Here is a 57671-nt window from a genome sequence, read left to right on the forward strand (position 1 = left end):
TATCCATTATTTATCACCTCTGCAACCACAGCCACCGTGACTATGAGTATTTCCTTCTTCAAGCTTTAATTGAGCTTTACCTTCTTCACTCTTGTACATAGCTTGTCTTCTCATTGACTCATCATAATTTACTAGATGTCCATCAAATTCTGGTCCATCAACACAAGCAAATTTAACTTCTCCTCCAACAGTAACTCTACAAGCTCCACACATTCCTGTACCGTCTACCATTATTGGATTTAAGCTTACTGTAGTTGGGATTTCTAATTCTTTTGTTAAAGCTGCCATGAATTTCATCATTATCATTGGCCCTATAACTACAGCATGATCATATTTATTTCCTTTATTAATTAAGTCTTGTAGGCAATCAGTAACTCTACCGTTAAATCCATATGTTCCATCATCAGTTGCAACATAAAGATTTCCTGCTACTTTTTTCATTTCTTCTTCTAATATTAATAAATCTTTTGTTCTAGATCCAACTATAACATCTACATCTATTCCATTTTCATGCATCCATTTAACTTGAGGATAAACCGGTGCTGCACCAACTCCCCCAGCAACGAATATTAATTTTTTCTTCTTTAATTCTTCTAAATCTTCATGAACAAGTTCACTAGGTTGACCTAAAGGTCCAACGAAATCGGCCACACACTCTCCAACTTCATATTCAGCTAGTTCTTTTGTACTCTTTCCTACTGTTTGAAAAACAATAGCAACAGTACCTTTTTCTCTATCGTAATCTGCAATAGTTAATGGTACTCTTTCACCCTTTTCATCATTCTTTATAATGATAAATTGACCAGGCTGTGCTGACTTTGCAACTCTTGGAGCTTCTATGTCCATTAAATATATGTTATTTGTAAGCTCTCTTTTACTAACTATCTTATACATCTCATGTCCCCCTATTAAAGATTTTATATATTACTTATAAATATACACTATTATAATAGAATTTTAAAATAAATTTTCAATTTTTAGATAACTTAAAGATTTTCTCTTTTTTCAGCTCTAATTCATTTATACTTTCTACATAATAATTAATATTTTACTTATTATTATATCAAATATATTTAAAAAAGAGAAAAAATTTAATCATTTATTATTAATATTGTTTACATTAAAATTCAAATCCTTGTATATGTAAAGTAAATTATACAACATAATCAATTGTTGGTTCTTTTATACTTTTATCTATATTATATACTAACTAATTGATAAGTTACTTCTATAATATAATTTTTTATACATAAAAAAAGACTGTTTTAAAATTTAAAACAGTCTTAGCTTAATTAATATTTATTTCTTTCCTTTAGTTCTCTTTGCATTTCTCTATTATGAGCCTTTTCAAGCATAGAATCTCTTTTATCATAATTCTTTTTACCTCTACATACACCAAGTGCTACCTTTACTCTTCCATTTTTTAAATAAAGAGATAATGGTATTAATGTGTATCCTGATTGAGATACCATCCCCGAAAGTCTAGAAATCTGTTCCTTGTGCAGCAATAATTTTCTTTCTCTTAAAGTTTCTACATTAAATATATTTCCTTGCTCATATGGACTTATATGCATATTTATTATGAAAATTTCACCGTTTCTAAAATCTGCATAACATTCTTTAAGATTGGCTCTCCCATTTCTAATAGACTTAACTTCCGTTCCTACTAACGCAAGGCCTGCTTCCATAGTCTCTTCTACAAAATAATCATGCCTAGCTTTTCTATTTTCCGCTAATGAATTTGAACTTTTTTTTCTTACCATTAAAACCCACCTACTAATAATAGCCAATTTACTTATATAAACTATATAATAATCTAATTTACTTATAAACTGAACTAACTTTTCTTATATAAAATTATAATATAATTAATATCTTTAATCAATCAGTATATATTTTATCTAATCTATTATTGGTTCTTCATCTGAAGATAATACTTGTTCTTCATTAATTTTATCATTTTCTTTACTTTCTTCTTGATTCTCTTCTTCATGATTTTTACGGCTTATAATATTAAAATAAACTTCTCTATTAGGTATATCTACCTTAACACATTTTACTTTTAATTCATCACCAAGTTTATAAGTATTCTTTGTTTTTTCACCAATTAAAGTAAGATGTGCTTCATCAAATATATAATAATCATCATCTAAATCAGTCATGTGAACTAAGCCTTCAATAGTATTAGGTAATTCAACAAATATTCCAAAAGAAGTAACTGAAGATACAATTCCTTCAAATTCTTCTCCTATTCTATCTTGCATATATTCAGCTTTCTTTAAATCATCAACTTCTCTTTCTGCCTCTTGAGCTACTCTTTCTCTTTCTGATGATTGCTTCGCTGCAAAATCAACTATTGATATTAATTTATTCGCTCTTGTTCCATCAATTTCTCCATTAAGATGTTCTTTTATTATTCTGTGAATTTGTAAATCTGGATATCTTCTTATTGGGGATGTAAAGTGACAATAATATTGAGCTGCTAATCCAAAATGTCCTATACATTCTGGTGCATATCTAGCTTGCATCATAGATCTTAATAGTAAAGTACTTACAACTGTTTCTTCTTTTTTATCCTTAACTTTTTCTAAAACCTCTTGCAATGCTCTTGGTCTTATTTCTTCTTTCCAATGGATTGTATATCCTAAATTGTAAATAAATTCTTTAAACTTAGCTAACTTTTCTTCATCTGGATTTTCATGGATTCTATATACAAAAGGTAATTTAGTCCAGAACATATGCTCAGCTACAGTTTCATTACAAACTAACATAAATTCCTCTATAATTCTATTAGCTATTTCACGTTCATAAGGCTTAATATCTATTGGTTTTCCCATTTCATTTAATATTATCTTTGATTCTTCTATTTCAAAATCTATAGCGCCTCTTTTAGTTCTTTTATTTCTTAATATACCACAAAGTTCTTCCATAGTTTTAAAATCTTCATAAAGATAATCATATCTCTTTATAAGTTCTTGATCATTATCTCTTAATATTTTAGTAACATCAGTATAAGTCATTCTCTCATTAGTTTTAATAACTGATTCCATTATTTCATGGTCTAAAACTTTTCCCTTGTGGTCAATAATCATAAAGCAGCTTAAAGCTAATCTATCTACTTGAGGATTTAAAGAACATATTCCATTAGACAACTTTTTAGGCAACATAGGAATAACTCTATCAATTAAATATACTGAAGTCGCTCTCTTTAATGCCTCTTTATCTAAAGGATTGTTTTCCTTAACATAATTAGTTACATCTGCAATATGAACTCCTAGTTTAAAATTACCATCTTCAAGCTTTTCTATAGATACAGCATCATCTAAATCCTTAGCATCTTCACCATCTATAGTCACCATTTTAATATTTCTTAAATCAACTCTTCTCTTATATTCCTCTTCACTAATTGTTTCTGGAATTTGTTCTGCAAATTTTAATACCTTTTTGCTAAACTCTTCAGGCAATCCAAATTTTCTAATGATAGTTACTATATCTAATCCCTTATCACCTTTTTTGCCTAATACTTCTTTTATAATTCCTTCTGGACTTTTTCTTTTATCTGGCCATTTTGTTATTTCAACTATAACAACATCACCCTCTGTAGCTCCATTTCTATCTTTTTTAGAAATAAATATATCTTGAGTAATTCTTGTATCTTCTGAAACTACAAAGCCAAAATTTTTACTATCTTGATATATACCTATTACTTTAGTTGTGTTTCTTTCTAAAATTTTAACTACTTCGCCTTCTCTTTTTTTACCACTTAAATCATCTCTTGTTATTTGTACTTGTATCTTGTCTCCATTTATAGCTCCATTCATACATGAACTTGGAATAAATACATCTTTTTCTCCTTCTATATCTGGAATTAAAAATCCAAATCCTTTTGCATGAGCTTGAAGTTTTCCTGTAAGTAATCCTACCCTTTCAGGAATAATATATTTATTCTTTTTATTCCTTACAATTAATCCTTCATCTTCCATAGTCTTTAAGGTCTTTTTAAAAGCACCATATTCATGTGATTTTATATCAAAAACAATAGCTAATTCTTCAATAGTCATTGGATTATAAGCAGGTTCTTTCATAAAGCTTATTAATGTTTCTTTTATTGTCATACTATTTTTCCTCCTGTTATCTACGATGATAGCAAATTTTTCTATAATCTTAACTATATACTACCATATTAATGCTTCTTAATATATATTTTATATAACTATATATAGTATTGACATATAAAATTTTTTTTATTTAAACTTATTTTTATCTTATTGTTTAACTTATCTATAATCTACATCTTTTGTATAAGTTATACTTAATATTTTACTTTAAAAACATAAAAAATACCTGATTTAGTCCAGGTATTTTAGATTTCAATTACTTATATGGGATAAATATTACTTAAAACATAATAAGAGTACATAAACAACCTACCTAGCACCAATATAAATAACTTATTATCTAATTAGAATCTTTCGACTTTAAATAAACAAATTACTACTTATAAAGATGTTTCGTTCGACTATAAAAAATATCTACACAACTATATATAACCTCACGGCTATGTATAATCATTTCAACACTAGATATAATCTTCGCTTGACCTTATATGATAAGTTGGAACCTATATATAATAAATGTAAAAACATCGACTATATTAAAGCTTTTCCTAACCACATAAAATCGCCCTCTAATTTAAGATAAATTACATTAGTAAATTAATTTAAATCTTTGGCTAACCTAATATATTCAATAAAGAATATATTAAGTATTGGCTCGGTTGTTTTGTACTCTATGCTATTATAATAACCAATATAATTTTTTATATGCATACATATTTATAAAAAGTCAAAATTATTATCTATATGGCTATACGCCAAGATAACTGCAAAAACCAGCCACTAAATACAATAGATTTCTCCAAATAAATACTTTTTATTATTGTTCTTTTTGAATTAATTTTCCGTCAATATATAATTTTCAAATACGAGACCAGTTATACAAAAAATTAATTTTTTTGTATAACTGGTCTAAAGAATAAAAAAAGATTACAAAATTTATATATAAAATCTTGAAATCTTTTATTACACAATTATTATTTCTAATATTTCAATAAATTATTTTAATGTTTAGATGAAGTATTTTTTCATAAAAGTACTCCATCTAAACATAATAACCATTTAATATAAATTACTATTTAATAAACAAATCTATTAATACTCCACCATACTTAGCAATAACTGGTGCAAATACTACAGACACTATTGTCATAAGCTTTATTAATATATTCATAGATGGACCTGATGTATCCTTAAATGGATCACCTACAGTATCACCTACAACTCCTGCTTTATGTGCTTCACTACCTTTTCCACCATTTACTCCAGTTTCTATATATTTTTTAGCATTATCCCATGCTCCACCTGCATTAGACATCATAATTGCAAGCATAACACCTGTAATTACACCTCCTCCAATTAATCCTGCTAGTGCTTCAGTTCCTAATAACATTCCAACTAATAATGGAACTGCTATAGCCAATATTCCTGGAAGAATCATTTCTTTTAATGCTGCATGTGTTGATATCTCTACGCATTTTGAATAATCTGGCTTTTCAGTGCCTTTTAATATCCCCTCTTTTTCTTTAAATTGTCTTCTTACTTCTTCAACCATTTCAGTAGCAGCTTTTCCTACTGATTCCATTGTCAATGCTGCAAAAAGGAAAGGTAGCATTCCTCCAATTAATACACCTACTAAAGTTAAAGGATCAAGTAAATTTATAGTTTGTAAATTTACTGTTTGAGAATATGATGCAAAAAGTGCTAAAGCTGTAAGAGCTGCTGAACCTATAGCAAACCCCTTTCCTATAGCTGCTGTAGTATTTCCAACTGAATCTAATTTATCAGTTATTTCTCTAATACCCTTGTCCAATTCACACATTTCAGCTATTCCACCTGCATTGTCTGATATAGGACCATATGCATCAACTGCTATTGTTATAGCTGTTGTTGAAAGCATACCAACTGCAGATAAAGCTATACCATATAAACCTAGTGAAGTATCACTCGCTCCACCTATTGCAAAAAATGATATTATTATTCCAACAACTATTAATAATACGGGTATAACTGTAGATTTCATTCCAACAGATAAACCTGCAATGATATTTGTTGCTGGACCTGTTTTAGATTCATTTGCTATAAACTTAACAGATTTATAATCTGCTGATGTATAATACTCTGTAACTTTTCCTATAATTAAACCAACAATTAATCCAGCTATTACAGGCGAAAATAATTTATAAGATCCCATCAGTGTATTACATACTATAAATCCAACTACTAATACTATAACTCCAGAAATTGTACTACCTAAATTTAAAGCCTTTTGTGGATTATCTCCTTTATATGCTTTTACAAATATAATTCCTATCAATGATGCTAAAATTCCTATTGAAGAAAGAACTAAAGGAAATATCACAATATTTATTCCCCATTCTCCTACTAATACAGAACCTAAGGTAATTGCGGATATAATTGAACCTACATATGACTCAAATAAATCTGCTCCCATACCAGCAACATCACCAACATTGTCACCAACGTTATCTGCTATAACTGCTGGATTTCTAGGGTCATCTTCTGGTATTCCAGCTTCTACTTTTCCTACTAAATCTGCTCCTACATCGGCAGCTTTAGTATAAATTCCACCACCTACTCTTGCAAATAATGCAATTGAAGAAGCTCCAAGTCCAAACCCAGTAATATATTCTGCATTTAAATCAAATATAATTGAAAAAAAACCTAATCCTATTACACCTAAACCAACTACACATAAACCCATAACTGTACCACCTGAGAAAGCAACTGCTAGTGCTTCTCTTATTCCATGTTTAGCTGCTTCTGCTGTTCTTACATTTGATTTTACAGCTATTCTCATTCCAATATAACCTGCTATAATAGAAAATAAAGCCCCAACTACAAATGCTATTGCTGTTTTTGAATTTAAAAACATTGTTATAGCTAGTGCAACTACAATGATAAATACCACTAAATAAGAATATTCTTTCTTTAAAAATGCCATTGCACCTTCCTCTATATAGCCTGAAATTTCAACCATTTTCTCATTACCTGTATCTTTCTTCAAAATACCTTTAACTAGAAAAATAACTACAATAAGAGCAAGAAAACCACTTATCATTGAAAAATATAATAAATTCATACCTATCACCCCTTTTAATATTATTGGTTTTGGTATAAAGATTAGGCAAATATAAGTTAAATTTATCTACACTATTAATTTATTTTATGTCTTCTCTTATGTAATATTGTTCCATTTTTGTATAATTAAAGTATATAAGTTATTAATATATTTAGCAAGTATCTATATATTATTTTTTAATTTTTAATAAGTTTTAATATAAATATATATATTTAACTTTTTATAATTTCCAAAAAAATAAACCACATCTTAAATATTAGATAGATATCTAATATTTAAGATGTGGTTTATAACAAAGAGATTTCTTAGCCATTTACCTTTTCCAAACATAGTGCAGGAATAATGGTGTGATATATGATTGTTTTTTATTCTTTAGGGGTATTCATTATATCTTTAAATACAGTAGTCTAGAAACTATCCATAGACTATTGAATAGTATAATTTACTAAAGAATAAAAAAGCTACTTAAATTATAAGCAGCTAAAAATTTTATTTCATGAAATTTAAAACTAATGTATTAAGTGCAAATAATCCTGTAAATACCCAAGTCAATCTTACAAGCATTACTTCTTTAGTTCTTGCTTTATTTTTTGAAAAGAATGTATCTTTTGTTCCACCTTGTATTAATCCACTTAAAGCGTCAGCCTTACTAGGTTGCATAAAAATAGTTACAGTTATTAATACACCTAATAATACTTCTAAACCCATTAATATATTTTGCATAGGTAAACACCTCCTATAATTAGCTAATTATAAATAACATATACTTTGAATTGTAGCATAATTTTTATTCCATTACAACTTTTCATTAATATAAAATTATCTTGCTTATCACTAAAGTACATTTAAAAGTAAATAAATCTGTGTATTATATATTTTACTTCATTATCTAAAATATAATATACTCTATATCTTTGATTTATTATTTCCTTTCATAATATTTAATATGCAAAATAGCTATATCAATTTAGAATTTAATTCTATTTTAATATAGCTATTTTTATTACTATTTATTTATATTTTTAATATTAAAGAATGCTTTTTTACCTCTATATTCTGCTACATCATCTAATTCTTCTTCTATTCTTAAAAGTTGATTGTATTTTGCAACTCTTTCAGATCTTGCAGGTGCACCTGTCTTTATTTGACCAGCATTAACAGCTACAACTAAATCAGCTATAGTTGTATCTTCAGTTTCCCCTGATCTATGAGAAATAACAGCTGTATATCCTGCTCTATTAGCCATTTCTATAGCATTTAAAGTTTCTGTTAAAGTACCAATTTGATTTAACTTAATAAGTATTGAGTTGGCTGCTCCCATTTCAATACCTTTTTCTAATCTTTCAGTATTAGTAACAAATAAATCGTCTCCTACTAATTGTACTTTCTTTCCTAATCTTTCAGTAATTAGCTTCCAACCTTCCCAGTCTTCTTCTGCCATACCATCTTCAATTGAAATTATAGGATACTTATTTACCCAATCTTCAAAGAAATCTACCATTTCAGCTGGTGTTAATGTCCTTCCTTCATTTTCTAAGACATACTTACCATCTTTGTAATATTCAGATGAAGCAGCATCTATAGCAATAAACATATCTTCTCCTGCTTTGTATCCTGCTTTAGTTATTGCTTCTATAATTATGTCAATTGCTTCTGCATTTGATTTTAGATTTGGTGCAAATCCACCTTCATCTCCAAGACCTGTTGCATATCCTTTATCATTAAGAAGCTTTTTTAATGTATGGTAAACTTCTGCACACATTCTTAGTGCTTCTGTAAAGCAACATGCACCTACTGGCATAATCATGAATTCTTGTAAATCTACTGAGTTATCAGCATGTGATCCACCATTTATTATATTCATCATAGGTACTGGTAAAACCTTAGAGTTTACTCCTCCAACATATTTATATAATGGCATTTGTAATGCATTTGCTGCTGCATTTGCAACTGCTAAAGACACTCCTAAAATTGCATTTGCACCTAATTTACCTTTATTATTAGTTCCATCTAACTCTATTAACATTTTATCTATATATGTTTGATCAAATACATTACATCCAATTAATTCTTCAGCGATTGTTTCATTTACATTTTGTACTGCTTTTAAAACACCTTTTCCTAAATATTTATCCTTATCTCCATCTCTTAATTCTACTGCTTCATACATTCCTGTTGAAGCTCCTGATGGTACAGCTGCTCTTCCCATGCTACCATCTTCTAAGTACACTTCTACCTCTACTGTTGGAAAACATCTAGAGTCTAATATTTGTCTTGCAACAACATCCACAATTTCTAAGTAATCCTTCATTTAATAACCTCCTTAAATTTACACAAATTCATTTGATAACGCTTATCAATATCATTTTAATATATAAAGTATAAAAAGAAAAGACTTTTTTCATTTCCTTTAATATTATTAGTAAACTACATTTTTAATATTCATAAAATAATTATTTTTTCATTACTGCTCTTCTTTTTAGTTTAATTTTTCTAATATAACAAAAAGCTATCTCAAAACATATTTATGTATTGAGACAGCCAATTAACTTTTATAATAATTCTTATATTTGATTATTAAAATATTTTTCAAATTTAGTACTCCATTGTTTAGATTTCTTTTTGTCAATTTCACTTATTCCCTGAAGAAATTCTTCTAAAAATCCAATTCTATTTAATCCCTTCATTAAATGTCTTGGATAATCTACCTTTCTAGAATAAGCTTTTTTAGGATCTATTATCATAAGTTTTTCATTTTCTGAAACAAATATATCCTTACATCTTGTATCTAATTTAGTAAATTTAAGTTTTTTAAACTCTAGTAGCAATTTATATATATTTTTAATTAATCTTTTACTTAGTCCATGTTCTTTTATATAGTGATCTAAACGTTCTCCTTCTACCATATCTCTAACTACATAGAATTTTCCTCTTTTATATAACCTAGGAAAATATTTTGATCCATTAGTTCTGTGAAGTATACCACATTCATCATTACACACCTTTTGAGTTAAAAATATTTTGATAACTTTATTACCTGGAAGTTGATATACTATTCCATTATTTCCTTGACCAAGATATTTTCCTTCTCTAAATAGTTTTTCTGTCTTCTCGTCAAAATCAGCAGAATAATCAAAATTTCTTTTCATTTCATCAACCCTAAACCTTTTTTATAAATATATTACTTATGGATTGGATTTATGACGAACTACTATATTTCTCTATAAATTTAATATCTAAGTTTTAATTCAAAAAAATTGTATTTCTTAATTTTTGTCTATATAATAAATTTAAATAAGGTCTGGTACAAGTACACAGTACTTTATACCAAACCTTCTTAAAATTCAACTAAGTATTTAATTCTAGGCACAATGAAAAATATTCATTGCAACTTTCAACTTGTTACTTATTTTCATGTGCCTTATAATAATATTATTTACTTACTACTAAATTTTCTCCTGTCATTTCAGCTGGTACTTCAAGACCTAATTGATTTAACATTGTTGGAGCTATATCAGCAAGTTTACCATCTTTTAATGTTTTTCCTTCTGCATGGTTTGATACCCAAACAAATGGTACTGGTTCTGTAGTATGAGCTGTAAATGGATTTCCTGTTGAGAAATCTATCATAATTTCAGCATTACCATGGTCTGCAGTAATAAATACACATCCATCTTTTTGTAATACTTTATCTACAACCTTGCCTAAGCATTCATCAACTGATTCAATTGCTTTAACTGCTGCTGGGATCACTCCAGTATGACCAACCATATCTGGGTTTGCAAAATTTAAGATTACCATATCATATTTATCTGAATCTAATCTTTTTATTAATTCATCTGTTACTTCATATGCACTCATTTCTGGTTTTAAATCATAAGTTGCAACTTTTGGAGAAGGAATTAATGCTCTATCTTCACCTTCATTTTCTTTTTCAACTCCACCGTTGAAGAAGAATGTAACATGAGCATATTTTTCTGTTTCAGCTATTCTTAATTGATTTAATCCTTTTTGGCTTACATATTCTCCAAGAGTATTAGTTAATGTTTGTGGCTTATAAGCAACTTCAACACCTTCTAATGTCTTATCATATTGAGTCATTGTTACAAAAGTAAGATTTAAAGTTTCTCTCTTAAATCCTTCAAATACTTTATCATTAATAGCTCTAGTAATTTCTCTAGCTCTATCTGGTCTAAAGTTAAAGAATAGAACAGAATCATTATTCTTTATTGTACTAACAGGTGCTCCATTTTCAGTTACTACTGTTGGTAATACAAATTCATCAGTTTTGTTATCATGATAAGAATTTTCTATAGCTTCTATAGCACTATTAGCAGTTTCACCTTTACCTAATACTAATGCATTATAAGCAAGTTCTACTCTTTCCCATCTGTTATCTCTATCCATAGCATAGTATCTACCACTTACAGTAGCTATTTTACCTACACCTATTTCATCCATCATTTTTTCAGTTTTTTCTATAAATTCTTTACCTGATGATGGTGCAACATCTCTTCCATCCATAAATGCATGAACATATACATTTTGAATTCCTTGTTTTTTAGCAAGTTCTAAAAGACCTTTTAAATGATCAATATGTGAATGAACCCCACCATCTGATAATAATCCCATTAAGTGTAATGAAGAATTATTATTTTTAACATTAGTAATTCCTTTATTTAAAGCTTCATTTTCAAAGAAATCTCCATCTGAAATAGCTTTAGTTATTCTTGTTAATTCTTGATATACAATTCTACCAGCACCAATATTTAAATGACCAACTTCTGAATTTCCCATTTGTCCTTCTGGTAATCCAACTTCCATACCACTAGCTTGTAATTTTGATGTTGGATAATTTGCTACTAATCTATCAAAATTTGGTTTTTTAGCTAAACTTACCGCATTTCCTTCTGATTTTGGTGCAATACCAAAACCATCTAATATCATTAACATAACAGGTTTTTTTGACATCTTCCTATCCCTCCAAATTTATTGCTAATATCATAATATACTATTATTATCTTTTATTTTCTATATTTTTAACCACTATAATTATATTATTTTTTTATGTTTATTGCAACTTATAACATCATCATTCTACAAAAGTTACTAAGGAAAAACATCATTATACATAATATTTCAATAAGTATATATTTTATATTATTTTTTATAATATAAACATTTATTTAAAACATAACTATTTTTTATTTGTAGTATTCTGTTACAATTTTATTCCAATGTTCAATTATGCAATCAACAACTTTAGGATCATACATTATTCCTTTATTTTTTAGAATTTCATTAAAACATTCTTCATCACTAATTAATTTTCTATATGGTCTATCACTTTTCATAGCGTCTATTGAATCACACACAGCTATAATTCTAGCTCCCATTGGAATTTCTTCTTCCTTTAAACCTAGAGGATATCCTGCACCATCCCATCTTTCATGATGATGTAAAACTATATGAGATATTTCTTTTAGACTATTTGCCTTACTAAGAATGTTATATCCTATTTCGGGGTGTTTTTTCATCATTTGCCACTCTTCAAAATCTAATTTACCTTTTTTATTTAAAACATTATCTGAAACTCCTATCTTTCCTATATCATGCAAATGAGCAGCTATATGATACATTTCTAAAGTTTCCTCTGACAAATTCAAATGCTGACATAATTTATATGTCATATCACTTACTCTTGTAGAATGCCCTGATGTATATAAGTCTCGAGCTTCTAATGCTGCAACCATGCTCTCTATTATGTCATGATATATTATACCTTCATTTATTATTGACATTTTTATTACCTCTTTATTTAAATTTAACATGTTAATATTTACTAATATATTATCATATTATTCTTGTGTATTAAATGATTATTTTGATAATCATTATCATTTTTATTTAACATTTATATAACATTGTTTTATTATTTCAATAAATATTTTTTTAAAATTTATCTTACTTAATAAATTTTTTTGCTATTTTTTGATTATTAAGTATGTCTACTGTATAATATAGATCGATAAGGAATAATTGTTTTTTCTTGTCGAATTTTACAAAAATTAAATAAAAGGGAGCTTTTTTTATATGAAAAATACTAACTTATCTAATGTAAAGTTAACAGATGTAATAAATGTAGATACACTTCAAAAAATTTTAGATGCATTTTCAGATACTACTGGAATTTCAACAGTAGCTGTTGATCTTGACGGTCCTGTTACGAAAATGACTAAACCATCAAGGTTTTGTATGAATCTAACCCGTGGTACTTCTGAAGGGTTAAAAAGATGCAATGAATGTGATATTAAAGGTGGCCTTAAATCTGGAAAATCAAAAAAAACTACTGTTTATTATTGTCATGCTGGATTAATGGATTTTGCTGCTCCAATTTTAATAGGAAATATTCAAATTGGTTCTTTAGTTGGTGGTCAAATTTTGCCCCAAGCCCCTAAAGAAGATAAAATTAGAATAGTAGCAAAAGAATTAGGGATTAACGAAGATGAGTATATTGATGCAGTTAGAGAAATAAGAGTTCTTTCAAAAGAATCAATTGAAGCTGCTGCGAATTTACTTTTTATAATAGCTAATACTCTTTCAGATGTTGGATATCAAAAATATATAGGTAAGGATTTAACTAAAAAATTATTTGAAGTTTCTCATAATATATACGAAAGAATCACTGAAGTTGAAAGTTATGTGAATAAAGTCAATGAAATAAATAGTAATCTAGTAAATAGGTTTAACACATTAATTACTTCAGCTAATACTTCTGCTGATCAAGTAGAAGAAATTGATCAAGTTGCAAAATACATAAATAATGTTTCTTCGCAGACTAATTTATTAGGACTTAATGCTTCAATAGAAGCTTCTAGAGCTAAAGAGTTTGGTGCTGGATTTGGTGTTATTGCACAAGAAATAAGAAAATTATCTAATATGAATAGTGAACAATCTAAAAAAATAGGCACTGTTCTTCATAGTGTAAAAGATTCTATTTTTAATATGAGTGAGCAAATTCAGGATACTAACGAAAATGTTAATGAAAATGTTGAAGCTTTAAATCAAATTATTAATTCCATTTTCGAGCTTCATAAAGATGCAGAACTTCTTGAAACTTTTGGAAATAAATTATCCGATTTAAATAATAAATAATAATCTCTTTAAACACATAAATTTATAAATTATTATAGATTTTTAAATTTACATAATTTCTTAAAAACAAAAAAGGCTATGATTAAATCATAGCCTTTTATTATTCTTAGTAGTTAACTATTGCAGAGAAATCAGCAGCTACTAAGCTAGCACCACCAACTAATGCTCCATCTATATCAGACATTTTCATTTGAGCTTTTATTGTGTTTGGTTTAACTGATCCACCGTATTGGATTCTTACTTTATCAGCAACTTCAGTTCCATACATTTCAGCAACCATAGCTCTTACAGCTTTAATTGTTTCATTTGCTTGTTCATCAGTAGCAGTTTTACCTGTTCCGATTGCCCAAATTGGTTCATAAGCAATAACAAGTCTTTCTACTTGTTCATTAGTTAATCCAGCTATATCAACTTTGATTTGAGCTTCAAGAACTTTGTTAGTAGTTCCATTTTCTCTTTGTTCTAAAGATTCTCCACAACAAAGGATTGGAGTAATATTGTGAGCAAATGCAGCTTTAACTTTCTTATTTAATGCTTCATCAGTTTCATTGAAGTATTCTCTTCTTTCACTATGTCCTAAAACAACATATTCAATTCCCATAGCTTCTAACATTCCTGGAGCAACTTCTCCTGTGAAAGCTCCACTTTCTTCAAAGTGCATATTTTGTGCTGCAACTTTTATGTTTGATCCAGCTACTGCCTTTTGAACAGCATCTAAACATACAAAAGTAGGACATACAACTACATCACAAGTTGCATCCTTAACTAATGGTTTTAATTCTTCTACCATTTTTACTGCTTCTTCAACAGTTTTATTCATTTTCCAGTTTCCAGCAATAATTGCTTTTCTCATTCCTCTTCACCTCATATTAAAATTTAAATAATAAATAAAGATTTTGTATCTTTATTGTTTATATTTCTACTATTTTCTATATTTCTACATTAAAAGATAAAACTCCTTTAAAAGTTTTATCTTTAATAATTATCTATTATTTATATAATTAGTCGTTTAATGCAGCAATTCCTGGTAATACTTTACCTTCTAAGAATTCAAGTGACGCTCCACCACCAGTTGAGATATGAGTCATCTTATCTCCAAATCCTAATATATTAACAGCAGCTGCTGAATCTCCACCACCAATTATAGTAGTTGCATTTGAATCAGCCATTGCTTTAGCTACTGCAATTGTTCCTTTATTGAAGTTTTCAAATTCGAATACTCCCATTGGTCCATTCCAAATTACAGTTTTAGCATCTTTAACTGCATCAGCATATAATTTTTCAGACTTTGGTCCAATATCTAATCCCATATTTCCTACTGGAATATTTTCATTTTCTGTAACTGTAGCTTCTACATCTTTGAATTCAGCAGCAACTCTATGGTCTACTGGTAATAAGAATTTAACACCTTTTTCTTCTGCTTTAGCAATCATTTCTTTAGCATAGTCAAGTCTATCTTCTTCAACTAATGAAGTTCCGATTTCATATCCTTGAGCTTTTAAGAATGTATAAGCCATTCCACCACCAATTATGATTGTATTAACTTTATCTAAAAGATTGTTTATAACAGCAATTTTATCTGAAACTTTAGCTCCACCTAAAATAGCAACGAATGGTCTTTCTGGAGTTTCAACTGCATTTCCTAAGAATTTTAATTCTTTTTGGATTAAGTATCCACATACAGCTGTATCAATATAATCAGTTACTCCAACAGTTGAGCAGTGAGCTCTATGAGCTGTACCAAATGCATCGTTAACAAATACTTCAGCTAAAGAAGCTAATTCTTTTGAGAATTCAGCTACATTCTTAGTTTCTTCTTTTCTGCATCTTGTATTTTCTAATAATACAACATCTCCGTCTTTCATTTCAGCAACTGCTTTTTTAGCGTTTTCTCCAACAACTTCTTCATCTCTTGCGAAAACAACTTCTTTATTTAACATTTCGCTTAATCTTTTAGCTACTGGTGCTAATGATTTTGAAGCGTCTTTTCCTAAATGTGAGCAAAGTATAACTTTTGCACCTTTTTCAATTAAGTAATTAATTGTTGGAAGTGCTCCATTTAATCTGTTTTCATCTGTTATAACACCATCTTTTAATGGTACATTAAAGTCACATCTAACTAAAACTTTTTTTCCTTTTACTTCGATATCTTCAATTGTTTTTTTATTAAAATTCATTTTTTTTCACCTCTAATTATTAAACTTTTAAATATTTTAAAATAGTCTGGCCTTATAGCCTTATACTACAAAACCAGACTTATTTATAACTTTAAATTACTTTTTCTAAAACTTAAATTATTTTAAGAAATTAGAGAAGTATTTGATTGTTCTAACCATTTGGCTAGTGTATGAATTTTCGTTGTCATACCATGAAACAACTTGAACTTGGTATGTGTCTTCATCAACTTTAGCTACCATAGTTTGAGTTGCATCGAATAATGAACCAAATCTGATTCCTACGATATCAGAAGATACTAATTCTTCTTCAGTGTATCCGAATGATTCGTTAGAAGCAGCTTTCATAGCAGCATTTACTTTTTCAACTGTAAGATCTTTTGCTTTAACTGCAGCAACTAAGATTGTAGTTGAACCAGTTGGAACTGGAACTCTTTGTGCAGAACCGATTAATTTACCGTTTAATTCTGGGATAACTAATCCGATAGCTTTAGCAGCACCAGTTGAGTTAGGAACTATATTTACAGCAGCAGCTCTTGCTCTTCTGAAATCTCCTTTTCTGTGTGGTCCGTCTAATACCATTTGATCTCCAGTGTAAGCATGGATAGTTGACATTATACCAGATTGAATTGGTGCTAAGTCATTAAGTGCTTTAGCCATTGGAGCTAAACAGTTAGTTGTACAAGATGCTGCAGATATTATGTGATCTTCAGCAGTTAAGATATCTTGGTTAACGTTGAATACAACTGTTGGAAGGTCGTTTCCAGCTGGAGCTGATATAACAACTTTCTTAGCACCTGCATTAATATGAGCTTGAGATTTAGCTTTTGATACATAGAATCCAGTACATTCAAGTACTACGTCTACTCCTAATTCTCCCCAAGGAAGTTTTGAAGCATCAGCTTCAGCGTAGATTTTGATTTCTTTTCCATTAACAATGATAGCATTATCTTTAACTTCTACAGTTCCTTCATATCTACCTTGTGATGAATCATATTTTAATAAGTGAGCTAACATTTTAGGATCTGTTAAGTCGTTGATTGCAACCACATCATATCCTTCCGCTCCAAACATTTGTCTAAATGCAAGACGTCCAATACGTCCAAAACCATTAATTGCTACTTTTACATTTGCCATTAAAATTACCTCCTAAGTAATGCTTTTTTATAAAATAAATTTTACAAACTAATTTAATAACTGAAATTATTGATTTAGTGTTTCTAGTATTTTTTTACTTGTTTCTTCATCTGTAACCAAAATACCATTAACATCATTAAATTCAGTTGCTATAATTGACTCTATTTTATTTTTTCCACCTGCAACTGCAATATGTGTTTTAATCTTTCTAGCTTCATTAATTTTAATCCCAATAGTGGTAGTTTCTGACACTATTTCAGAATTTTTATTAAAATAACAACCAAACGCTTCCCCTACTGCTCCATTACGAATTAGATTTTCAATCACATCATCTGAAGCATCTCTTTTTTTAGCCATTTGCACAGCATTACCAATACCATACATTAATACATCTGCTTTATGTATAGTATCTATTACTGATTTTATTTCTTTTTCTTTAAGTAAAGTATGTAATACATCTAAACTTAAATTTTCTGAAATATGAAGCATTTTATAGCTACCATTTAATTTTTTAGCTAATAAAGCTGCTAAAGTATTTGCTTGGGTTTCTACATTTTTACCCATACCACCTCTTGCAGGTACTATTTGAATATTGGATAAATAATTTATTTTAGGGAATTCTTCTACGACTTCTTTTAATGTACTTCCACCTGTTAATGCTATTATAGAGCCATCAACTAATATGTCTTTTACATAATTCGCACAAGCCTTACCTAAATCCTTTAAAATCGAAGGATTATTTTCTAAATCTCCTGGAACTATAATTACTTTTTTTAAATTAAGTGATTTTCTTAATTCCTCTTCAATTTCTGAAAGCCCCTTTATTTCATGAATGAAATCTTTTAATTGCTCAATTATCTTTTTGCCTTCTTCAGTGACTGTCATTCCCGGAGTATTTATTTCGATTAACCTTTGAGAATTTAAAAAATTCACTTCAGTTCTAATAATACGTTCCCCTGTATTTAATAAGCTTGCAAGAACTCTTCTACCAATCGGTTGATTATAGTATATAGTTCTGAGTACGTTATATCTTTTTTCTAATGTCTCTACAAGCTCAGGAACTATTTTTTTCTGCAACTCTAATATTTCTTGCAACATAAACACTCCTTTGGTCTCTATGCGTCCCATGCAATTACATCATGTCCCACATTTAATATTATAAAACACCTTTGGGAATTTTTAAAGCCTTTAATGAAAATTTTTACGAATAATTAAAAAAACAGATAATAATTAACAATATATTTGTATTATTATTAATTATTTTATTGATCTTACCAATTTAATATAAAATGACTAAGAATGGTTTTTAACATTAACTTAGCCATTATTACAAAATATATCTTTTAATTTCTATATCCTTTTTCTTTTTGAAGATGATTTTATTCCTAATTCCTCTCTATATTTTGCTACAGTTCTTCTTGAAATATTCATGTTATTTTTCATTAATAATTCTGATATAATTTGATCTGAAAATGGTTTTGATTTATTTTCTTTTTCAATTATTTTCTTAATTTCATTCTTTATTTTATCAGTTGCAATCTCTTCTGCATTATTTTTAGAAATACCATTACTAAACAATTTTTTTATTTTTATAGTTCCATAACTAGTTAAAATATATTTATCTTTAATTGCTCTACTTATTGTAGATTCATGTAAGCCTATTTCTTCTGCAACCTCTTTTAATGTTAACGGTTTAATATATTCGTAACCACTTTCAAAAAATTCTTTTTGTTTATTTATTAAACATTCTAAAACACTATATAATGTACTTTTTCTTTGTTCTATAGATTTTATTAAAAACATAGCTTTATTAATCTTTTCTTTAACATATATACTAGTTTCTTTATCAGTATCTTTTTCTAGAACTTCTTTATATGTTTTATTTATCTTTAATCTAGGTAATACACTATCATTCATCAATATGAAATATTCATTTTCTATCTTTTTAATCTCTGCATCTGGAATTATATAACTTACTTCTTCTCCTGTATAAAATCCTCTTGAAGGCTTTGGTTCTAATTTTTTTATCAAATCTCCATATCTTTGAGCTTCACTAGGGGATATATTAAGTGAATCTGCAACAAACTTGTATTTATTATCTGCAATATTTTCTAAATGATTTAATATTATTTCTTCCATAGTTTCATTTAAAATATTTAATTTTTTTGCCTGTATAATAAGACATTCTTGTATACTTCTTGCACCTATTCCATAAGGTTCTAAATCTTGAACAATTTTTAGAGCTTGCTCTATTTTAACGCTGGAAACATTAAGTTCTTTACTTATTTCTTCTACTGATATTTCTAAATATCCCTTATGATCTAATGATTCTATAATATATTTTGAAATAGCTTTAGTATATGGATTTATATCAAGTCCTATTAATTGTTCTTGTAAAAATTCACTTAAAGATTTTTTTCTTTCAATATAATTCCAAGGAGATGTATCCTTTTCTTTATTTACATAACTATTATCTGTTTCATTTTTATAGTTATTATATTCTAATTCTTTAATTAAATTTTTGTAATCATATTTTTCATCTTTATTGTTATTATCTCCTGCTTTTGAAGATTCACTCATTTCTAATATTGGATTTTCTGCATACTCATTATCAATATACTCTCTCAAATCATGCATAGACATCTGCAAAAGTTTTATAGACTGTTGCATATTATAAGTTAATACAAGTTTTTGTTCTTGCGTCATTTTTATTCCATAATTTAAACTCATAAACACCCTCTTTTCTTATAATACATTGATTAAAACGTATTCAAACTTATAAAAACTCTCACTTTTTTACTTTTCTACATATTTCTTTATAAATAGTATACTCTGAATCCTACCATTAAGGCAAGCAATGTATCTTTACCTTTAAATTATATTATCAAATAAAACTTTTAATACTTAAAAAGATATGAAAAAACCATACTTTGCTACTTGAATTAAGCAAAATATGGTTTTATTATATATAAAATTAAATAACTTTATAATTTCAATTTGTTTTTATTCAGTTAAAAAAACTAATCCACAACAATTTGGTCCTGAATGTATACACACACTTGATCCAAGAGGACATTCAATAAAATTAATATTATTACTTGTTAAATGTTCCAAAAGTGCTTCTCTAATCTCAATATTTTTTGCATCTACTAAGAATACAGGAACATCTTTATCTAAATTTGCTGATTCTAAATCAGAAATAATTTTTTTAATAACTTTTTTATTTCCTCTTACCTTTTCCTTAACTGACATTATTCCATCTTTTATATCTAATATTAATTTAATTCCTAAAACACTTCCTACCATTCCAGCAGTTTTAGAAATTCTACCACCTCTAATAAGATATTCTAAAGATTCAAAACACATTAAAGTTTTTATATTATATTTTTTCTCTTCCAATATTTTTGCTATATCAGATATATCTTGTCCACTTTCTTTAAGAACTCCAGCCTTTAGTACTAAAATTCCTAATGCTGGTGCAATATTTTGTGAGTCAATAATTATTATATCATCACTTTCTAACATATTCTTAGCTATACATGCTGATTGATATGTTCCACTCATTGCTGATGACATATGAATTGAAAGTATTTTGTACCCTTCATCCAAATATTTTTTATATGTATCTGCAAATCTATTTGGAGTTATTTGTCCTGTTGTTGGCATAATATTTTCTTTTTCTATTTTTTCAAAAACTTTATTCGAATTTATTTCAATACCATCTAAATAACTTTCTTCTTCAAAATTTATCAATACCGGTAAAACTTCTATATCGTATTTCTCATATATTTCTTTTGGTAAATCAGCTGTACTATCAGTAATAATTTTAATTTTTTCCATTTCCTTTATACCTCTTCTTTTATTTCATATTTGGAAAGCCGATTTGCCTTAATGCCTCATAAGCAACTATAGAAACTGTATTCGATAGATTTAAGCTCCTTGTACTAGATTTAATCATAGGTATCCTGATTCCTTCATGTGCATTATGAACTTCTTCTGGAACGCCACTTGATTCTCTACCAAACATTATAAAATCTCCTTCTTTAAAAGAAACTTCATCATAATAAGATTTAGCATGAGTACTTGATAAAAATATTCTTTCTTTTCCGTATTTTTCTATAAAAGCTTCATAGCTTTCATGTATTTCTAAATCTAAGTATTTCCAATAATCTAATCCAGCTCTTCTTACGTGTTTCTCATCTATATCAAATCCCAATGGTTTTATTAAATGTAACTTACTATTTGTAAGTACACAAGTTCTTGCTATATTCCCTGTATTTTGTGGTATTTCAGGTTGATATAAAACTATATTTAAATTCAAAAAACTCACCCTCTTTTATTTTTAAGGCACATGAAATTGAATGTGCCTAACTATTTATATTTCTAATATATTTAAAAAGTATACTATACGGTTCAATTCATGTCTAGTCATTATATGCTTAGTTAAACTCTATATTTTACAATTAATGATTATTAATCCACATTTTTATTGATATTAATAATTTAATATTTATTTTTAATATTAAGTACCAAAAAATCTAGTTTAACTTTTTATAAATTTACAAAATATAAATAAAAAGTATAACCTTAATGATTATACTTTTTATTTGCTCTTTCGAATTTTTAACTTATATTTATTGTGTCGGTACTGGTGGCGCTTGTTGCTCTACTGGTGGTGTTTGTGATGTCTCTGCTCCAGGTGTTTGCGAAGCATCTGGTGTTGATGGAACATCTGATGTTGGTGGAACGGCTGGTGTTAGTGGGGCTGTTCCCTTTCTTACTGTTATATCAACTGATGCATAATAATCTGTTGATATCAATTCCTTATTTATTTGCGAACCATTTTCATATGTTATTTGATAAGAATTAGCTCTATATCCAGTTGTTCCTCCACCTTCCGATACCTCTTGCCCCTCTGGTAAGGTTTGATCATTTATTACTTTCACTTCAGGTGGTATAGTTTGAATTATTTCACTTTCCATATCATATTTTCTGCCATTTAAAGCTTCAACATTACCATATATACTATAGGTCATAACTTTATTATACGTAGTACCTTGTATGTATATTGGAAAATCATAAGTATTTTTAAATTTATAATCTATATCTCCATATGATACAGTCGCATCCAATCCTGGTTTTGCATAACCTACTGACATAGAGTGATTTCTTCTTTCAACTGATCTTATATTGGCATGCATTACAGCTCTATAAAGTGCAGTTGATACTTGACATATTCCCCCTCCAATGCCTGGTTCCACTTTATTAGCAACATATGTAGCTGCTTCTTTATATCCTCTTTCCACAGTTCTTGGGCCAACAATTTCATTAAAGCTAAATTCTTCGCCCGGCATTAGAATAGTACCATTTATAGCATTAGTTGCCATTTCAATATTGTTACTTCTTCCTGCTGGTGATGAACCATAGTCTGAAGAATAAGAACCTATTACTCCATTAATCTTAGATAAGTCATTTTTAGTAATCTTAGGTTGTACAGTTTCTAAATCAATAACTAATTCAGCTTCATCATTAACATGTCCATTAAGAACTTCTTTTAATTTTTGATCTAACGTTTCTATGCTTATGCTTTTCCCCTCAACTTCATCACTTATGGAAAATCCACTCTTATCAAAAACTAAAGTTGCATTTTTAGGACTTTGATTAACCTCATTTTTTAATTTTTCTTCATATGCTTTTAATTTTTCTTCATCATATGTAAATCCTAAATCCACTTTATGCTTATTACTACCTCTATTTGATATATAATAATATTTTTTAAATAATGCCGCATCTTTTCCAAACATATAGGCTTCATCTACAGCCGCATCTATGTTATAAGTTGGTGATATTTCCGAATAAATAAGTTCATATTCCTTATCACTTATTTTTATAGGTAATTTTTTATCTCCTATAGAACCCTGAAGTTTTTGAATAAGTTCTGCCCTTGCTTCCTCCTTAGTCATTCCTCCAATATCTATATCATGTATAGTTACACCTGAATATATCTTTTGGTCCCATTCTTTGACTGTACCCTTAACAGATAAAGAATATCCTGTCAATGAAGCTGTAATAATAACCAATAATATCAACAATGTTAAAATTATTTTCTTATTCTTACTTCTTCTAGGGCCTCTCCCCCTTCTTCCTGTACCTTTGTCCACTGCTATTCCCCTTTCAATAAAATATACCGTGTTCCATAATATGAATATTTGAATATTTGAATATTTGAAATATAACAATAAAACGTAATTATCAATCATATTATATAATATTCCATTTTTAACTTAATAGCAATATAATTAATTATTCCATTTTTAACTTAATAAGAATATAATTAATTCATTTGAATACATGTAAAAGCATCCTAGATTTTCTAAGATGCTTTATATTTTTATATTAAAATTTATAATGCTTTTTATTCTTTTTATAAAGTCACTTTAGCTCTAGTTTTAGAAGTCTCTCCATCATAATCAAACGCTTCAATAGTGACCTCTATTGGTGTTCCTTTTTGAAGATTAAGCTTATTTTTCCTTATTTCATATTTTGTTGCATTTTCGTCAACTGTCCCTACCCATTCTCTATTAACAAATATATTGTACCCTAATAAATCTACATCAGGTACTCTATTCCATGTTAAGTATATATTATTATTATCCATTGTAGCCTTAAAACCAGTTACATTACTTGGTTGAGTCAATAACTCTATATTATTAGGTCCCCAATTACCATCAACTGGGTTTCCTGTTCCAGGAACCACTTCTCTCTCAGTGTACTGCCATATTCTCCATCTAGTCCATCCTGCAATATCAGGCGGATATTCCGGATTTCCTTCAATTTCTTGATACATTGCAATCCATAAAGGCATATTTTTAAGTGGATATCCTCTTCCTGGAATATAAAATTTATCATATAAGTCTATAAAAAATAATCCAGTATAAAGCATCAATCTTCTTCTTGTTTTTTTCTCAAACCTCTTTCTAAATCTGTCAATCCAGTCAATCAAAGTTTTTGTTGTTATGGTTTTATCTATTGGTACCTCAACATCTAAAACTGGGAATAAATCCCCATAATTTTTGTTTCCAAATCCTTGTTGTAATGCATTTATGAAGTCATCACATTGTCTATCAGCATCTGTTAAATCATATGATGGTACTCCAAAATGATAAGCTCCAACCGGAATATTATATTTCCTGCTTTCAGCTGCATAATCAACAAACTTCTTATCAATTCTAAATCTACCAGTTGCAGAACCTGATGCTCTTAAATATAAGAAATCTATCTTAGTTACTAAAATTGGAAATTGAACATCTTTAGTATATTCATTGATATCTATTCCAAATAGACTCTTCGGATTTTTATTTTGCATACTTCCTCCAGATAAAAAAATACTTTCATTAATAGAATATTAATTAGCTTTAAAAAAAGTACCAATATATTCATTAATACTTTAATCTGGGTAAATATAATTATAAAATATATTGTAATATATTCTTTATTTAGATTTGTAGTTGCACATAAAAGCTTATATTATTCCCAATAGATTCAGCCCAAATTTTGCCTTCATGTAGATTAACTATATTTTTTGATATAGCTAAGCCAAGACCAGATCCCCCTGTATTAGTACTTCTTGACTCATCAACTCTATAAAACCTGTCAAATAATTTTTCTAATTTTTGATTAGGTATATGATCACCTTTATTCCTACAAACTATAGTTACATGATTTCCTTCTTCATAAATACCAATAATTATTTCACCTGGTTTATTAGAATATTTAATTGCATTTGTTATTAAATTTTCAAATACTCTAAGCATTTTTGTCGGATCTATACTTACATAAACTTTATCAATATCAAATTTTTTATGTATTGTTAATGAGTTTTCATCTAATATAGGTATCATTTCTTCTATTAATTGAGATAAAAATTCTACTAAATTAACTTTTTCCTTAGAGAACTTTATTCCATTATTATTTAACTTAGTATATTCAAATAAGTCTTCAATCAATAATTTTAGCTTTTCAGCTTTATTAAAAGCTATATTTAAATATTCGTTCATTTCTTCTTTATCTTTATATCTTCCCTCATTAACAAGACCTATATATCCCATAACAGAAGTTAACGGAGTTCTTAAATCATGAGAAACATTAGTTATTAAATCCGCTTTAGTTTGTTCTGCAATCCTTTCTGCATGAATCTTATCTCCTATTTGAACAGCCATATTATTTATATTATAAGCTATATTTTTAATCTCATCTCTTCCTTTTTCATCTATTCTATGATTTAAGTTTCCATTTGCAATAATTTTTAATCCAGATGCAATTTCATCTAGGTACTTCATTTTCTTATTTGTTATAATAACAAAAGATATTATAAAAATAATAAACGTAAGTGCTAATGCTAATGATGAATTAGAAGTGTGTATTGTATTATATCTTATTTCTGCACTTGGAATTTTCGAATAAATTAGATAGAATCTTTCTGATTGTATTTTTAAAGGAATAATATACACCTTTTCTTTAACAGAATTTCCTTCATCATATTCAGTAGTAGTAATAGCATTTTTTAGAGCATTATATATATCTATATTTTCCTCAACCACATTTGAATTTTTAAATACAATTTTACCATCCAAATCAGTAATATATACATTACTATTCTTATATACTTGATAATTCAATATATTTTCTACACTTGCTTTTTCCTTTAAATTTAATGATTTGTCATTTTCTAATATATTGGATAAATTATAAGCTTCATCCTCAATAGTTTTATAATCATAAATTATTTCTGGATTACTATACTCCCTTTTCAATAGATTATTAGTAAAATTATAAAATATAAATGATATTAAAAAACATATCCCTATAACAATCATAAGTTCAAATCTAATACTTTTTTCAATTTTACTTCTTATTTTAACTAATACTTTGTTACTTCTCCTAAAGTATTTTGACGAAGTTAATTTATTGTAAAATCTATTATGAACTTTTTTTTCATTGTTACTATTTTTCAATTTTATATCCAACTCCCCATACTGTTTTTATAAATCTTGGTTTTCTTGGATTTCCCTCTAATTTTTCTCTTATTTTTCTTATATGAACCATTACAGTATTATCTGACGTCATAAGTTCTTGATTCCATACACTTTCATAAATATTTTCTATTGAAAATACCTTGCCTCTATTTTTAGCAAGCAATGCTAATATATCAAATTCTGTTGGTGTTAATTTCACCATATTATCAGATAATATAATTTCATGAGTATCTAAATTTATTGTTAAATCATCTATTTGAATTATATTTTCATTAATTTCTTCTTTTAAAACTTTAGAACTAAATCTATAAAATCGTCTTAATTGAGATCTTACTCTTGCAACTAATTCTAATGGATTAAATGGTTTAGTCAAATAATCATCTGCTCCCATATTTAATCCTAGTATTTTATCTATATCTTCAGTTTTTGCTGATAACATTATTATAGGCATGTCCCTATTTTCTCTAATCTTTAAGCAAGTATCTATACCATTCAATCTAGGCATCATTACATCTAATATAACTAAATCAACATTTTCATTTTCAATAATTTCTAATGCTTCTTCACCATCACATGCTTTTATTGTCTTATATCCTTCACCTTTTAAATATATATCGACTAAATCTCTTATTTCTTTCTCATCATCAACTATTAAAATAGTCTGCATTTCCATAAACTTATTCCCCCAAACTTTTTTTAATAAGGCATATTAACAAAAATAACAAGTACAAAATACCCTAGTTATTTTTTTGATTATGCCTAACATAATAATATATATATTAACTTTATTTTAACTTAAAATTCTTTAAAAAATCTCTTTAAAATTCTTAATATTTTATAAAAATATATTCTTACTTTTAATTTTTTAATAACATTACTAATTTATTAATTAACTTTTATTAATAAAAATTCCTCCTTTACTATTATAATACGGTATTTAATTATTAAACTTTAATTATATATTAAACTAAAGGATAATTTTTAAAAATATAAATAAAGAATTCATATATAGTATTGTACTAGTTTAAATTTAATATAAAACTCTAACAAAATTTAATTATTCAAATTATAATTAAATCTAAACTCAAAAAATAGGACATACTTATTTCAATTTACTTTTTATAAGCTTATTAAAATAAGTATATGTCCTACTTTACTTTTTACGTTTTTATTTTTTTGATTGTACCTAATCCTATCTAACTACTTTCATAGAATCTTCTATTATCATATCTATTAATCTTGGAAAACTAATATTAATTCCTGCTGCACTCTTCGGAATTAAACTATTTTTAGTCATTCCTGGAAGTGTATTTACTTCTAAAATATACGGAATACCTTCTGCGGTAACAATCATATCTACTCTTGAATATACTTCGCATTTTAAAGCTTTATAAGTTGCTAATGCCATTTTTTCCACTTCTTTGTGTAAGTTTTCTTCAAGTTCTATTATAAATTCATCTGAACCTCCATCTGTATATTTTGCAGCATAATCAAAAAATTCAGCTTTTGGTTTTATTGCAATTACAGGAAGCATTTTATTTCCATAAACAGGACAAGTTATTTCATCACCTTTTATAAATTTTTCTATCATAACTTCATTGTCCCATTTAAAAGCTTCTTTTACTGCATTTTCTATCTCTTTTTCTTCTTTTATTATAAATGTTGCTACACTTGAGCCTCCATGAGTAGGCTTTACTACAACAGGATATCCTAATTTATTTATTTCTTCATAATTAATTTCTTCATTTTCTCTTAAGTTAATCCATGGTGCCGTTCTAATGTTCGCAGAATTTAAAATACATTTTGATATATCTTTGTCCATACACATTGCGCTACTTAATGGGCCACAACCTGAATAAGGTATTCCTAATGTTTGTAACACTGATTGGACAGTACCATCTTCTCCGAATTTTCCATGTAATGCCAAAAGTGCAAAGTCTATACCTTCAACTTTAATTACTATATCTTCTTTCTTATCTATAACTATTGGTACAACTTCATATTTTTCTTTATTTATATTTTCAACTATAGATTCTCCACTCTTTAATGATATCTCTCTTTCAGAAGATATACCACCCATTATAATTCCGACTTTCATAATTACCTCCATTTAATACTACTTATATATATTCATCCTTAAAGAATGAACACTTACAATATAAATCTTTATAATAATATTTTAATAAATAATAGACAAAATTAAAAGAACCACAAACTCTATAGTTATACCTACAAGTGGTTCTTTCATGTTCACAACATATTATTTTAAACAATGTTGATATTCACTTAAAACATAAATATTACTTTACATAATTACATAGTTCTCTTAAAGGACATTCATTACATTTAGGTTTTCTTGCTAAACAACATCTTCTTCCATGAAATATTAATAAATGGTGTGTTAAAGACCATTCTTCTTTTGGTATTTCTTTTTGAAGTTGTTTCTCTACTTCTAAAACATTCTCTGACTTTGCAAGGCCTAATCTATTTGAAACTCTAAATACATGTGTATCAACAGCAATAGATGGAACATTGAATGCATTTGATAAAACAACATTAGCTGTTTTTCTTCCTGCTCCTGCAAGAGAAGTTATTTCTTCCATTGTTTTTGGAACTTCTCCATTAAAATTCTCTTTTAACTGCCTAAACATAAGTATTAAATTTTTAGTTTTATTCCTATATAGTCCTATTTTTTTTATTCTTTCTTCTAACTCATCACTAGTTATTTCTAAAAAAGCATTTAAATCTGGATAATCTTTAAATAAAGTTTCTGTTACTTCATTAACTTTTTTATCTGTAGTCTGTGCTGATAAAATTGTAGCTACCAATAGCTGAAAAGGCGTTTCATAATTCAATTCACACTTTGCATCTGGATAAGTTTCTTTTAAAATATCCAAAATCTTTTGTGTTTTTAATTTCATCTTATTTATAAACTCCTCTATAATTCTCTGGTAAAAGTGCCGCTATACTTTTCATTAGCACATTAATACATCTATCCTCATATTCATGTTTACCTTCATCTTTTTCTTTTGAAGGTAAATCTACTTTTTTACCGATATTTACTGTAACATTAGCTTTATTCCATTTTTCTCCTCCCATATCTCCATTTTTACTAATTGGAAGAAGCTTTTCTGTACCAGATATTCCTATAGGAATTATTTCAGCTTTTGACATTTTTGCAAATAATAAAATCCCTTTTTTCCCTTCTATCATGGCTCCCGTTCTACTTCTAGTACCTTCAGGGAATATTAATACATCATCCCCACCTCTAAGAGCTTTTACTATCTTAGTAATAGCATCTTTATCAGCAGAATTAGGCTTTATAGGAATATTTTTAACTACTTTAGTTCCTATACGAGTTACAAGATCATCAGATAACTTAGCCCCTGCAACAAAATATGGGTCACTCTTTTCCTTTAAAATCTTATCTAATACTAAACCGTCAGCATTACTTAAATGATTACTTATAAATATTCTTGGTTTTTTAACTTCATCTAAATTTTCAATACCCTTTAAAGTTATATTTGCATATTTTCTTATATAACTTTGAACCTTCATTTGTCCAAACTTTATAAGTACACTTTCAGGGAATAATTCTAAAATTTTAACTATAGTTGGTGATAGCATCTCTCTTCATCACTCCTGCCTCAATCATATATATGTATAATTATATTCCAAATTAGTTAAAAAGTCTATTTATATACTCTCTTAGGTAAGGAGATTCAACCTTTTTATCATTAATTATAAAATTATCATCTTTTGAATATAATACTTTTCTGATTAACGCATTCCTTTTTAAAACATTTTTTCCTCTCCAACCACAAGAAGTTTTTTTAAATGTTTCTTTAAAATCACTATTATTCATATCAATAATAAAATCATCATTATTATCATTTTTCATGAAATTTAAAGGATTAAATTCTTTTATCTTTGATAACTCTTTTTCAATATTATAAGGACATATAAGCTGACAAGTATCACATCCAAAAATTCTTCCATTTAACTTTTCCATTTGCCACAGTTCTAAATCTTTTTTCTGAGTTAAATACGATAGACAAATGTTACTATTTTTTTTATAGTTATTTATAGCTTTTGTTGGACATACATCATAACATTTAGTACACTCACCACATTCTTTAAAAGAATTTAAATCTTTTAAGGATCCTTTATCTTCATCATAAAATTTTAAATCAGTAATTATTTCTCCTAAAAATACATATGATCCATACTTTTTATTTATAAGAAGATTATTTTTACCTATAAATCCTACCCCAGCTAAAAATGCAATATACCTTTCTGGTAACGAATTACTATCTACAAATGTTTTAGCTATGCCACCATATGACTCTATTATTTTACATATATTATCTAAATATTTATTAACAACATAATGATAATCAAATCCTTTAGTATATACTGAAAATCCATTATCTTTTATTTCTTTCGAAGTCAAATAAGGGAAAGCTATAGATACTATAGTTTCCCCTTCTTGTAAATATTTTTTTGGATTTATTCTTTTTTCTATATCTTGTTCTTCAAATTCATTCTCTAAATTTAAAGCTTTTCTCTCCTTATAGAAACTCTCTAATTCATCAAATCTTCTACACTTTATAAATCCTACTGAATCTATTCCTAAGGATAAGCAGTTTTTAATTATATCTTCTTTCACTCCCATACTATTCCTCTAAATCACCATTTCATTAAATATTTTTTTCTTTCTTCCTTGTAAATCTCTTATTTCTATTATAGTTGCATTAGTTCTTACAATGTTTTTTGCAGCAACTCCTACTGCTGTAGATCCAGCTGGTACCTCATGCAAAACTACAGCATTAGATCCTATTTTTGCATTATCTCCAATATTTATAGGCCCTAAAATTTTAGCACCTGCCCCTATAAGAACATTATTCCCAATAGTAGGATGTCTTTTCCCCTTATCTTTTCCTGTACCACCAAGGGTTACTCCATGATACATTATTACATCATCCCCTATTTCTGCTGTTTCACCTATTACAACTCCCATACCATGATCTATAAATAGCCCTTTTCCTATTTTAGCCCCCGGATGAATTTCTATACCAGTAAAAAATCGTGCTAATTGAGAAATAAGTCGTGCTAGGAAAAATCTTTTATGCTTATATAAAAAGTGACTAATTCTATAAGCTATAAGAGCATGAATACATGGATATAATAACAAAACTTCTATTTTACTTTTAGCCGCTGGATCATTAATTAAAACTCTTTCTAAATCATAATTTAACTTTTTAAACACAGCATAAATCTCCTTTTTTATACAAGGCACATTTAATTACTATTTTTTAATGTGCCTATAGAATTCAGCAGTACCCCTATCATTTAAAAGTTATAACTTCTACTCATATACACCCATTGATATATACTTTTCTCCACCATCAGGTGCAATTGCTAATACTTTTTTTCCCTTTCCAAGTTTTTTAGCTACTTCTATAGCTGCATAAACGGCTGCACCTGAAGATATTCCTATTAGAACGCCTTCATATTTTGCAAATTCTTTTGCTGTTTTAAATGCCTCTTCATCTTTTACAGTAATTATTTCATCAATATATTGTCCATCATAATTTCCTGGAATAAATCCTGCTCCTATTCCTTGTATTTTATGACTTCCTGGTTCTCCACCACTTAAAACTGGTGAAGAAAATGGTTCAACTGCTATAGTCTTAATTTCAGAATTTTTCTTTTTTAAATTTTTTGATATACCAACAATAGTTCCTCCAGTACCAACACCAGCTACAATTGCATTTAAATCAGGAATATCTTCAAATATTTCCTCTGCTGTTGTTTCATAATGTTTTTCTGGATTAGCTAAATTTTCAAATTGTTGTGGTATAAAATAACTATCATCTTTTTTAATTTCTAGAGCTTTTTCTATAGCACCTTTCATACCTTTACTTCCATCTGTTAAAACTAGTTCTGCCCCATATGCCTTTATTAAGTCTCTTCTTTCCTTACTCATTGTTTCCGGCATAACAATTATAACTTTATACCCTTTTAATCCACCTATTAATGCAAGTCCTATACCTGTATTTCCACTAGTTGGTTCAACTATTGTTGATCCTTCCTTTAATAGTCCTTCTTTTTCAGCTTTTTCAATCATTCCAAGTGCTGCTCTATCTTTTACACTTCCACCTGGATTAAACTTTTCTAATTTAACATAAACATCTGCTATATTCTCATCCTTAATTAAATTATTTAATTTTAAAACTGGTGTTTTTCCTATTAATTCTAATACTTCATTATAAATCATTGTTCTAATCCCCCTTAATATTCTTTAATTTTCTTCAATCACTATTACTAAATAATTTGTACTAACTTTAACATTTAATATTGTTATAAAACTAAGTGGCTTAAGCCACGCTTTAATTGTTAATTAAAAAATTTCTATAGTTTTAATTTAACCAATCATTCGGAATTTAAAAATCATATAACTTTTTAGAGAATAAAAAAACTTCATCTACTATAAAACTTATAGAGACGAAGTAATATTCGCGGTTCCACTCTAATTGAATTAAATTATAAATTTAATTCCACTCATTTAAGCACAGTCCATGCCTTATCACTGTAACGGGTGAACCCGGAGAACCTTACTATAAATTAAACTAATTTAATTCAGATTTCAACTCCAAAGGGCACTTCGCATAAAGTATTGATGAAAAAATCTCAGCTTCTTTTTTCTCTCTGTAATCTTTCTTTATGTTACTTTCCTTTTTCAATGTTTTTAATTCTGAGTAATTCGATATGGTTTATATTTTTATTATATGTTATTTCAAAAAAAAGTCAATATTATTTTTAAAAATTAATTTTTCTTTTTCCAAAGTGGATATAAAAATTCATCTACTAAATCATGAATTATTACTATTCCAACTAATTTTTCATCTTCATCTATTACTGGGACAGTTACTAAATCGTATTTAGCTGCAACTTCTATTGCTTCTTTAATTTCATCATCATGTTTTACATGTGAAACAGTTTCATCCATAATATCTTTTATCTTTTTTTCACCATCATTTATAAGTAAATCTCTTAATGCAATCATACCTTTTATTTTTTCTTCTTCATTTGTTATATATATATAATACATAACTTCCTCATCTGGTTGCATTTCTTTTAATATATCTATAGCATCTGATACCGTTATATTTAAATTAACAGATATAAATTCCTTACTCATAATACTTCCTACTGTTTCATCTTCGTACCTAAGTAATTCTTTAACTTCATCTGCATCTTCTTTTTCCAAATTAATTAATATTTTTTCTCTCTCTTCTTCATCTAAATCATCTAAAAGATCTGCAATTTCATCACTTGCCATATTTTCTAAAACTTCTGCTGCTCTAGTTTCTGATAACTCTTTAATAATGCTTCCTTTGTATTCCGGATCTATTTCTTCCAAAGTGTCAGCTGCTAAATCTTCATCTAATGATTCAAAGATTTGGTTTCTTGATCTTTCATCTAAATCTTCTAATATATCTGCAAGATCTGCGGGATGTAGTGTTGATAACTTTTGATATGGAACTACTAATTTTAAATTGTTATCAACCATTTCTAATGATTCAACATCTTCCCACATTAAAACTTTGTCTTCATAGTCTTTTCCAAAGATTTTATAAATAAACTTAATTAAACCTGCTATCTTAAATCTTCTATATCTAGCTAAAGGTCCTGTTTCAACTGCAACTACCCTATATTCTCCTGCAATTTCTGCTATTCTTAAATCATTAACTCGTACAACTTTTTTTCCGTTTATATCTACTATCTTTTTATCCAATAAATTTTCTGATAAAAGATAGGTATAAGTCATTGGTAATATCTCTTTACTTCCTCTAGTTTTAATTCTGACATTACCACCATCTTCTAAAAATTCAATATATCTAAATTCATAATGAAATGTAACTCCATCTCTTTTTAGCTTATATCCTATAACCCTTGGATACCCCTCTTCTGTGGTTACATAGACGTCCTTTATTTCCCCAATTACATCTCCAAATTCATCATAAACCCTTCTAGACAAAATACTTGTATATAAAAATACTGATAATTTTTTCATGCAAGACTCCTCCTATATTAAACAGGAAAAATCTTACTTAATATAAATTAAATGAAGGCTTCCTGTTTAAAATATTAAATATTAAATTATAACTCTCAATCATCTGAGGTCCAGCCTCCATTTTTTACACCACCCTATAGTACATTTTCTCTAAAATAATTGTTAATTATTAGATATTTTTTATTTTACCTACTCATTTCTATTAATTATTATATTACATAGCGCTAAAAAGGCAACAAATTTTTACTCATATGCTTATGTTTAGGCATATATAAAGAACATAATATATAAAAAATACACCCTATATTTTTAAGATAAAAAGATAAAATCTCTTAATAGTAAATTATTAACTTATTTTCTAAATGAAACATAAATTAAAATATATAAATATCATTGGGCAACTATTTTTTTGAATGTGTCTTATCTAATTACCTTATATATTATCATACTATGTCTAAACAAAGTTCTTAGTTACACTTTAATTTAAGTATATGTTCTAAAAATTCAATTTTAAACACAATTTAACTTTCTAATTTCTATAAAAAGTACTTACTTATTTTTATCTATTTTGTAAATAATACAAACCACCTTCAAGCATTGCTATTTGTAAACTCATTAACCTTATGTTAAGATAAACTGAGTTCTTAGTTTAAGATAAATTTTATATTTTTTTAAACTCTAGAACTAGTTATCCAGGAGCGTGTAGCTGTTATGCAATTACAGATTCTAGCTATCGGATAAACTGAGTTCTTAGTTTTAAGATAAATTTCATATTTTCTTAAACTTTAGAACTCGTTATCCAGGAGCATTTAGCTGTTATGCAATTACAGATGCTAGTCTTAGTTTAAATAGCGTTTTTAACAAATTAAACTCTGTTTTAATAAGTGTTGATTTTATAGTATAAGGGCAAACCGACATTATATCAACACTATTTTAAAAGATAACACAAAATTAGAATTTTATGAATTGGAGTTAATTATATATGAAACTTTCTAAAGAATTTTTACCTATTAGTAAAGAAGATTTATTAAAAAGAAAAATTAATCAACTAGATTTTATAATTGTTACTGGTGATGCTTATGTTGATCACCCTTCATTTGGTACAGCTATTATAGGTAGAACGCTTGAGGCACAAGGATTTACTGTAGGAATTATAGACCAACCTAAATGGCATGACTGTGAAGATTTCAAAAAATTAGGTCGTCCTAAATATGGTTTTTTAGTTAATTCAGGTAATATAGACTCTATGGTTAATCATTATACCGCTGCAAAGAAAATTAGACGTGAAGATTTATATTCTCCTGGTGGAGAAGCTGGTCATAGACCAGATAGAGCCGTGATTGTTTACTGTAATAGAATTAGAGAAGCTTACAAAGATGCCGCAATAGCAATAGGTGGAATTGAAGCTAGTTTAAGAAGATTTGCTCATTATGATTATTGGGATAATAAAGTTAGAAGAAGTATTCTTTTAGATTCCAAAGCAGATTTATTAATGTACGGTATGGGTGAAAAAACTGTAGTACAAATTGCTGATTTATTAAGATACGGTGCAAATATAAAAAACATCACTAATGTTAGAGGTACTTGTTATTTAACTAGTGATATATCAAATATTGAAAATGCTGTCATTGTACCATCTTATGAAAAAGTTGTAAGTGATAAAAATGCTTATGCTGAAGCTTATAAGTTAGAATATTATGAACAGGATTCTATTAATGGTAAAACTATAATTCAAAAGTATGGTGATAGATACTTAGTTCAAAATCCCCCTCAAGAAAACTTAACTCAAGAGGAAATGGATATTACATATAATTTACCTTATACAAGAACTTATCATCCAATATATGAAGCTAAAGGTGGAATACCAGCTATAAAAGAAGTTAAATTTTCAATTACAAGTCATAGAGGATGTTTTGGATCATGCTCATTTTGCGCATTAACTTTCCATCAAGGAAGAGTTATTCAAAACAGAAGCCAAAACTCTATAATTGATGAAGCTAAATTATTAACTACTTTGCCTGATTTTAAAGGATATATTCATGATATTGGTGGTCCAACTGCTGACTTTAGACATAGAGCTTGTAAAAAGCAAGAAACACATGGGACATGTAAAACAAGACAATGTATGTTTCCAACACCTTGTAAAAATTTAAAAATTGATCATACAGAATATCTATCTTTATTAAAAAAAGTTAGAAAATTACCAGGCATAAAAAAAGTATTTATTCGTTCTGGAATAAGATATGACTATTTAATTCACGATAAAAATGATTCATTCTTCAAAGAATTATGTGAACATCATATAAGTGGTCAATTAAAAGTAGCGCCTGAACATGTTGTACCAAAAGTACTAAATCAAATGGGCAAACCAACAAGAGAAGTGTATGATAGATTTGTTACTAAATATTTTAATATAAATAATAAGTTAAATAAAAAACAATTCTTAGTACCATATTTAATGTCTTCCCATCCGGGTTCCGACTTAAATGCTGCTATAGAACTTGCACAATATATTAAAGAAATGGGATATACACCAGAACAAGTACAAGATTTTTATCCTACTCCTGGTAGCTTATCAACTACTATGTACTATACTGGATTTAATCCTATTACAGGAGAAGAGGTCTATGTTCCAAAAACTCCTGAAGAAAAAGAAATGCAAAGAGCTTTAATTCAATTTGCAGTTCCAAAAAATCATTCAAAAGTAAAAAAAGCTTTAATTAAAGCACATAGAGAAGATTTGATTGGTACTGATAAAAATTGCTTGATTGGTTTTACTCCTGGTAAAGTTGGATATCAAGGTAAGCATAAAAACAATAAATCATCTAATAATGATGGAGAAAATAATTCAAATAAAAATAATGTTAGAACTTCTAATAAAAGCAATAGGAGTACTTCTCAAAAAGTTAATTCAAATGATAAAAAAACTAAAAATGAAACTAATAAGAATTTTAAAAGTTCTTCACATAAAAACAAAAATAACTCTAAAAGAAGAATTAAATAAATATATGCTTTTAAATAATTGTTAATATTGTAGTATAAAGCTCATGGACAGAGGAATTTACTTTAAGAACTCTAAACTAAAGCTTAGTCCAATTAATGCATGTTCCCAATCAAAGATTGCTGACAAGCAATTAATTGTACAAATCTTTATTAAGAGTTCTAAAAAGCAAATTCCAATGCCAGTTCGCCCTTATACTAAAATATTAACACTATATTTTAAAACATAAAAGATGAGGGACTATCTTATTTTTCAGATAGCCCCTTTTACTTACTTCCTATATATTACCTTTGTTGTCTCTTACTTTTTTAAAGTTATTTAAAACTGAATTCATAATTGTGACAAATATCAAATCCCCTATTACTGGATATGGGAACAATTTTATTCCACCTAAAATTATTACACTTTCTAACATAACAGCTACGATTGCTATAATAATTAATCGTATCCCTTTTTTATTTGCAAATTTTTTGTCTAATAAAATAACATTAATAACTAAAAATATTCCTAATATTATAAGTGTAAACAAATATAATAATTCTTCTCTATTAATTTTTATTATAAATCCATATAAATTATTAACATTTAATGTTGCTTTGGATATATATATTATACCAAGATAAACAAGGCTTAAAAAAATTCCTATAATATAGTTCCAATTAAATTTTAATTGTTCAGCTCTTAAATAAATATATGTTATTGCCAAAACCATAAGTGGAATTGTTAGATTATTTAAAAATATTATAGGTTTTAAACAATATATAAAATTATTATCTTTTAGTACACATAATAAAAATAATCCTATATGTCTTAATAAAAATAATAATATTACTATTGCAGAGTAAATTTTTATTTTTTTAGGTGAAAATAATACATTCTTTTTAAATATTAAAAGTGATAAACAAATTATAAATAACAAAATTAAATAATATGCAAAGTTCACAAATTACACTCCTAGCTTAAATTTATGTTACTTATATTTATTATTACTTTTATCAATTTATTCCTAAAACTTTAATACCACCTTTAATACATCTTATTCTTAACGGAAATTCTGGACCTCTTTCACCATCAATATCTGTAACTATGTCTTCATCACATTGTATATATAAATCATCTGTTTTAAAATATACAACTTTATTAGAATCTAAATGTTCCCCTTTTAAGAGTTTAATGAATAAAGGTAATAACTCTATAATTTGTACTGCTTTAAAAATTATTACATCTAGCTTACCATCAGATATATCTGCTTGCGTTGCTAATTTAAAATTTCCTGCTGTCTCACCATTAAAGACTAATAACAAATACATTTCTCCATTATATTTGCATTCTCTAGATTCTATATTTACTTTTATCTTTCTAAAATTAGGTAATTCTTCCAATCCTTTTAAATAATATGCTAACTTACCTATAGTATTTTTTAAATTTACATCTGTTTTTTGAGATACATCTGTAAATAGTCCTGTACTAGCTACATTTATAAAATATTTGTCATTTATTTCACCTAAATCAACATCTACTGGTTTAGAATTTAATATTTTATTGCATGCTTCTGTTATATCATCAGGCATATTTATAAATTTCCCAAAATCATTTGCTGTTCCAACAGGCAATATAGCTATTGGTAAATCTATATTTTTTTTCTTCATAGCATTTACTACTGAATCAACAGTTCCATCTCCACCTGCTATTAAAATATACTCATAAGTATTATCAATTTCTTCCAGTGATTGTGATAAATCTTTACCTTTTTGTATTCTATACGGAACAATTTGTAATCCCGCTTCTTCATGAAGTTTTATAACATTATCTAATTCATTTACTATAATATTTTCTCCTGAATAGGGGTTGTATATGAATCGTACTTTCTTCATCAATATAATTACCTCCAAGAAAATTTGCTATACAGCTGATTATAACATTTTCCAGTTTTGATGTCGATAAATATGTTATATTTTTGAAATTATTCATTAACAAACTCATCTGTAATCATTTTCTACAGAAAGATTTAAGATAATACACCCTTATATTTTTTCTACATCTATGATATAATTAGTTTTTGTAAAGAAGTTATAATAATTTTAGGAGTGATTTTATGAGGAAAAGTTGTATTCCTAACATATTTACCTTTATAAATCTATCTTGTGGCGTTATTTCAATATTATCTGTTATTGATAATAACTTTGCCTTAGCAGGTATTTTTATATTAATTGCGGGTTTAGTAGATAGATATGATGGAAGAGTTGCAAGATTTCTAAATGTCTCTAGCGAATTAGGGAAGGAATTAGATTCATTAGCTGATTTAGTTTCTTTTGGAGTAGCTCCGTCTATACTAATATATATACTGTTTGAGTTTGCAATATTAGGACCGAAAGGTTTATTAGGCTTAGCCTTACTAGTAGCATTCCCTATTTGTGGTGCATTTAGATTGGCTAGATATAACACATCTGATTTTGATGGTATGTTTACAGGTGTTCCAATAACTATTGCTGGATGTTTTATGGCATTTTTTGCATTACTTAATTTAAAGGCACAAGCACCTATTTATATCGCAATTATTCTTATGATAGCATTTTCATACTTAATGGTAAGTAGTTTTAGATTAAAGAAATTTTAGAGTAAAGAAAAAGGATTAGCTAATAGCTGATCCTTTTTCTTTAGGCACATGAAATAAAATAATAGATCAAAGATGCGTTGTATATTTTGTGTCAGAGAAGAAAGTAAATTTAGTTAATAGCGAGCTATTAGCTAAATTTACTGACGCAGTATCACGCAAAATAGACGAGCATACTGATCTATTATTTTTTTGAATGTGCCTTATTCTTCATCATCGTCTCTTTTAGATTGTTGGAAACCTAATTCATTATCAATTTCAGTAAAAATTTTATCCTTGCCAGATTTTACAGTTAGATAGTCATCTTTTATCTTACAATATTTCATATATCCATTTCCACATTTTTCCAAAGATGATATTACCTTATCAATTAGATTTCCTAAATTATCAACCCTATCTAATGCTTTTCTAATATCACCTTTCTTAGCTACATTAATATTATTTAATTCTGCTGCTCCTCCAATTAAAAGTCTATACGAATCTACATAAGTTTTTAATAATCCACTTAATCTAACTATATCTTCACTCTGCTCTTTTACTAAACTTTTATAATCCATAATATTAATTCCTATAAATTGTTTTCTATAACTAATTATATTATAAGAATTTTATATTAATGAATTTTCTAGATATTTATTATATAAAAACATACATATCTTACCTGATTAATACTTTTTAACTCTCACTTTGATTATTTGCATAATCTTCATCTAGTTCAGACCATATATTTTTAATTTCAATATCTTTTAATCCCTCTTCAATTGAATTTGATTTCATATTTATTTTTTCATCATTTTTACTACAAGATTTTAACATCCATTCATCCATTCCACAGCTCTCTCTATTCATTTTTTTAATTTCTATATCAAAATTGTTTTTTTCACTTTCTGTAAGTTCAATACCAAGAGTATTTCTTTTAAAATTAGAAATCTCATTCTTTTCTATAATATCATCAGCTGAAACAATCCGAACCAAAAATTCGTCAGGAAATTTACAATACATTAATTCTACCTCCTATCCTAGTCTTTTTTATCACATAATAATTGTTTAAAATATGCTCTTGGATACTTACATAATGGACATAGCATAGGGACTTCATTTCCTTCATGAATATACCCACAATTTAAACATTGCCAATAACAAACATCATTGCATTTAAACATACTTCCTGACTTAATTTTTTCTGCTAACATTAAAAATCTTTCTTTATGATGCTCTTCCACTTCTCTAAGTTCTTTATAAAAATTTGCTATTTCTTCAAATCCTTCTTGACGAGCTATTTCTTCAAATTCTTTATAAATATTATCACTTTCATTTTCTTCACCTAATGCAGCAGTCCTCAAATTCTCTTCTGTACTTTTTATATTGTTTAAAAATCTTTTAAAAACTTCCCTAGCATGAGCACGTTCATTAAGAGCTGTCTCATCAAAAACATCTCCTACCCACCTAAATCCTTCCTGTCTAGCTTTTTCTGCATAAAAATTATAAGTATTTCGGGCTCTAGACTCACCTGCAAATGTTTTATACAAGTTTTTTTCCGTTTTACTTCCTTTTAATTTCATATTTCTCCTCTAAAATATTAATTAAACCACTATTAGTATTAAAAAAATACATATTAATAATGATATGTTCTATATTAAAATATTCTTATTTTATTTTTTTGTTACAAAATATTATGTAAATAATTTTTTAACAATACAAAGAAATAATAATTTAAATATATAAGCATAATAACTATTACTTTTTTAATATCTCTTATATTAAAATATATAAATTATTTTAAAAATAGTTTGTTTTAAAAATTTTGTTAATAAAAATAAGGATAAATTAAAAAACTTATCCTTATTTTTTATTAACTTTTAATTATATAAGATAAAGTAGTATATAAGTTCCATTAGAGTTTGTTCATTAATATAAATTCTATAACTAAGCAGTATCGCGAAGAACTTATATAGAAATTTTATATTTTAAGAAATAGTAACTTCTTTATTAATATTGCAAGTTATTAATAATTCTTTTTTATCTCTTCCTTTTGTTAATAATTGAACCTTTCTTCCCCACAACTCTTGTATATATTTTAAGGTTTCTTTAGCATAAGACAATTCTAATTCTCTTCCATCAAAGACATGTTCTAAGGTTAATGTATTATCTTTAAGATTCATATCTGTAACTCTAATGTATGGAATTCCTCCCATACCACAAGAATGACTTAAGCTATCTCTAATTTCTTTCCATCCATCTTCATCAGATATTTCCTCGATAACAATATCAAATGTTCTTTTATTATATTCAAATAGATTTAGCTCCTCGCATAACTCTCTAGTAAGATATTTTCTTAAAAATGAACTATCCCTTTCAATTTCTCTTATTTCAAAAATCTTTTCTTTACCATATTTTTTCTCAACATCTTCAAATATTTTAAAACCAACATAATAAGGATTCAATCCGCCTACTAAAGGTGCTATTACATCATTATGACGTTTAAGAAATTCAAAATGTAGTCCTTCAGGTAAATCAAGCTGTTTTAAAATATTATAGTGAGAATAGCTTGCCCATCCCTCATTCATTATTTTAGTTTCAATTTGAGGAATAAAATATTCTGTTTCTCTTTTAACTATTCTTAAAACTGTTTTTTCCCATTCTTTTAAATTTCCATACTTTATTATAAAATCAACAACATCATCTTCAGGCTCTATTGGTATTTTATCTAAATTAGGAAAAGTAATCTCCTCATTATAATTTAAAATCCCCCTATTATTAATTTTATTTTCATAATCTTTAATGATATTTTTCTTCAATTCCTCATCAGACAATTTCTTTACACCAATAACTCTTCCTACTTGGTACCTTATAGCATGGGCTGCATCTAATATTCTTTCAACTTTCTCATATCCAATACTGGGATCATTAATATAACTTCTTATTATATCCGCATCTAGTTTAAACATTTCAATTGTATGTTTTGCATTAGTACCTTGTTTAAATAGCCTATTATTTTTGAAAAAATCATTGTGACCATACACATGAGCCATAGTCAATATTTGAAGTAATAATGTGTTTTCTTTCATTAAGTATGCTAAACATGGATCAGAATTAATTACCATTTCATAAGGAAGTCCTGTAAGATTTAAGGAATAAAGCATTTTATTTTTTTCATAAGCTTTTCCATAACTCCAGTGAGGATACTTAGATGGCATTCCAACATAAGCCTCATAGCCTATCATTTCATTGAAATTTACAAATTCAAATTCTTGGTCATAAAAATCTAATCCATATTCTATAGCCTTCTTTTCTATCTTTTCATTCCACTTCTCAATGTCTTTTAAGCTATAACTCATGACTATTCCTCCTTTAATTCCTTTCTAAGCATAACCTTTAGTGCTTCCCATAAATCTTTTTTCTCTTTTATTATTACTGATACAAAATTTTCTTCATCAATTTCTTTATTAAATTTATGATACATAGTTTGAGTATACGTTGATGGAAGAAGTTCTGCATATCCAAACATGTTACTTACTTTACATATATCTTTGACTGATTCTATAGCTTTTATATTATCCTCTGACCAGTTGTCTCCATCACTTGCATACACGGGATATATATTCCACTCTGAAGGAGGATATTTCTCATCTATTAATTTTAAAGCCTCTATAATACCACTTGATATATAGGTACCACCTGATTCAGACTTATGGAAAAATTCATATTCATCAACTCTTTTTGCAACAGTTGTATGATACACAAATTCAAATGCTATATTATTATATTTTCTATTTAAAAATCTAGATAGTACAAAAAAGAAAGATCTAGCTAAATATTTTTTAGTTGAATCCATTGATCCTGAAGCATCCATGATAAATATCATAACAGCATTACTAACCTTTTTAGGTTGAAGTTTAACTTTATAATACCTAAGATCCTCTTCTCTAAATGGAAATCTTTCTACTTTAAAATCTTGACCATCTTCTATCAACGCTCGCTTTTTACTTTGTTTTCTTGCTATTTTGCACATTACAGTTCTTTTCTTTGCAAGTCTTGGTTTTATACCATGTCTTTGATAGCCCTTCTTTTTACCACAACTGTCAGTAATTATTTCTGAATATTTTTTTTCATCTAAATTAGGTAAATTTAATTCATCTGATATATACTCCATCAGTTCATCAAGTGTAATTTCAGTTTCGTATATATCATCACCTTCACTGTTTCCAGCACCTTTATTGCCTTTCCCACTAGCATTCTTTCCTCCTCCACTATCTAGCTTATCACCTCTCCTTTCTTCACCAGTTCCACTGGCTACCCCTTTAGAATTTTTTCCATAAACAAATTGATATTCTTTAATACTCTTTATTGGTATTTTAAATTTCTTATTTTTACTCTGACCAATTATACTTTCTTCTGATAGGATATCACCTAAATTTTCTTTTATTGATTTCTCAACTAATTGTCTATGTCTTCTTTTATCCTCTATCGCCCTGTCGTGATCTACTTGAGCATCAGTTCCATTTCTAAATACTGCCATAGGTCATTTTAATCCTTCCATAAATTATTAGCAGCATATTTTAAAATCACATCACAGCAATGAAGACAATATCCATTTCTTTTCATTTCTTCTACCATAGAATTATATTTTTCAGCTTGCTCTTCATCTCTAACTTTAGATTTGGTTATAATTCTAGATAAATCTTTAACTGATGCTATAAGTTTCTTTTCTATAGCTTCTTTTAATGGTTCATATGAAGTGTAATCAATAATTCCTCCATTTCTAACTATATAGAACATATATGAAGTAACATCACTTCTAAAACCTTTAGCAGATGCATCATAAACACCTATTTGTTCTTCAATGCTTCTCATAAATTCTTCATCTGGGTTAAGTTCTTCACCAGTAGAAGTATCTTTAATCTTATTCTTATTAACATAAGCCTCAGCATTATCTATATAATTATTAAATAGGCTTTCAGCTTGTTCTCTAAATGATACAATAAATGCTTTTGTAATTTCTTTTTCTAAAATCTTATTATATTCTTTTCTTATAGTATCTTGTATAAATCCTAAATACCTCTTCTTTTCATCAGCTACTATATCTAACTCTTTAACTGATTTTATTAAACTTTCCATTATACTTAAAGGATTGATACAATCATATTCTGAATCAGCAAGTGCATTATCTATTGCTTTAACAATAAATCTTGTACTTATTCCTTTCATTCCTTCATATTGTCCTGCTTCTTCTCTAAGCTCTAATATATCAATTCTCTTAGTACTTCCTTTTTCAACTATTTCTTCACCATTATAGATTTTTAATTTAGTAATTGGGTCAGCCTTAGTTGATGGAGCTAATCTTGATAAGATTGCAAACATTGCAGCAGTCTCAATTGTATGTGGTGATATATGTGCCTTAAAATTGCTCTTATTTAAAATCTTTTTGTAAATTTTAACTTCTTCATCTAATTCTAAACAATAAGGAACTTCAACCTTAACTATTCTATCTAATATGGCTTCATTTGTATGATCTGATTTAAACTTATTCCATTCTGCTTCATTTGAATGAGCTAATATAACTCCATCAAAATAAATCATAGCACCTTTACCTGGTGAAGGTACTGATTTTTCTTGAGTTGCAGTAATTATTGTGTGAAGATATTCAACATCATTTTTAAACACTTCAATAAATTCAACTATACCTCTATTTCCAACATTAAAAGCACCATTTAAAGAGAATATTCTTGGATCATCTTCAGAATATAAATCCATTTTAGAAATATCAATAGAACCATTTAAAATTGAAGTATCTTGATTATTAGGGTCAACTGGTGGTACTACACCTATTCCTTTTCTAGATCTTATTGAAAAATCAGTTGTTGTAACAGGGAAATCTTCATATTTCCCATTATATTCATGTGTTAATCTATACTTACATATAGGACATAAGTCTCCTTCTATTTGTATACCTAATAACTCTTCAAATTTTGGTCTTAGATGTTTAGGAATAAGATGAAGAGGTTCCTCATGCATAGGACATCCTTTTAATGCATAAATAGGATCACAATTTTCAAATGCTCTTTTTATACTTTCAACTATTGATGATTTACCAGCTCCAACTGGACCAACAAGATATAAAACTTGTCTTTCCTCTTCGCCTTTCATTGCTGCTGATTTAAAGTAATTACTTAACTTCATAATTACCTTATCAATGCCATAAAATTCATCTTTGAAAAATCCATATCTCCTTATTACGTCATTTCCATATATCTTTCTTATTCTAGGATTTTCATCTCCTTTTAATTCTTCTATTCCTTTTTCCTTTATCATGTCATATACTCTTTTATGTGATAATTTTGCTACATCAGGATTTTTCTTAACTATTTCTAAATACTCCAAAAAAGTCCCTTCAAACTTTTTCTTATTATAACTTTCTCTATCTGTTTCTATAAATTTTCTAAAGTCCATAAACCCCGCCCTCCTTTTTATTAAAATATATTCAACTCAAAGGGAACAGTATGACAAATTTTTATAAAATCATTACTATACTTTATAAAAATAAAGAGCTACACTACTAAATAATCAAGAAAATCATTCAGTAGTATAACTCTTTTAATTTATATTCTTCAGTTTTTATGCACCCCTTTTTTTAGTGAATCCCATAAAATCCATTTGTAACATAAAAATATCTGTTGCAGTAAGATTATTTAAACAACCATTAATAAAATATTTTTCTCCAGTTAAATTAACCTCATCTTTTCTAACATCTTCTCCCCATATTATAGTTGGCACCCCATCTCCAGTATGATCCCTTGCTTCACATGGTGTTGAATGATCAGCTGTAAAACTTACATAACATTTAGATTTATCTATATTATCTAATATATATCCAACCATCTTGTCTATCTTTTCTATAACCTCTATCTTTTTCATAGGTAAATTATCATGACCTGCAAGATCTGTTGCCTTAACATGAACTACTACCCAATCATACCCATTATTTATATATTCTATTACCTTTTCAGCTTTTTTATCTATTCTAGTATCAAAATTAGCAGTGAAATCTCTTTCAGTACATTTTTCCATTCCTGCTAGACTTGCAATACCATAAACTGTTTTGTCTCCAGCTATACATACCGCCTTAATTCCAAACTTTTCTGTTATCTTAGGCATAAATTTCTTTTGTCCAACACCTCTAGTTAAAATTGTATTTGCAGGTTTTTCTCCCTGTTCAATTCTTTTTAAATTAACTGAATGATTTTTTAATATTTTATTCGCTTTAATTGTAAACTCAAGAAGATTTTTTGCTGTTTTTTCACTTTTAGTATCATTTTTATCTATTGGTGTTGGAATTACTAGTTTTTCCCCTTCACAAGCTGTTCCTGGATCTGTACAAATTATTTTTTTTCCCAAACCCTCTCCTCTTAATACAACAGCTACTCTATGATCAGTTAGTTCCTTAACTAAAACCTTTGTCCCATCTTCTAATAACATTCCATTTAATGACTTTGCTAATAAATCTGTATCTTTTCTAATACGTCCAGCTCTTCTATCAATAACAATATCATTCTCATCTATAGTTCCAAAGTTACCTCTAAAAGCAATATCTCCATCATTAATTTCTATACCAGCACTTACAGCTTCAAGTGGTCCCCTACCAGGATAGACTTCATTGCTATCATATCCAAATATCTCAAGATGACCTACATCAGTGCCTACTCTTATACCTGGTGCTATTGGATATACATTTCCACACATTCCTTCACTCACTAATTTATCTAAGTTAAGAGTATTAGCCTTTTCCAGTGGGGTTAGTCCTTTTAATTCTTTATTAGGTCTGTCTCCTAAACCATCTGCTATTATTAATATACCTTGTCTTTTCCTCAACTCTATTCACCTACTTATTATATATTCTTAATTTTTAAACTTTTATTCTTTAATTTTTCTTCTTTCGCCTTTGTTAATAAGTCCTTATTCTTAACCATAAAAAATATTGAAATTATTATCGCTATTGCCCAAACTATATAATTAAAAGTTTTATTTTTGTTATATATATTAATCGCAAGCCTCATATCAGATCCACTTTTAATTTTTCCAAATGCATATTTACCAAAAGTTTTTCCGTCTTTTTCAAAAATTTCATATTTCTTTTCTGGATCAAAATTAACTATATTTAAAAGTTCATCCCCATCTGGAGCTGCTAAACTAATAGTATAATTCTCAATATTTAATGGTGAACTATTTTTCTCTTTAAATTCAATCATATTTATATTTTGAGGAAGAGTATTTCCTACTTTTGCCTTCTTCTCTACATAAGTTTTTTCTTGTATAATCTCAATATCAAATGTAACTTCTTCATTTTTTTCTTTGAAATTTAATAAGTTATATTCCATATCTCCATTTTTTATAAGTTCAACATTTCCATTTTGTGTTCCATTTTCTATTATAACTTTATCTATTTTGCTATCTTTGTAAGCTGGAAAATATATATTTCCATTTGAATCAGTTATAGATTTTATGCTTTCTTTTATATTTGCATTTTCTCCATCTTTAGTAATTACATCTTCTACAGATACTAGCTTTGCATCATTATCTGTTGCAAAAACTGGTGCTGATGATGAAGTTACTAAAGTTAATGCTAATAATATAGTAAGTAGTTTTTTCATCAAATTTCCCTCCTAAACTATTCCTAATACTTTAAACCAAGTAAATGAAGCAACCATTAGAATTCCCCATTTTACTAACAATACAAGTAATCCATAAGTTAGTTCTTGTAATACAGTAAAATATCCTGTGTTGTAGTATATAAGATTAACCTTGCTACTTGGTGGTAATGTAATCGTATCTGCAATAGTTAATGCTGCTGGTAATGCAAGTGCTATCGGATTATAACCTGATGTTTTTGCTATCGCTATTATTGTTGGTATAAGTATTATTGTTCTTACTGTTTTTGATGTAAACACTAAATGACTAAAACTTGCAATAAACATGATTGTCGCAAACAAAGCATAAAAACTTAAATTTTCAATGCCCAAAGAAGTAAATATACTATTAAGTACCCATGATGCAACACCAGTATCATTTAATGCAACTCCACCAGCATATGCTCCACATGCAAATATTAATAAATTCCATGATATCTTAGCCTCTTTCCACTTCAATATTCCTATATAAGGCATGAAGAATAATGCTGCTGATAATATTGCAACCATAACTAAACTTAATCTAAATCCTAGTATTCTAAGTTGTCCTTTATCTAATGCCCACATAATAACCGTGAAAGCAAAAATAACAAGTGCCTTCTTTTCTGTTATTGACATTTTCCCAAGACTTTTATATTGATCAGTTAATTTTTTCATATCCTCTTTTGTTATTTTTTTATTATTAACTTTAAATAATGACTTTCCTATAAAAAATGAAGCTATTAATGTAAGTATAGTTATTGGAGCCGATGCCATAAACCATTCACCCCATGAAATTTCATGACCTGAAAGATCTCTTATAAAGCTGACTGCTAATATTTGTGATGATGTAGCAGTTAATATAGCTGCTGTTGATAAATTATTTGATTGAATTCCTTGTAATGCTAATAATCTACCAAAGTTATTTTTAGGATCATCTAAATTAACATGAAAAGCTTCTATTACTAACATTACTATAGGAAACATCATAGCTGCACGAGCTGTTGTTGATGGAACAACAAAAGCTATTAGAAAGTTTGTTGCCATAAGTAATGCTAATATATTATTAGTGCTCTTTCCAAATTTAGTGATAAGAAATAATGCTAATCTTTTAGCAAGTCCACTCTTTTCCATACCAGATGCTATTATGAAAGCTGCAAAAGTTAACCAAATAACTTCATATCCTAAAACCCCCATAACTTGAGTTTCATTCCATGCCCCTGTTAATGGCAAAAGAACTATAGTAAGTAGTGCTGTTACATAATTAGGTATACTGTTTGTTATCCACAATGTTAATGCAAATAAAAATACCCCCATTGCCATCTTTCCTGAATAAGAAAGTCCGTTTGGTGTTGGCATTGTAAAAATTATTGCAAATAATATAAGCGCTATTGGTAAACCAAAAAACTGCATTCTTATCTCAAAAGGACTTTTTTGTTTTTTTATTTTTACTTTTTTTTCCGAATTATTCAAAATGCATTCTCCTCTCATTTTTGTATTAGTTTTCTCGAGACTTATTCTAACAGTAAATTACCTTACATATCCAATTACAAATACTTATCGAAAATTTCCTTTTTATTTTTACTATAAGTATTTTTTATAGTTACTTGTTTATTAGATTATTAATGTGTAGTATAATTTTACTAAAATAAACATATATTAAGGGGTATTGAAATGAATATTCAAAATATAAAAACATTTCTTATTCTCTCTGAAAATAAAAACTTTACCAAAACTTCTGAAGAGTTGTTCTGTACTCAAGCTGCTGTGTCCCTTAGAATAAAAAGCTTAGAATCATATTTTAATACAAAACTATTTTCACGAGATAATAAAGATGTAAACTTAACTGAAGCTGGAAACGAATTCTTACCATATGCTAGAAAAATATTAGAGGCGACAAATGAGGCTAAACTTAAGATTTCATTATTAAATGATTTAAAAGAACAGAAAATTAACATTGCATGTTCTAGCACACCAGGAACTTATATACTTCCTGATATAATATATAAATTTAATCTAAAACATCCATACATATCTATATTAAACGATGTCAAATATGCTAAAGACGTAATTCAAAATATAAAAGATAATGTATGTTCAATTGGTTTAATAAGCCAACCAGAATTCTTTGATGATGATTTAACTTATGAAGTTGTCGGTGAAGATCCACTAGTATTATTAGTAGGTAATAACCATCCTTTTGTCCAAAAAAAATCTATAAGTATAAATGAATTAAAAAATAGTACTTTCTTAATATCAAATCCTAAAAGTTCAATAATTAAATATCTTGAAAGTATCGGTAATTTTAAATTCATTTCTGAAAATATTTACACAATAGGTAATATTGAAGCTATTAAACAAGGGGTTATTTCAAACATTGGAATATCAGCTTTATCTTATTATTCAGTAAAAAATGAACTTAATTATGGACTAGTTAAATCTGTACCATTAAAAGAAAACTTAAAGATTAATAGAAAACTTTATCTTATAAAAAATAAAAATTATAAAGAAAATATAGCCAGTGAAGTATTTATTGATTTTTTAAGACATTCATTAAAGCAATTATAATAAGATTTTTTTATACACAAGTATTATTTTATACACAAGTATTATTTTATACACAAGTATTATTTTATTAATGGCATTATTACGTTATGCTCACTACTAAGAACTCTTATAAATTATAGGTATAACCAATATAATATTCTAAATACAACAAAAAAGGTGGAATATCAATAAATAATTTCTTGATGTTCTACCTTTTATTTTAGTATTATTTATTTTTAATAATAAGCTATATTTTAAGTGAGTGTTGATATTTTTATATAATGACGAACTGGTATTAGAATTTATTTAATTGTATCTATTACTTTTTTACGTTCTTTATTCATAGATAAAAATACATTAAAATCAGAAACTTCTTCACTTAAAGCAATATCTGTAGGTCCACCAATAAAATATATTTTATTGTTTAAAGTAACATATTTTTTTCCTTCAATAGAGTCATATATAGTTTCATCTATTGAATTATCTTTTTCGATTATAGTGAAAAAGAGTCCTGATTTTTCCGGGACATTTTTATCAGAAGATTTAAAATATACGGATACTGATTTTTCACCCTCTATAACCTTATATTTGTTTTCCCAGTTAGTAGGAAATGTAATTGAAAATCCTAAATTGCTTTTAAATATTAAATTAGGATTAGTGGTTTGCTTATTCTCTAAATTAGAATTCCCTTCATTAATAGAATTCTTTTTTAAATTTTTATTACTACATTCCTTAGATTTATCATTTTCTATTTTTGTATTATCTTTATTAGTAGTTTTTTTGACTTCTTTGTTAGTTTTACTATCAGTAGAAGTTATTTCTTCTGATTTTAATTTAGAATCTTCCTTAGTACTGTTAGCTTCTGAGCTTATTTCACTTTTAACATTATTCTCTGACACTGTTTCTACATCTTTAGAATCTTTACAGCCATACATTATAGCTATTGAAAAAATTAAAAATGCATTAACCAATATTAATTTTAATTTCATATATTTTCTCCTTTATTTAAATTATCAACATTAATCTTATCTTCTTTTTAACATTATCTATATTGCTACTATTTGTATCTGTTTTGCTTCCTAGTTCATTATTAAAAGCATAAATATTACTTATATCACTTCAAGTTTTATTACTCGAACTGTTATATCCACTTAATACAATATTCATCGGTAGTATTGTAAGTGTTAATAAAATTATTATTTTTTATGTCATATACTTTACTCCCCATTCTTTTTCATTCCTAAATTTTACATAATTATATTTTATATGAAAATCACGTATAAATATATATTTAATAATTAAATAGTGTATTATGTGATATGTCTTAAAAATTATAAATATAAATGAGTTTATCCACAATTTGCTTGTCTCGCTACTAAAACTAGTTTTGCTTCCTCATTTCCCTGGCATAATAGAAATTCTAGAACACCAATATTCAACTAAACTTTTTATCATTTTCTAAATAGTAAAAAGACATATAATAATGTTTTTATCACATTACTATATGTCTTTATTTTAAACTAAGTATATTCTTTTAAAATGTTGATATTATGCAAATATTGATAATATCTTACCTATTATTATTCCAAATACGCCGAAATCTGCATCACTGAATGTTGATCCAGCAAATCCTAATCCACCAAGTACTGGCATTAATAATGCTGGTAAGAATGTTATTAATAATCCTTGTGCAAATGCTCCTAATACTGCTCCTCTTTTTCCTCCTGTCGCGTTACCAAATACCCCTGCTGTAGCTCCACAGAAGAAGTGAGGAACAACTCCTGGTAATATTGCTGGTGCTCCCATTGCTAATAATATGAATAATCCAACAATACCACCTACAAAACTTGATAAGAAACCTATTAATACTGCATTAGGTGCATAAGGGAATACTACTGGACAATCTAATGCTGGTTTTGCATTAGGAACTAACTTCATTGCAATTCCTCTAAATGCTGGAACTATTTCTGCAAGTATTAATCTAACTCCTGCAAGTATAACATAAACTCCACCTGCAAATGTTATTGATTGTATTAATGAAAATACTACTAAATTTTTACCACCACTTATTTCTGCAACATATGCTGGTCCTGATACTATAGCTACTATTAAGTATAAACCTAACATTGTTAAAGATATTGCAACTGATGTATCTCTTAAAAAAGTTAAACTTTGAGGGAAATTAATTTCTTCTGTTGATTTGGAATTCTTCCCAACTGCTTTACCTACTAAAGCTGCTAAAACATATCCGAAAGTACCAAAGTGACCAAATGCAACTTGATCTGTACCAGTAATTTTTTTCATGAAAGGTTGTGCTAATGCTGGCATAGTTGCCATAATTAATCCTAATAATAATGCTCCGACAATAACTACAGATGATCCTTTAAATCCTCCAGCAACTAAAATTACAGCTAGCATACATGCCATGTATAAAGTATGATGTCCTGTTAAAAATATATATTTCATTTTTGTAAATCTAGCTATTAAGATATTTACAAGCATACCTAATGCCATAATAAGTGCGGTTTCTCTACCTAAATCAGTAAGACCTAAACTTACTATAGCTTCGTTGTTTGGAACTATTCCTGTAATTCCAAATCCATGTTGAAACATTTTTCCAAAGTATCCAAGTGAACCTTGTACTAAAGCAGCACCACCACCTAGAACTAAGAATCCCATAATTGTTTTAACAGTTCCCGTAATACATTCTGTAACAGATTTTTTTTGTAATAATAATCCTATAAGTGCTACTAAACCAACCAGTATTGATGGTTCACTAAGTATATCAACTATAAACTTTAACATATAATAAAACCTCCTAATTTTATAATTACAGACAAATTATTGATTCAATGATTAATAATATAAGTTAAACATTGGACTAATATAAATAACATTTTTACTTTCAGATAGAATTTTAGTTCTATCTGAAAGTATTAAAATATCTTTCTGTAACTTATAGCTTTCATCTTTAATTCGTATAAAGCACATTAAAATAAATAGCAAGTCCAAAGTTGCAATGTATATTTTTCATTGTGCCTAAATAAATCCTTAATCAACTTAGATATAATTTAACTTCTTTAATACTTCAACAAGCTTGTTCTTTAATTCTTCTGAATCTATCATATTATTTAAAGAAACAACTTCTCCACCAAGTCCCTCAAGTCTAACTGCAATATCTCTTGTTCCAACATATATATCTGCTGGAATTCCTTTTGCTGATGATAAATCTGAATGTGCTACCTCAATTCCTTTGATTCCTAAAGATTTTAATGTATTTTCAATATTCATTTCAATCATAAAACTACTTCCTAATCCTGATCCACAACAAACTAAAATTTTCATAATTAATTCCTCCTAATTTCTTTTATTTATATTTTTTTATAACATTGATTATATCATTGACTTCATTTGCATTTATTAATGTATTTAAGTCTTCAGTATTCATTAAAATTTCCATAAGTTTTGATAAAAAGCTTAAATGACTTGTATTATCCTTGGCTGCTAATGTTATTACTAATTTTACAGGATCATTTAACTCACTTCCAAATTCTATTGGTTCTTCTAAAGTCATTATACTTATTCCAGTTTCATTTACTCCTGCTTCTGGTCTTGCATGGGATAATACAATTCCTGGTGCTATTACCATATATGCTCCTAATTCTTTAAAATTATTTATTATTGCATCTTTGTAGCATTCTTTAATGAATCCTTTATTTTCTAATAATTTGGCGCCTTTATTTATAGCCTCCTTCCAATCTCTACATTTAACTTTTACATCTATTAATTCTGCTGTTATTAAATCTACTAACATTTCTATATCTCCCATCCATGTATTGACCTTTGGTATACTTTAATTATATTAACTTTTAGTCTCCTTTTGAATATGTTTACATCACTATTGATTTCCAATCAAAATTGAAGAATTGAACTTACTTTTTTCAAATTTACCTATGTTTTAAATAAAATTGATATTATAGTATAAATAGAATTCTTAGCATCAAATAAAGCTTGTTTTCAACTAAGGATTATAAGTGGGTATTCGTAAATGTGTAACTGTTATAAAATTATATATACTAGTTATCAGATAAAGCTCATAGGCAAAAGATTGTATATAAAAAACTCCCCTTAAAAGCCTGTCTAAATTCATTTTTCAAGCTCTATAGGAGAGTTCTATTAATTACAAATTTATTTCAATATACCTTATAATTTAACTATTTTATCATTGACTTACATGTATCAACAATATCTGTAGCTGTCATTTTATATTTCTTACTTAAGAATTTCATGCTGCCAACTTCTCCAAAATGATCTTTAACACCTAAGCTAACAATATGGCTTGGACATTCTGCACATGAAACCTCTGCAATAGCACTATATAAACCACCTATTATATTATGATTTTCAATAGTAATAGCTTTCTTAGTCTTATTAAGAGATTTAATTATAGTTTCTTTATCTATAGGTTTAATAGTTGGAACAGATATAATTTCACAATCTATTCCTTCATTTTCTAAAAGTTTACCTGCTTCTACTGCTGTACTCGTCATTAATCCAGTAGAAAATATAGTTATATCTTTTCCTTCTTTTATAATATCAGCTTTAGATAAATTAAATTGATATTTTTCATCATATACCTTTGGTACATCTTTTCTAGAAATTCTTATATATACTACACCTTTATAATCCACAGTTTTATATAGTACTTCTTTTAATTGAAACTCATCCACTACATCAATAATAGTAACTCCTGGAATACTTCTTAATACTCCAACATCTTCAAAACTCATATGAGTTCCACCATTTAATTCAGATGCAATTCCAGCATCAGTTGCTATAATTTTAACGTTTTGCTTTGCATAAGCCATAGAAATTGCTATTTGATCACAAATTCTTCTTGAAGAAAAAGCAGTAAATGTACATATGTATGGATTCATTCCATAAGCACTCATTCCAGCTGCCATACTTGCCATATTAGCTTCACTTATTCCAATGTCAAAAGCTCTTTCAGGGAATAACTTCCTTAAAGGCATAGTCCCATTTGCCTCTGCTAAATCAGCATCCATAAATACTATATTATCATTTTTATTCATTAACTCTTCCATTACATTACATAAAACTTTTCTCATTTCCATAACTGCTTCCCCCCTACATTAAAAATTCTAGTGATTCTTTAAATTCTTCATCACTTAAACCCATACTATGATTTTTATAACCTGCAATTTCTATTACAGGTACACCATTACCTTTTACAGTATTAAGTATTATTGCTGTAGGTTTATCTTGTTTTTTGCTTCTATTTATAGCTTCATGAATTTCTTCAACATTATGTCCATTTAATACTGTTTCAACATTAAATCCAAAAGCTTCCCATTTCTTATCCATTGGAGTCATATCTATAATATCTTCTAAAGATCCATCTAATTGCATTTTGTTATAATCAACAAATATAATTAAATTATTTAAATTAAAACTACTAGCTGATAATGCTGCTTCCCAAACTTGTCCTTCTTGACATTCTCCATCTCCAACTATGCAATAGATATATGCATTGTCTTTTTTAATTTTAGACGCTTTAGCCATACCAACTGCACAACTTATTCCTTGTCCAAGTGAACCTGTTGTCATATCTATACCATTTGTTTTATTCATATCACAATGACTTGGTAAATTAGTATTTTCCTTATTTAAAGTTACTAATTCTTCTTTAGCTATATATCCTTTATCTGCTAATGTAGCATAAAGTGCAGGGCCTGCATGACCTTTAGATAAAACTAATCTGTCACGTGCATCCATCTTAGGATTTGATACATCTATATTCATTTCTTTATTGTAAAGTAATACTAAAACTTCAACGATTGATAAACATCCACCATAATGACCTTTTCCAACGCTGTGAATTTCTTTAAGTATTAATTTTCTTACCTCTTTACATTTTTCATTAAGAAAATTAATTTCTTCTCTTTTCATAAACTCTCCTCCTTAAATATTAAAAATTTTATTTGATATTAGGCTAAGTTTTAAAATAGTGTTTATATTATAGTATA

At 27.5% G+C, this 57671-nt stretch carries 48 protein-coding genes and 1 other annotated feature; of the genes, 4 read left to right on the plus strand and 44 right to left on the minus strand.

What is annotated here, in order from left to right; translation table 11 throughout:
* Positions 1 to 6: 6 nt before the first annotated feature.
* The 9 genes from ACYUET_RS05365 to ACYUET_RS05405 all read right to left on the minus strand — a co-directional run bounded on the left by ACYUET_RS05365 (position 7) and on the right by ACYUET_RS05405 (position 13019).
* Complete coding sequence (locus tag ACYUET_RS05365; protein ID WP_460278245.1) at positions 7 to 894, minus strand: sulfide/dihydroorotate dehydrogenase-like FAD/NAD-binding protein; 888 nt, start codon at positions 892 to 894, stop codon at positions 7 to 9.
* A 398-nt stretch (positions 895 to 1292) separates the two neighbouring features.
* Positions 1293 to 1763, minus strand: coding sequence for an SsrA-binding protein SmpB (smpB, locus tag ACYUET_RS05370; RefSeq protein WP_460278246.1), 471 nt, complete (start codon positions 1761 to 1763; stop codon positions 1293 to 1295).
* 138 nt (positions 1764 to 1901) lie between these two features.
* Positions 1902 to 4115, minus strand: coding sequence for a ribonuclease R (rnr, locus tag ACYUET_RS05375; RefSeq protein ID WP_460278247.1), 2214 nt, complete (start codon positions 4113 to 4115; stop codon positions 1902 to 1904).
* A gap of 1075 nt (positions 4116 to 5190) precedes the next feature.
* Positions 5191 to 7218, minus strand: a complete 2028-nt coding sequence (locus ACYUET_RS05380; protein ID WP_460278248.1) for a sodium-translocating pyrophosphatase — start codon at positions 7216 to 7218, stop codon at positions 5191 to 5193.
* A gap of 489 nt (positions 7219 to 7707) precedes the next feature.
* Positions 7708 to 7941 (minus strand): preprotein translocase subunit SecG, encoded by a 234-nt coding sequence (gene secG, locus ACYUET_RS05385; protein WP_460278249.1) that lies wholly within the window; start codon positions 7939 to 7941, stop codon positions 7708 to 7710.
* Positions 7942 to 8224: 283 nt separating this feature from the next.
* The gene (eno, locus tag ACYUET_RS05390; protein WP_460278250.1) at positions 8225 to 9529 is read right to left on the minus strand and encodes a phosphopyruvate hydratase; all 1305 of its coding nucleotides are present in this window, start codon (positions 9527 to 9529) and stop codon (positions 8225 to 8227) included.
* Positions 9530 to 9782: 253 nt separating this feature from the next.
* Positions 9783 to 10367: a protein kinase gene (locus ACYUET_RS05395; RefSeq protein WP_460278251.1), complete on the minus strand. Its 585-nt coding sequence runs from the start codon at positions 10365 to 10367 to the stop codon at positions 9783 to 9785.
* A 283-nt stretch (positions 10368 to 10650) separates the two neighbouring features.
* Positions 10651 to 12189 (minus strand): 2,3-bisphosphoglycerate-independent phosphoglycerate mutase, encoded by a 1539-nt coding sequence (gpmI, locus tag ACYUET_RS05400; protein WP_460278252.1) that lies wholly within the window; start codon positions 12187 to 12189, stop codon positions 10651 to 10653.
* Positions 12190 to 12422: 233 nt separating this feature from the next.
* A complete protein-coding gene (locus ACYUET_RS05405; RefSeq protein WP_460278254.1) occupies positions 12423 to 13019 on the minus strand; it encodes an HD-GYP domain-containing protein in 597 nt (198 codons plus the stop codon).
* Between the two features lie 292 nt (positions 13020 to 13311).
* Here ACYUET_RS05405 and ACYUET_RS05410 point away from each other — a divergent pair, with 292 nt between their 5' ends.
* Entirely contained in the window at positions 13312 to 14373 is a 1062-nt protein-coding gene (locus ACYUET_RS05410) for a PocR ligand-binding domain-containing protein (RefSeq protein ID WP_460278255.1), read from the plus strand.
* A 106-nt stretch (positions 14374 to 14479) separates the two neighbouring features.
* On the opposite strand, the gene tpiA is transcribed toward ACYUET_RS05410, so the two are convergent.
* From tpiA to ACYUET_RS05500, 18 genes are all read right to left on the minus strand, one after another.
* Complete coding sequence (tpiA, locus tag ACYUET_RS05415) at positions 14480 to 15226, minus strand: triose-phosphate isomerase (protein ID WP_460278256.1); 747 nt, start codon at positions 15224 to 15226, stop codon at positions 14480 to 14482.
* A 148-nt stretch (positions 15227 to 15374) separates the two neighbouring features.
* Positions 15375 to 16550 (minus strand): phosphoglycerate kinase, encoded by a 1176-nt coding sequence (locus tag ACYUET_RS05420; RefSeq protein ID WP_219781277.1) that lies wholly within the window; start codon positions 16548 to 16550, stop codon positions 15375 to 15377.
* A gap of 117 nt (positions 16551 to 16667) precedes the next feature.
* Positions 16668 to 17684 carry a type I glyceraldehyde-3-phosphate dehydrogenase gene (gap, locus tag ACYUET_RS05425; protein ID WP_460278257.1) on the minus strand — a complete coding sequence of 339 codons (1017 nt, stop codon included), beginning with the start codon at positions 17682 to 17684 and terminating at the stop codon, positions 16668 to 16670.
* 66 nt (positions 17685 to 17750) lie between these two features.
* Positions 17751 to 18782, minus strand: coding sequence for a sugar-binding transcriptional regulator (locus ACYUET_RS05430; RefSeq protein ID WP_460278258.1), 1032 nt, complete (start codon positions 18780 to 18782; stop codon positions 17751 to 17753).
* A 252-nt stretch (positions 18783 to 19034) separates the two neighbouring features.
* Positions 19035 to 20414 (minus strand): RNA polymerase factor sigma-54, encoded by a 1380-nt coding sequence (rpoN, locus tag ACYUET_RS05435; RefSeq protein WP_460278259.1) that lies wholly within the window; start codon positions 20412 to 20414, stop codon positions 19035 to 19037.
* Between the two features lie 273 nt (positions 20415 to 20687).
* Positions 20688 to 21524 carry a DegV family protein gene (locus tag ACYUET_RS05440; protein WP_460278260.1) on the minus strand — a complete coding sequence of 279 codons (837 nt, stop codon included), beginning with the start codon at positions 21522 to 21524 and terminating at the stop codon, positions 20688 to 20690.
* 19 nt (positions 21525 to 21543) lie between these two features.
* The gene (locus ACYUET_RS05445) at positions 21544 to 22005 is read right to left on the minus strand and encodes a tRNA (cytidine(34)-2'-O)-methyltransferase (RefSeq protein WP_460278261.1); all 462 of its coding nucleotides are present in this window, start codon (positions 22003 to 22005) and stop codon (positions 21544 to 21546) included.
* A gap of 313 nt (positions 22006 to 22318) precedes the next feature.
* Entirely contained in the window at positions 22319 to 23845 is a 1527-nt protein-coding gene (locus ACYUET_RS05450; protein ID WP_460278262.1) for a VanW family protein, read from the minus strand.
* A gap of 263 nt (positions 23846 to 24108) precedes the next feature.
* Positions 24109 to 25050 (minus strand): glycoside hydrolase family 25 protein, encoded by a 942-nt coding sequence (locus ACYUET_RS05455; protein WP_460278263.1) that lies wholly within the window; start codon positions 25048 to 25050, stop codon positions 24109 to 24111.
* A gap of 130 nt (positions 25051 to 25180) precedes the next feature.
* The gene (locus tag ACYUET_RS05460; RefSeq protein ID WP_460278264.1) at positions 25181 to 26698 is read right to left on the minus strand and encodes a sensor histidine kinase; all 1518 of its coding nucleotides are present in this window, start codon (positions 26696 to 26698) and stop codon (positions 25181 to 25183) included.
* Positions 26688 to 27392: a response regulator transcription factor gene (locus tag ACYUET_RS05465; protein ID WP_460278265.1), complete on the minus strand. Its 705-nt coding sequence runs from the start codon at positions 27390 to 27392 to the stop codon at positions 26688 to 26690. The genes ACYUET_RS05460 and ACYUET_RS05465 overlap by 11 nt, the downstream gene beginning before the upstream one ends.
* A gap of 519 nt (positions 27393 to 27911) precedes the next feature.
* Entirely contained in the window at positions 27912 to 28817 is a 906-nt protein-coding gene (locus ACYUET_RS05470; RefSeq protein WP_460278267.1) for a D-alanine--D-alanine ligase, read from the minus strand.
* A 202-nt stretch (positions 28818 to 29019) separates the two neighbouring features.
* On the minus strand, positions 29020 to 29640 hold the full coding sequence (gene nth, locus ACYUET_RS05475) for an endonuclease III (protein ID WP_460278268.1): 621 nt from the start codon (positions 29638 to 29640) through the stop codon (positions 29020 to 29022).
* A 1-nt stretch (position 29641) separates the two neighbouring features.
* The gene (locus ACYUET_RS05480) at positions 29642 to 30346 is read right to left on the minus strand and encodes a lysophospholipid acyltransferase family protein (RefSeq protein WP_460278269.1); all 705 of its coding nucleotides are present in this window, start codon (positions 30344 to 30346) and stop codon (positions 29642 to 29644) included.
* A 52-nt stretch (positions 30347 to 30398) separates the two neighbouring features.
* A complete protein-coding gene (gene queG, locus ACYUET_RS05485) occupies positions 30399 to 31394 on the minus strand; it encodes a tRNA epoxyqueuosine(34) reductase QueG (protein ID WP_460278270.1) in 996 nt (331 codons plus the stop codon).
* 9 nt (positions 31395 to 31403) lie between these two features.
* Complete coding sequence (gene epsC, locus ACYUET_RS05490) at positions 31404 to 31988, minus strand: serine O-acetyltransferase EpsC (RefSeq protein ID WP_460278271.1); 585 nt, start codon at positions 31986 to 31988, stop codon at positions 31404 to 31406.
* Positions 31989 to 32087: 99 nt separating this feature from the next.
* On the minus strand, positions 32088 to 32999 hold the full coding sequence (gene cysK / locus ACYUET_RS05495) for a cysteine synthase A (protein ID WP_460278272.1): 912 nt from the start codon (positions 32997 to 32999) through the stop codon (positions 32088 to 32090).
* A gap of 220 nt (positions 33000 to 33219) precedes the next feature.
* Positions 33220 to 33474, minus strand: a binding site (T-box leader).
* Between the two features lie 74 nt (positions 33475 to 33548).
* On the minus strand, positions 33549 to 34799 hold the full coding sequence (locus ACYUET_RS05500; protein ID WP_460278273.1) for a magnesium transporter MgtE N-terminal domain-containing protein: 1251 nt from the start codon (positions 34797 to 34799) through the stop codon (positions 33549 to 33551).
* 982 nt (positions 34800 to 35781) lie between these two features.
* On the opposite strand from ACYUET_RS05500, the gene ACYUET_RS05505 reads away from it, so the two are divergent.
* The gene (locus ACYUET_RS05505; RefSeq protein WP_460278275.1) at positions 35782 to 37803 is read left to right on the plus strand and encodes a YgiQ family radical SAM protein; all 2022 of its coding nucleotides are present in this window, start codon (positions 35782 to 35784) and stop codon (positions 37801 to 37803) included.
* 274 nt (positions 37804 to 38077) lie between these two features.
* Here ACYUET_RS05505 and ACYUET_RS05510 read toward each other — a convergent pair whose 3' ends face one another.
* Together ACYUET_RS05510 and ACYUET_RS05515 are read right to left on the minus strand one after the other, a co-directional pair.
* The gene (locus ACYUET_RS05510; RefSeq protein WP_460278276.1) at positions 38078 to 38743 is read right to left on the minus strand and encodes a hypothetical protein; all 666 of its coding nucleotides are present in this window, start codon (positions 38741 to 38743) and stop codon (positions 38078 to 38080) included.
* A gap of 52 nt (positions 38744 to 38795) precedes the next feature.
* Entirely contained in the window at positions 38796 to 39674 is an 879-nt protein-coding gene (locus ACYUET_RS05515) for a YegS/Rv2252/BmrU family lipid kinase (protein WP_460278278.1), read from the minus strand.
* A 221-nt stretch (positions 39675 to 39895) separates the two neighbouring features.
* On the opposite strand from ACYUET_RS05515, the gene pssA reads away from it, so the two are divergent.
* Positions 39896 to 40417, plus strand: coding sequence for a CDP-diacylglycerol--serine O-phosphatidyltransferase (gene pssA, locus ACYUET_RS05520; RefSeq protein ID WP_460278280.1), 522 nt, complete (start codon positions 39896 to 39898; stop codon positions 40415 to 40417).
* 200 nt (positions 40418 to 40617) lie between these two features.
* Here pssA and ACYUET_RS05525 read toward each other — a convergent pair whose 3' ends face one another.
* The 9 genes from ACYUET_RS05525 to ACYUET_RS05565 form a co-directional block, all read right to left on the minus strand.
* A complete protein-coding gene (locus tag ACYUET_RS05525; protein ID WP_460278282.1) occupies positions 40618 to 40971 on the minus strand; it encodes a hypothetical protein in 354 nt (117 codons plus the stop codon).
* A gap of 118 nt (positions 40972 to 41089) precedes the next feature.
* Positions 41090 to 41416 (minus strand): hypothetical protein, encoded by a 327-nt coding sequence (locus ACYUET_RS05530; protein WP_460278283.1) that lies wholly within the window; start codon positions 41414 to 41416, stop codon positions 41090 to 41092.
* A 17-nt stretch (positions 41417 to 41433) separates the two neighbouring features.
* Positions 41434 to 41976 (minus strand): rubrerythrin family protein, encoded by a 543-nt coding sequence (locus ACYUET_RS05535; RefSeq protein ID WP_460278284.1) that lies wholly within the window; start codon positions 41974 to 41976, stop codon positions 41434 to 41436.
* Between the two features lie 405 nt (positions 41977 to 42381).
* Positions 42382 to 43752, minus strand: coding sequence for a SpoVR family protein (locus ACYUET_RS05540; protein WP_460278286.1), 1371 nt, complete (start codon positions 43750 to 43752; stop codon positions 42382 to 42384).
* A gap of 2 nt (positions 43753 to 43754) precedes the next feature.
* On the minus strand, positions 43755 to 44933 hold the full coding sequence (yhbH, locus tag ACYUET_RS05545; RefSeq protein WP_460278287.1) for a sporulation protein YhbH: 1179 nt from the start codon (positions 44931 to 44933) through the stop codon (positions 43755 to 43757).
* Between the two features lie 8 nt (positions 44934 to 44941).
* The gene (locus tag ACYUET_RS05550) at positions 44942 to 46864 is read right to left on the minus strand and encodes a PrkA family serine protein kinase (RefSeq protein WP_460278289.1); all 1923 of its coding nucleotides are present in this window, start codon (positions 46862 to 46864) and stop codon (positions 44942 to 44944) included.
* A gap of 165 nt (positions 46865 to 47029) precedes the next feature.
* The gene (gene apgM / locus ACYUET_RS05555; protein WP_460278290.1) at positions 47030 to 48283 is read right to left on the minus strand and encodes a 2,3-bisphosphoglycerate-independent phosphoglycerate mutase; all 1254 of its coding nucleotides are present in this window, start codon (positions 48281 to 48283) and stop codon (positions 47030 to 47032) included.
* Between the two features lie 17 nt (positions 48284 to 48300).
* Positions 48301 to 49062, minus strand: coding sequence for a hypothetical protein (locus ACYUET_RS05560; protein WP_460278292.1), 762 nt, complete (start codon positions 49060 to 49062; stop codon positions 48301 to 48303).
* A gap of 12 nt (positions 49063 to 49074) precedes the next feature.
* Entirely contained in the window at positions 49075 to 50550 is a 1476-nt protein-coding gene (locus ACYUET_RS05565; RefSeq protein ID WP_460278293.1) for an SLC13 family permease, read from the minus strand.
* Positions 50551 to 50751: 201 nt separating this feature from the next.
* On the opposite strand from ACYUET_RS05565, the gene ACYUET_RS05570 reads away from it, so the two are divergent.
* Positions 50752 to 51645 (plus strand): LysR family transcriptional regulator, encoded by an 894-nt coding sequence (locus tag ACYUET_RS05570; protein WP_460278294.1) that lies wholly within the window; start codon positions 50752 to 50754, stop codon positions 51643 to 51645.
* A gap of 281 nt (positions 51646 to 51926) precedes the next feature.
* Here ACYUET_RS05570 and ACYUET_RS05575 read toward each other — a convergent pair whose 3' ends face one another.
* The 6 genes from ACYUET_RS05575 to ACYUET_RS05600 all read right to left on the minus strand — a co-directional run bounded on the left by ACYUET_RS05575 (position 51927) and on the right by ACYUET_RS05600 (position 57594).
* Entirely contained in the window at positions 51927 to 52613 is a 687-nt protein-coding gene (locus tag ACYUET_RS05575) for a hypothetical protein (RefSeq protein ID WP_460278296.1), read from the minus strand.
* Positions 52614 to 53172: 559 nt separating this feature from the next.
* Positions 53173 to 54429, minus strand: a complete 1257-nt coding sequence (locus ACYUET_RS05580; protein WP_460278298.1) for a PTS ascorbate transporter subunit IIC — start codon at positions 54427 to 54429, stop codon at positions 53173 to 53175.
* A gap of 255 nt (positions 54430 to 54684) precedes the next feature.
* The gene (locus tag ACYUET_RS05585; protein WP_219780858.1) at positions 54685 to 54969 is read right to left on the minus strand and encodes a PTS sugar transporter subunit IIB; all 285 of its coding nucleotides are present in this window, start codon (positions 54967 to 54969) and stop codon (positions 54685 to 54687) included.
* Between the two features lie 22 nt (positions 54970 to 54991).
* A complete protein-coding gene (locus tag ACYUET_RS05590; RefSeq protein WP_460278300.1) occupies positions 54992 to 55438 on the minus strand; it encodes a PTS sugar transporter subunit IIA in 447 nt (148 codons plus the stop codon).
* Positions 55439 to 55838: 400 nt separating this feature from the next.
* The gene (locus ACYUET_RS05595; protein ID WP_460278302.1) at positions 55839 to 56759 is read right to left on the minus strand and encodes a transketolase family protein; all 921 of its coding nucleotides are present in this window, start codon (positions 56757 to 56759) and stop codon (positions 55839 to 55841) included.
* Between the two features lie 13 nt (positions 56760 to 56772).
* A complete protein-coding gene (locus tag ACYUET_RS05600) occupies positions 56773 to 57594 on the minus strand; it encodes a transketolase (RefSeq protein WP_460278303.1) in 822 nt (273 codons plus the stop codon).
* Between the last annotated feature and the right edge of the window lie 77 nt (positions 57595 to 57671).

It is taken from the genome of Clostridium sp. CTA-5 (genome assembly GCF_054768135.1).

Excerpts from the sequence above, each read along its gene's own strand:
- ACYUET_RS05365 (WP_460278245.1), bottom strand. The coding sequence starts at position 894 with ATGTATAAGATAGTTAGTAAAAGAGAGCTTACAAATAACATATATTTA.
- smpB (WP_460278246.1), bottom strand. The coding sequence starts at position 1,763 with ATGGTAAGAAAAAAAAGTTCAAATTCATTAGCGGAAAATAGAAAAGCT.
- rnr (WP_460278247.1), bottom strand. The coding sequence starts at position 4,115 with ATGACAATAAAAGAAACATTAATAAGCTTTATGAAAGAACCTGCTTAT.
- ACYUET_RS05380 (WP_460278248.1), bottom strand. The coding sequence starts at position 7,218 with ATGAATTTATTATATTTTTCAATGATAAGTGGTTTTCTTGCTCTTATT.
- secG (WP_460278249.1), bottom strand. The coding sequence starts at position 7,941 with ATGCAAAATATATTAATGGGTTTAGAAGTATTATTAGGTGTATTAATA.
- eno (WP_460278250.1), bottom strand. The coding sequence starts at position 9,529 with ATGAAGGATTACTTAGAAATTGTGGATGTTGTTGCAAGACAAATATTA.
- ACYUET_RS05395 (WP_460278251.1), bottom strand. The coding sequence starts at position 10,367 with ATGAAAAGAAATTTTGATTATTCTGCTGATTTTGACGAGAAGACAGAA.
- gpmI (WP_460278252.1), bottom strand. The coding sequence starts at position 12,189 with ATGTCAAAAAAACCTGTTATGTTAATGATATTAGATGGTTTTGGTATT.
- ACYUET_RS05405 (WP_460278254.1), bottom strand. The coding sequence starts at position 13,019 with ATGTCAATAATAAATGAAGGTATAATATATCATGACATAATAGAGAGC.
- ACYUET_RS05410 (WP_460278255.1), top strand. The coding sequence starts at position 13,312 with ATGAAAAATACTAACTTATCTAATGTAAAGTTAACAGATGTAATAAAT.
- tpiA (WP_460278256.1), bottom strand. The coding sequence starts at position 15,226 with ATGAGAAAAGCAATTATTGCTGGAAACTGGAAAATGAATAAAACTGTT.
- ACYUET_RS05420 (WP_219781277.1), bottom strand. The coding sequence starts at position 16,550 with ATGAATTTTAATAAAAAAACAATTGAAGATATCGAAGTAAAAGGAAAA.
- gap (WP_460278257.1), bottom strand. The coding sequence starts at position 17,684 with ATGGCAAATGTAAAAGTAGCAATTAATGGTTTTGGACGTATTGGACGT.
- ACYUET_RS05430 (WP_460278258.1), bottom strand. The coding sequence starts at position 18,782 with ATGTTGCAAGAAATATTAGAGTTGCAGAAAAAAATAGTTCCTGAGCTT.
- rpoN (WP_460278259.1), bottom strand. The coding sequence starts at position 20,414 with ATGAGTTTAAATTATGGAATAAAAATGACGCAAGAACAAAAACTTGTA.
- ACYUET_RS05440 (WP_460278260.1), bottom strand. The coding sequence starts at position 21,524 with ATGGAAAAAATTAAAATTATTACTGATAGTACAGCTGATTTACCAAAA.
- ACYUET_RS05455 (WP_460278263.1), bottom strand. The coding sequence starts at position 25,050 with ATGCAAAATAAAAATCCGAAGAGTCTATTTGGAATAGATATCAATGAA.
- ACYUET_RS05465 (WP_460278265.1), bottom strand. The coding sequence starts at position 27,392 with ATGGAAATGCAGACTATTTTAATAGTTGATGATGAGAAAGAAATAAGA.
- ACYUET_RS05470 (WP_460278267.1), bottom strand. The coding sequence starts at position 28,817 with ATGAAAGTCGGAATTATAATGGGTGGTATATCTTCTGAAAGAGAGATA.
- nth (WP_460278268.1), bottom strand. The coding sequence starts at position 29,640 with ATGAAATTAAAAACACAAAAGATTTTGGATATTTTAAAAGAAACTTAT.
- ACYUET_RS05480 (WP_460278269.1), bottom strand. The coding sequence starts at position 30,346 with ATGCTATCACCAACTATAGTTAAAATTTTAGAATTATTCCCTGAAAGT.
- queG (WP_460278270.1), bottom strand. The coding sequence starts at position 31,394 with ATGGGAGTGAAAGAAGATATAATTAAAAACTGCTTATCCTTAGGAATA.
- cysK (WP_460278272.1), bottom strand. The coding sequence starts at position 32,999 with ATGATTTATAATGAAGTATTAGAATTAATAGGAAAAACACCAGTTTTA.
- ACYUET_RS05500 (WP_460278273.1), bottom strand. The coding sequence starts at position 34,799 with ATGAAAAAATTATCAGTATTTTTATATACAAGTATTTTGTCTAGAAGG.
- ACYUET_RS05505 (WP_460278275.1), top strand. The coding sequence starts at position 35,782 with ATGAAACTTTCTAAAGAATTTTTACCTATTAGTAAAGAAGATTTATTA.
- ACYUET_RS05515 (WP_460278278.1), bottom strand. The coding sequence starts at position 39,674 with ATGAAGAAAGTACGATTCATATACAACCCCTATTCAGGAGAAAATATT.
- pssA (WP_460278280.1), top strand. The coding sequence starts at position 39,896 with ATGAGGAAAAGTTGTATTCCTAACATATTTACCTTTATAAATCTATCT.
- ACYUET_RS05525 (WP_460278282.1), bottom strand. The coding sequence starts at position 40,971 with ATGGATTATAAAAGTTTAGTAAAAGAGCAGAGTGAAGATATAGTTAGA.
- ACYUET_RS05530 (WP_460278283.1), bottom strand. The coding sequence starts at position 41,416 with ATGTATTGTAAATTTCCTGACGAATTTTTGGTTCGGATTGTTTCAGCT.
- ACYUET_RS05535 (WP_460278284.1), bottom strand. The coding sequence starts at position 41,976 with ATGAAATTAAAAGGAAGTAAAACGGAAAAAAACTTGTATAAAACATTT.
- ACYUET_RS05540 (WP_460278286.1), bottom strand. The coding sequence starts at position 43,752 with ATGAGTTATAGCTTAAAAGACATTGAGAAGTGGAATGAAAAGATAGAA.
- yhbH (WP_460278287.1), bottom strand. The coding sequence starts at position 44,933 with ATGGCAGTATTTAGAAATGGAACTGATGCTCAAGTAGATCACGACAGG.
- ACYUET_RS05550 (WP_460278289.1), bottom strand. The coding sequence starts at position 46,864 with ATGGACTTTAGAAAATTTATAGAAACAGATAGAGAAAGTTATAATAAG.
- ACYUET_RS05560 (WP_460278292.1), bottom strand. The coding sequence starts at position 49,062 with ATGAAAAAACTACTTACTATATTATTAGCATTAACTTTAGTAACTTCA.
- ACYUET_RS05570 (WP_460278294.1), top strand. The coding sequence starts at position 50,752 with ATGAATATTCAAAATATAAAAACATTTCTTATTCTCTCTGAAAATAAA.
- ACYUET_RS05575 (WP_460278296.1), bottom strand. The coding sequence starts at position 52,613 with ATGAAATTAAAATTAATATTGGTTAATGCATTTTTAATTTTTTCAATA.
- ACYUET_RS05580 (WP_460278298.1), bottom strand. The coding sequence starts at position 54,429 with ATGTTAAAGTTTATAGTTGATATACTTAGTGAACCATCAATACTGGTT.
- ACYUET_RS05585 (WP_219780858.1), bottom strand. The coding sequence starts at position 54,969 with ATGAAAATTTTAGTTTGTTGTGGATCAGGATTAGGAAGTAGTTTTATG.
- ACYUET_RS05590 (WP_460278300.1), bottom strand. The coding sequence starts at position 55,438 with ATGTTAGTAGATTTAATAACAGCAGAATTAATAGATGTAAAAGTTAAA.
- ACYUET_RS05595 (WP_460278302.1), bottom strand. The coding sequence starts at position 56,759 with ATGGAAATGAGAAAAGTTTTATGTAATGTAATGGAAGAGTTAATGAAT.
- ACYUET_RS05600 (WP_460278303.1), bottom strand. The coding sequence starts at position 57,594 with ATGAAAAGAGAAGAAATTAATTTTCTTAATGAAAAATGTAAAGAGGTA.